Below are 57671 nucleotides of genomic sequence, written 5' to 3'. Positions count from 1 at the left end.
AGGGTCTATGCGCTAATCGCGTGCCAATGGCGGCAATGCAACACCGCAGTTCTTGCAGAAACTGGCATCGTCATCGAGCCCTTCCTTCAGGCACGTGGGGCAGGTACGCGTGGTGACCAGCTTGGAACTGCGCTGTACCGTCATTTCCGCGCTGATAATGCCGGTAGGCACTGCCAGGATGCCCCAGCCGAGCAACATCATCAGGGAAGCGATGGTGCGCCCGATGTCGGTCCTCGGCGTGATATCGCCGAAACCCACGGTGGTCATGGTGCTGATGGCCCAGTAAATCGACGTGGGGATACTGCTGTAACCGTTCTCCGGTCCTTCCACCACGTACATCACAGTACCTAACAGAAAGACCACCATCATGACAAAAGACAAGAAAATGAGGATTTTTCGCCGGCTGGCCAGCAAGGCCCGCCCCAGCACCGTGTATTCATGCACATACGACGTGAGCTTGAGGATACGGAACATGCGCAGCAGGCGCAAAATGCGCACGTCGATCAGCACATGCGCGCCCGGCAGCAGCAAGCCGATGTAGGTCGGCACGATGGCCAGCAAATCGATAATGCCGAAAAAACTCTTGGCATAGCGCACCGGATGCTGCAGGCAAGACAGGCGGGCGAAATATTCGATGGTAAATAAAATGGTGAAAAACCATTCCAGCGCCGTCAGCCAGGTGCCGTAGCGCTCGGCCACGGAGGCGACACTGCTGAGCACGACCACCGTCACGCTGATCAGGATGGCGGCGATCAGCAGCAAATCGAAGGCGCGGCCCGTGCGCGTTTCCGCCTCGAAAATGACGGTGTACACCTGCTCGCGCCAGCCCCGCTCGGGCTTGCCATATTTCTGCTGCGTTTCCTGCGCCGCCAGTTGCTGCGGCGTCAAGGGCGCCGCTCCGCTCTTCGTCGCGGCTTTCATGTGGGTAATGTGCTCATATACTATTATTGTATAGATAATTTACAAAGCACGGCGACACGCACGGTTGCGCTATAGGTTTCACTACAGCAACACTACGACAGCTTTTTCGCCAGCAGCACGGCATTGCGCCGGTCGCGCTCGGCTTGCACGATGTCCGCCGTGCGCGCTTCCGACAAGCCCACCGTGTGCAGCACGGTGGCCGTCAGCTGCAGCGCCGATTCCAGCGCCTCGGGCACGACCAGGGTGGCGCCCGCCTGTATCAGTGCCACGGCATGCGCCTCGTCGCGCGCCCGCGCATACACGGGCAGCTGCGGATATTCGCGGCGGATCGATTTCACGGCATGCAGCACGGACGCCGCATGGTCCATCGTCAGCACCACGGCGGCGGCCCGGTCCGCATTGACCTTTTGCAACAATTCCGCGCGCGACGCATCGCCGAAATACACGGGGAAGCCGCGCGGATGCAGGGTCGTCACCAGGCGCGCATCATTTTCAATCGCCACATACGCGATATCCTGCTCCGTCAGCACCTTGGCCAGCAACTGCCCCACCCGGCCAAACCCGGCGATGATGACGGTGCTGCCCTGCGGCGGCGGCGCGCCGTGCGCCAGGTCGGCCAGCTGGTGGTGGTGGCGCTGCTCCCACCAGTTGCCGAAGGCGCGCGCCGCCTTGGCCAGCGCCGGCGTGGCAAACAGGCTCAAACCCACCACCAGCATGACGAACTGCGCCACCTGCGGGCCGATCAGCTTGGTACCCAGCGCATACGCGACGACGATGAAGGCGAATTCGCCGCCCTGCCCCAGCAGCACGCCCGTTTCCACGGCGCGCCCCCAGTGAAAGCCGCCGATGCGGAAAATCACGCTGATGACCAGGGTCTTCAGCGCAAACAGGCTCAGCACAGCCAAGGGAATCAAGACCGGCGACTTGAGGATTTCGCGCACGTCGATCTGCATGCCCACGGACATGAAGAACAAGCCCATCAGCAAGCCCTTGAAGGGCTCGATCGTCACTTCCACTTCGTGGCGGAATTCCGTTTCCGCCAGCAGCAGGCCGGCCAGCAAGGCGCCCAGCGCCATCGACAGGCCCGCCAGGTAAGTCAAGCCCGCGATGCCCAGGGTGCTGAGCAGGGTCAAGGCCATGAACACGTCGGGCTGGCGTTTCTTGACGAAAAACTGGAACAGCGGACGAATCACGCGGCGCCCCAGCAGATAGATCAGCAGGATGGCGCCGGCCGATTTCACGGCCGCAAAGCTGAGCAGATACGCGAGATCGTCGCTGCGCCCGCTGGCGAACACGTCGATCAGGATGAACAGCGGCACCACCATCAAATCCTGGAACATCAAAATGGAAAAACCCGCCTGGCCGGCCGGCGTCTGCAGGGAGCGCTGGTCGGTCAGCAACTGCATCACCACGGCCGTCGACGACAGCGACAGCACCAGGCCCAGCACGATGGACGCTTCCAGCGACAAACCAAAGTAATACGCGACGCCGCCGATCAGGCAGGCGCTGACGGCCACCTGCCCCACGCCCGCGCCAAATACCCAGCGCCGCAGCGCCCACAGCCGTTCCGTCGACAGTTCCAGGCCGATCATGAACATCAGAAACATCACGCCCAGCTCGGCCAGGCCGCTGACCTGCTCGGCACGCACGAACGAGAAATACGTCAGCCACGTGAAGTCGCCCGCCCACAGGCCGAAGCCGAACGGGCCGAACAGGGCGCCCACGGCCAGGAAACCGAGGACCTGGTTGACCTTCAGGCGTTGCAATAACGGAATAAAAATCCCGGCCAGGGCGAGAAACAGCAGGGTTTCCCGCAAATACGGTAAGGCGTGTTGCTCTTCCAAAATAATCCTAACTAAATATCATTCATGCTGAATTGGTCGTGTCGCATGCGCGGCCATGGCAAAGTAAGTGCACACACGATATTTTGCCACAAGGCAACAAATTCGCTACGGACGCACCGCTTGCGGCGGCGCCAGCATGTCCGCGCGGGGGCGGCCCCAGCCCGGCACGTAGGCGGGACACGGCCGGTTGCGGAACTGCTGCAGTTCGACGGTCGTGAAATTAGGCAACATGCCGGGGTTGAAGCGCACGTCCGTCAGCTTGTCCGCATTCAACCTGGGCATGCGGGCAAAGCGGAACCAGGCGTCGACATAGCAATTGTCTTCCTGCAGCGCGCGCAAGGCGGCCAGGCTGCCCTCCGCCTTGGCCGAGACGGCGATGCCGGGCGCCAGTTGCTGGCCTTGCTTACCCGTTTCCACCAGGCCGGCCGGGCAGGCGGCGGGCGCCAGCGCATCCGGCAGCAGGCTCAGGGTGCCGCGCCGCAAGGTGTACACGTCCGTCTTGCTGTCGAGCGAGACATAGATCCAGCACAGCGGATTGCTGGGGAAGGCCGTCATCGCCACGTCCCACACGCGCGTGCCGGGATCGAGGCGCTGCACGGCCGCCTCGATGCGCGCACGGCCAAGGGCCGACGCCACGCCCTGCGTGCCGATGAACGTGGCGGCCAGCGCGAAGGCCAGCAGCAGCGGTCCGCGCCCCCGCTCGTCGGCCCGCCCCTGCAGCACGGCCAGGATCGCGCCCAGCCCCAGCAGGATGAGCAGCGAAGCGGGCGCCAGATAGGTTTTATAGGTGAAGAAACACAGGGCCGCCGTCAACCCCGCCAGCAGCACGCTTTTGACGATGCCGTAGTGCAAGGACATGATCACGGGCACGCCCAGCAGCACCCAGAACATGGGCTCGACAATGAAGACCATGTCGCCATACAGCCAGCGGCTGTCAAACGGATAGAACGGGTGCAAGCCATAGGAATTGAGGAAATCCATGCCCATGTGCAAGCAAAAGCCCAGCAGCAGGCAAGCGGCCAGGCCGATGCGGGCGGGCACGCTGCTTTTCAGCAGCCGGCGCGCGCCGGGCCACAGCAGCCACAGCAAAGCCAGCAACAGCAGCGCCTGCGGCAAGGCCAGCAGCAAGGTATGCGTATGGCCGCGGTGGTGCAACATGTAGCCGAACGGGCGCGGCAACAGCTTGGTCAGCACCAGGTCCAGGTCGGGCGCGTTGCTGGCAAACCATGCCGAAAATAAAAACAGCGCGCGCCGGGTGCGCTGTGCGGGGGCCTGCGGCTCGGGCGGCAGGCTGCGGTGTACCAGTTCGCCGACCCCGAGGCCGATGACCGAATGCGTAATATTATCCATAGGGCAATTTTACAGGATGCCCGCCCTGGCGTGCTCTTGCACGACTGCCTGCGCGACAAAGCTACAGCTTCTCCAGCTCCGGGCCACGCATGCCCACCAGCAAGGCGCGGCCGTCGGGCAGCACGCGGAACTCGCCATAGCGGGCCTTTTCCCAGCGCGCCGCCTCGCCTTCCTTGAAGAACCAGGCATCGCTGACGAGCACCCAGTTCCCATCCTTCGGCGTCAGTTCGAGCAGGAATTCGCCGGGCGCCAGCGCCTCTTGGGTGTACGGGCGCAGCAATTCCGCCACGCCGCGCGCATCGCGCATCGCCACCACGAGGGGCCGGCCAGGCGCCCGGTCCACGCTGGCCAGGGTGGACAGGACGCCCAGGTTGACGAAATTGAGGCGCATGTAGTCGCCCTGCATCAGCGAGCGGGGATCGACGGGTTCCAGCGCCACGAAGATCGCTTGCCCTTTGGCAATCAGCTGCTCTTTTTGCCAAATGCCTCCATTGGCGACCAGCAACACCAGCAGCAAGCCCCCCAGCACGCCCAGGCGCGCGGCGCGGTGCTCAAGAGCCGCGCCTACCGGCTTGCTTTCCACCAGGTGCAGCACGGCGCCCCGCGTGGCCAGCCACGACAGGGCGCACAGCAGCGCGCCGGCCATGGCCAGCAGCGCCGCCTTGCTGGCCAGCGGCCAGGCCAGCTGATAATAAAAGCTGCCGAGTATCCACGCCGCCGCCAGCGCGGCCGCCACGGCCACGCGCGAACGCCCGCTCGTCAAACAATACGCGAGGATCAGCAGCACGGGCCCCAGCGCCGGCATGAACCACGCCAGCACGATCAGCACCAGCGCCACGCCGATGGCGGGCAACTGGCGCAGCGCCGGCCAGCGCCATCCCGTCCAGGCGGCGGCCGCCGTGGCCAGCACGAGCGACACCCCATTCAACACTTGCGCATACCAGGCAACGGCCTGGTGCCGGGTCGCTTCGCGCGCCACGTCGCCGACAATACCGCCGCCCAGCGCGCCGCCCAGCATGAAGGTCATGCCGGACCAGAGGACCAGCCCCAGCAAGATTGCCAGGACCCACCCCGTCGACAGCGATTCCAGGAAGGCGGCGATGGACGCGCCGCGGCCATCGTTGAAGGCCTGCTTTTGCAGCCAGTGAGCGCCCAGCCAGAATGCCAGGGCCAGCATCCAGGCGCTGTACAGCTGCGTGGGGTCGTTCTCGAAAATCCAGTCGCGCGTGCTATCGATGATGCCCAGCCCCAGCAAGCCGCAGGCGACCAGTCCCAACAGCACGCGCAGCCAGTCGCGCGGCAGAGCGGCGGCCGTCAGCAGGCACGCCAGGCACATCAGCAGCGACGCCGTCTGCGTGGCATAGTCGCGGAACAGGGCATAGCCGAGCAGGCTGCCGCCCACCAGCAGGCATGGCACGGCCAGTTGTTCGACAAACAATGCCACGCCGCGCGTGCGGATCAGCAGCACGGCCACCACCAGCACGATGGCGGCCACGACATACGCGCCGGGGCCGTGGCGCACGACGCTTTCCAGGCCCGCGCCCAGCGCCAGGACCAGGGGGATGGCGGCCAGCCAGGCGCCGAGGGCCGTCATCAGCACCAGCGGCCACGGCCGCACATCCTGCACGGGGCGGGCGGCGCCGGACGGCAATAGGCCGGCGCGCGTGGCATCGTCGATCAGGGTGGCGAGCGCATCGGCTCGCTGACTATTGATATGGCTCATGCCGCCTCCCGGCGCGTGCGCCACAAAATGCCTTGCACGGTGAGCGCCAGCAGCACGGCCGCGAACAAGCCCAGCATCACCAGCCTGCCGATGCCATCGCCATTGCCGCCGCCATGGAACAGCACGTGCCCCAGCCCCCACACCAGCAAGGTGTTCAAGCCCAGCGCGACGGCGCTCAAGCCGAACACGTCAAAGAACTGGCGCGTGGCCAGCAGGACGCCAGCGACGGCCAGCAAGCCGAGACCGGCCCAGTACGGCGATTCGATCTCGCTGCCGAACAGGGCGCTGACGGCCGTGCCCGTGATGAGGAAGGTGGCCAGCACCAGGCCCAGACGCAAGGCCCAGCTGCCCGCCCCCGTCCAGCGCGCCAGCAGGGGCGAGACGAACGCACAGCCAGCCAGCACGGCCAGCCAGCCGCCGATGAAAATGGGCAGATCGGCCGAATCGACGCGCCAGCTGTTGTGCGCATGCGCCTGCATCCACAGGGTGGCGGCCGTCGATAGTATCAGCATCCACGGCGTCCACAGCACGTCGCTGCGGGCCACCAGGCACAGCGGCAAGGCCAGCGCGGCCCACAGGGCGAACAGCTGCCACGGATCGGCGCCCGTCTGGTACGTCTGGCCGAAATACGCGAACAGGCCGCCGATGGCCAGCAAGGCCAGCAGCAGCAAGGGCACGCGCGCTTTCGGCACGGCAAACGCGCCCACGCAGGCGGCCGCCAGCACGCCTTGCAGCAGGGCAAAGCGGCCCATGCGGCCCAGGTCTTCCCAGTTGGCGGCCACCCAGCAGATCAAGCCCATGCCCAGCAGCACGGCGCCCAGCACGGCCACGCCACGCGGCAGCCAGTAGGCCAGGCGCGCCGGTTCGCGCTGGAAGCCGGCCACTTCCTGCAGCTGCCGGGTTTGTTGGGCATCGAGCGCATAGTCCGAGGCGAGTTGGTACACGGCGAGGCGTAAATCCATCGTCTGCTTTCAGGTTGATTGGTCGTAAGAAAGCGTCAGCGCTCGACGCTGACGCCGCGCCAGAAGGCGACGTGGCCGGCAATTTGCTTGGCGGCATCCTTGGGCTGGGGGTAATACCAGGCCGCGTTGGCATTCGTCTGGCCATCGACGACGAGGTCGTAATAGCTGGCCGTGCCCTTCCACGGGCAGATGCTCGTGTGGCTGCTGGGACGCAGGTATTCCTGCGTCACGGTAGCTAAAGGAAAATATACATTGTTTTCAACGACTTGCACCTGCGCATCGGTGGCTTGCGCGATGACGGCGCCATTCCAGCTGGCTGTTGGCATTTGACTATCCTCCTTCTGCGCCGAGTGTAGCGCAAAAAGTCCGCCATGGCGCGCGCCATTGGCGCCCCGCTCAAGCGCCGGCGATGATCTGGCGCAAGGCTTGTTCGAACACTTCGGGAGGTTGGCCGCCGGAAATCAGGTGGCGCTCGTTGATGATGACGGCGGGCACCGAATTGATGCCGTTCTGCTGGTAGAACTGTTCCTGCGCGCGCACCTCGTCCGCATACGCGCCGGAGGCCAGCACCTCGGCCGCTTTCACGCCATCGAGCCCCACCTTGCCGGCCACGGCCAGCAGCACCGCGTGCGAGGACGGATCCTGTCCCTGCGTGAAATACGCATCGAACAGCGCCATTTTCAATGCCTTCTGGCGCCCTTCCAGTCCGGCCCAGTGCAGCAGACGGTGCGCGTCAAACGTGTTGTAGATGCGGCCGCGCTTGTCCATGGCAAAGGTAAAGCCCAGCTGTTCGCCGCGCGCGCGGATGGCTTCGCGCGACTGCGCCATCTGTTCCGGGGTGGAGCCGTATTTGCGGGCGATGTGTTCGCCGACATCCTCGCCTTCGGGCGGCATGTTGGCGTTCAGCTCGAAGGGCTGGAAGTGGATGTCGGCCTGGACGGTGCCTTGCAGCGTGTCCAGCGCCTGCTCCAGCGATTTCAGGCCGACCACGCACCAGGGGCAGGAAACGTCGGAAACGAAATCGATACGGATGGGGGTAGGTGTGGCGGGAGTGGAACTCATGGTGGGCAGCCTTTGCGCGAGTCGGTGGCGGCCGCACCGCGCGGCGCCGCAAGCACAGCATATGCGTGCGGCCCGCGGGAAATCAAGCGCTTACTTTTTCTTGGCGGGCGCCTTGGCCCCATCCTTCTTGCCGCCGATCTTGCTTTCCTTGCCAGAAAGCAAGTTCGCGATGTTCTGGCTGTGGCGGTAAGCGAGCAGCACGCTCATGACGATGACGGCCAGCAAGATGGGATCGACGCCGAACAGCAATCCATAGTAAAACGGCGCAAACAGGGCCGCCACCAGGGCTGCCAGCGAGGAATAGCGGAAGGCATAGGCAATGATCAGCCAAGTGGCCAGGGTCGCCAAGCCCAGCCAGGGATTGATGCCCAGCAACACACCGAGGGCCGTGGCCACGCCCTTGCCGCCGACGAAGCGGAAGAACACGGGCCACAGATGGCCGAGGAAGACGGCGATGGCGACCAGGGCCACGGCCGTGTCGCCCACGCCCAGCGCGCTGGCAAAATGGTCGGCCAGGAACACGGCCAGCCAGCCCTTGGCGCCATCGCCCAGCAGGGTCATGATGGCGGCGCCCTTGTTGCCGCTACGCAGCACGTTGGTGGCGCCCGGATTTTTCGAGCCATAGGTGCGCGGATCGGCAATGCCGTAGACCTTGCTCATCACCACGGCAAACGATATCGAGCCGAGCAAGTAAGCGGCCACTGTCATTGCCACGGTTGTGATTACTGGATTCATTTCTTCCCTTTATTGTGTTTATTGCACCAGCATCGAGGTTGGCGCAGCAGAATATACACCAGCGCCCCGTCCAGGGACAGGGTGGAGCCCCGCTTTCTTGCTCTCTTAATCCTGCAAGGCGCACTGCACCGGTTTGGCTTGCAACAAATCAACGAGCACCTGCGGCGCCAGCGAGACGAGGAAACCGCGCCGCCCGCCATTGATATAGATGCGTTCGAGCGCCAGGATCGATTGCTCCACGTACACGGGCATGGCCTTCTTCGTGCCGAACGGCGAGGTGCCGCCGATCATGTAGCCGGAATGGCGCTGCGCCACTTCGGGCTTGCACGGCTCGACGGACTTGCAGCCGATGCCACGCGCCAGATTCTTGGTCGACACCTTGCAATCGCCATGCATGAGCACGATCATCGGCTTGGCCGCCTCATCCTGCATCACCAGGGTCTTGATCACCGCGTGTTCGGGCACGTTCAATTCGCGCGCCGAGACGCTGGTGCCGCCGTGCTCCTCGTAGGGATACGGGTGTTCTTCAAAGGAAACTTGATACTTGCGCAGCAACTGCGTCGCCTGGGTTTCGGAAATATGCTCTTTTTTAGCCATGCGTGATACGCTGATCGTTCAGTGAGGAGTGCTAATTATGCAGGAAGAAATCCGCTTTGCCACATTCAATGTCTGCAACCTTGCCCCCGCCGGGGCGAAATTGTATGACAACCTGGAACCGTTGAGCCCGGCGCAATACGAAGCCAAGGCGGAATGGACGGCGCGGCAAATCGACCTGCTCGACGCCGACGTGATCGGTTTCCAGGAAATTTTCTCGCAAGCGGCCCTGCGCGACGTGCTGTCGCGCACGCGCCATTACCGCGCAGCCACCCTGGCCGGCTACGATGCCATCGATGCCGCCGGACGCATGCTGCCCACGGTGGCGCTCGTGTCGCGCTTGCCGCTGGCCGGCGCCGGTGTTGCCTGGGCGAATTTCCCCGCCGGCGTGAGCGTGCCTGCCGAAGACGATGCTGGCCGCTTCGCCCGCGCGCCGCTGCATGTCCAGGTCATCTTGCCTGGCGGACAACTCACGGACGTGGTCGTGGTGCATTTGAAATCGCGCCGCCCCGACTACCGCCATGGCGACGGCAACGATGCCACCGCCTACGCGCTGGCCAACCTGCGCTCGCTGCAGCGGCGCGGCGCGGAAGCCGTGGCCCTGCGCGTGCTGGCAAGCGAACTGGGCCACAGCGGCCGTCCCCGCATCGTGCTGGGCGACTTCAACGACATCGCCAATGCCGTCACCACGGCCATCGTCATGGGCGCGGGCGCGCCGTGCGAAGCGGGTGCCGAGATGCGCGAACGCCTGTACGACGCCAACGCCATCCAGCAGCGCCAGGACGCCCTGCGCCACGTGGGCTACACGAATATCCACGACAGCGCCTACATGACGATCGACCACATCCTCGTGTCCGAACATTTCCACCCCGCCTCGCCGCGCGCCATCGGCGTGCTGCAGGAAGTGACTTATCTCAACGACCATCTGCTGCTGGGCTTGCGGTACGCCTCCGACCATGGCCAGGTGCTGGCACGCATCAAGCTGCTGGGAAATATTGACTAACTCAGCTGCTAATTAAGCAACTTCGCCAGCGCGCTGCCCTCCACTTGCGCGCTGGCATAGCGCCCCTGGTATTGCTGGCAGCCCTGCCCCCGCAGATACGCCAGCTGCTGAACCGTTTCCACGCCTTCGGCGATCACCGTCAATTGCAGCTCGCGCGCCATGGCGATGATGGTGGCGGCCACGGCCGTGTCGGACTCGCCCGCCGCGCCGTCCGCCGCGGCGGGCAGGAACGAGGGGTCGATCTTGAGTTTATCCACCGGGTAATGGCGCAGATTGGCCAGGCGCGAATAGCCGGTGCCGAAGTCGTCGATGGCCAGCCTGGCGCCCAGCGCGCGCAGTTGCGCCAGCACGCCGGCCAGGCGCGCGCCGCCCTTCATCAGCAAGGACTCCGTCACTTCCAGTTCCAGGCAGCCGGCAGGCAAGCCCGACACGGCCAGCGCCTCTTGCACGCTGAGCAACAAGTTATTGTGCAGGCATTGCGCTGGCGACAGATTCACGGCCACGCGCCAGGCATGGCCCGCGTCGTGCCAGGCACGCGCGCGCAGGCAGGCGTGGCGCAGCACCCAGTTGCCGATCGACACCATCAAGCCGCATTCCTCGGCCACGGCGATGAAGCGCTCGGGCGGCAGCACGCCCAGTTGCGGGTGGCGCCAGCGCAACAGCGCTTCGGCGCCGACGATCTGCCCGCTGGCGACATCGAGCGCAGGCTGGAATTCCAGCACGAATTCCTCGCGACCCAGCGCCTCGCGCAAGCCTTGCTCCAGGCTGGCCCGCTCGACGATCTGCGCATTCATCTCGGCATTGAAAAACTGGAAATTGTTGCGCCCGCTTTCCTTGGCGTGGTACATGGCGATGTCGGCGTTATGCACGAGGCTATCGATGCTGTCGCCATCGCTGGGAAAGATGGCCACGCCGATCGAAGTGGACACATGCAATTCGTATTCGCCCAGTTGATAGGGCTGCGTGACGGCATGCAGCAGACTGGACGCCACGTGGGCCACCTGGTCGATGCCGCCCACCTCGGCCAGGATGATGACGAACTCGTCGCCGCCATGCCGGCTGACCGTATCGACGCCGCGCACGCAGCGCACCAGGCGCCGCGCCACTTCCTTGAGCAGCAAGTCGCCCACGTGGTGGCCCATGCTGTCGTTGATGTGCTTGAAGTGGTCGAGGTCCAGGTACAAAATGGCCAGCATGCTCAGCTTGCGCCGCGCGGCCGCCAGCGCCAGCGACAGCCGGTCCAGCAACAGCACCCGGTTCGGCAAGTCGGTGAGGAAATCGTGCTCGGCCAGGTGGCGCGTGTGCTCCTCGTTTTTCTTGCGCTCGCTGATATCGCTGAGGATGGCCAGGTAATTGCTCAATTGCCCCTGTGAATCGCGGATGGCCGTCAGTGACAGCCAGGCCGGGTAGCGCCCGCCCGCCTTGCGCTGGCCCACGATGTCGCCTTGCCAATATCCGTTATCTCCGACTTCGTCCCACACGTGATCGAAAAACGCCGGCGCGTCCGGCTCCGCGCCGTGCAGGACGAAGGGCTTGCCCAGCATGTCGTCCAGGCTGTAGCCGCTGATCTCGCTGTACGCGGGATTCATGCTGACCACGCGCTGCTGCGGATCGAGCACGACGATGGCTTCGCGCGCATGCTCGACCACCTGCGCCGACAGGTACAGGGCCCGCTCGGCAAGTTTGCGCGAGGAAATATCCCGGATCACGGCGTAAAACAGATAGGTGTGGTCGAGCGTGACGGAAGTGAGCAACACTTCGCCCCAGAACAGCTCGCCCGCGCACGTCTGGTAGCGCCAGTCGTAGCGGCAGTTGCCGTCCGCGTGGGCCTGCCCCGCCAGTTGCGTTCCCCGCAACGCTGACAATTCGCCATCGGGCTGGCGCAAGGGTGAAAAATCGCTGAGGCGGCGCCCCAGCAGCCGTGGCCGGTCCTCGCATTGAAACAGGACGATGGCGGCCGGATTGGCGTCGGCGATATGCTCGTCACGCAGCAGCAGGATGGCATCGGCGGATTTCTCGTACAACTGGCGAAAATTGTCGCCCATCAGCAACAAGGCGCCCTGCGCGGCGCCATCCTGGCCGCTGGCCGTGATGTCGACGTCGATGCAGACCACTTGCCGCACTCGCCCGGACTGGATGACAGGAAACACGGTGGAACAGATGCAGCGCGGCGCGGCGCCATCGGCACCGAGCTTCCACAGGCGCGTGCTGCGCGCCTTGCCGCTTTCCCACACGGCCGCCAGTTCGCCGGCAACCTCCTCGGCCAGAGTGGCATCCGGCAGCGAGGCGGCCACCCTGGCCCACGGCTGGCCCAGCGCCAGCTCGGCCGTCACGCCATACAGGCGCGCCGCACCCAAGCTCCAGTAGCGCACGATGCCATCGCGGTCGATGCCGCGCACGGCCAGGCCCGGTGCCTGCTCGACGGCGGCAACGATGATGGACAGCAAATCGAGCGCCTTGCCGGCCGCTCCCGCCTGCGGTTCGGCAGCGGCCAGCAAACGGCCCGGCGACGGGGCGGCTCCGGCAATCCGTTCAGACATCAGCCCCCCGTGGCGCGGCCGCACGGCAACCGGCGGGCGAATGGCCTGTCCGGTGGCGCAACCATCCCACCCATTCTTGCGCGCCGGCGAATCGGCTTCTTGAGGATGCGCAAGCATCGTGACGCGCACGGCGTCGATGCCGGCAGTGTCTTTGGTCGCCGTTTTTTGCATTCCAGCCCCGATTTTGTGCAATCTGTCGCACGGCGATGGCGGCCGGGCTGGATTCTTCCTAAAGTGGCAACATGCGCATCGCCGTGAACGGCTGCAGCGGCAGGCGTGTTGTCTGCGGCCGCCACGGTGATGCGCTACCCGAATTCCCCCGGCCAGCGACAGGCCGGGTCCGCACCGAGACCTGGCGCCGAACCCCTGCGCCGCTCCTGACCAAAAATACCTATGAAAAACGAGACCCTGCCCCCCGCCTCTCCCCTTGCAGCCACGCGCCGCCGGCACTGGCGCACCCCCGTGCTGATCCTGGTCGTGCTGGGCCTGGCCGGCGGCGGCTGGACGGTGATGCAATCGAAGCAACAAGCCGCCAAGGCGGCCGAACTGCAAGCGAGCAAGAAGAAGGAGCAGGCCAAGACGCCCGTGCATGAACTGGCGCAGGGCGACGTGGCCGCCATCGCGGCGCGCGCGCTCAGCATCAGCTTGCCCCTGTCCGGCTCGCTGGCCCCCGTGACCCAGGCCACCATCAAGGCCAAGGTTTCCGGCGTGATCCAGGAAACGACCTTGCAGGAAGGCCAGCAAGTGGCGAATGGGCAAATCCTCGTGCGCCTGGATGCGGCCGACCTGCGCGCCCGCCTGACGCAGCAGCAAGCCATGCTCGACGAAGCGCAGGCGCGCTTGTCGATGGCCAGCAAGAATGAAGCGAACAGCCAGGCCTTGCTCAAGCAAAAATACATTTCGCAGACGGCATACGACACGACGCAAAACTCGGTCGACCTGGCGCGCGCCAACGTCAAGTCCGCCGCCGCCATGGTCGATATCGCCCGCATCGCGCTGGCCGATGCGGTGATCCGCGCGCCGATGGCCGGCATCGTCAGCAAGCGCCACCTGCAGGCCGGGGAAAAAGTCTCGCCCGACATGCCCGTCTACACCATCGTCAACCTGGCCCAGCTGACCCTGGAAGCGCCCGTGCCCAGCGCGGAAATCCCCCGCATCAAGCTGGGCCAGGACGTGCACTTCAAGGTCGATGGCTTCGGCGCGCGCGACTTCGCCGGCAAGGTCACGCGCATCAACCCCACCACCGAGAGCGGCTCGCGCGCCATGCTGGTCTACATCGCCGTCGACAATGGCGATGGTGCGCTGCGCGGCGGCATGTTCGCCAAGGGCAGCATCGTCACCGAACGGTCAAACGTGGCGCCGCTGGTGCCGTTGACGGCCGTGCGCAATGAAAAGCAGGGCCCCGTCGTGTATGCGCTGGTCAACAACAAGGTGGTCGCCCAGCCAGTTACCCTGGGCCTGCGCAACGAGGATGAAGGCTATGCGGAAGTCAAATCCGGTCTGGTACCGGGCGCGAAAGTCATCATCGCCAGGCTCGATGGCGTCAAGCCGGGCCATGGCGTGACCTTCTCCGCACCGGCCGCCGCCCCTGCCGCGCCGGCAGCCGTGCTGGCTCGGAAGGATTAAGCCATGTGGATGACCAAAGTCAGTATCCAGAACCCCGTCTTCGCCACCATGGTCATGGTGGCGCTGGTGGTGCTGGGCATCTTCTCCTACCGGGGCCTGGGCGTGGAAAGCATGCCCAGCGTGCAGTTCCCGTTCGCCGCCATTGAAGTGAACTATCCGGGCGCCTCGCCCGAAGCCGTGGAAAACGACATCACGCGTCCCATCGAGGACGCCGTCAACACCGTCAGCGGCATCAAGACCATCCGCGCCAACTCGTGGGAAGGACGCGCCGGCGTCTACCTGGAATTCGAGCTGTCGACGAACATGGACAAGGCCATGCAAGACTTGCGCGACAAGGTGGCCCTGGTGCGCCCCCGCTTCCCGAAGGAAGCCAAGGACCCGTTCATCGCCCGCGCCGAAGGCGACAACGAGCGCCCCATCGCCACCATCGTGCTGACGTCCACCGGGCATGACCTGCGCTCGCTGTCGACCATGACGGAGCAGATCATCAGCAAGCGCTTCCAGGGTGTGGCCGGCGTGGGGCAAGTCAAGCTGCGCGGCTTGCGCGCGCGCCAGATCCTCATCAGCATGAAGCCGATCGAACTCAATGCCCAGGGCATCGGCGTCGATGAAGTGATCCGCGCCATCCAGGCGACGAATACCAATTTGCCGGCCGGCTCCATCAGCCATGGCGCGGCCGAACAGCTGGTGCGCGTGGAAGGCAAGATCAAGGATGCGCGCGAATTCGGCAAGATCATCGTCGCGCGCCGCGCCGTCGGTCCCGTCTACCTGGACCAGGTGGCCACCGTCGTCGACGGCGAGCAGGAAGAACTGTCGATCTCGCGCATGAACGGCCAGCAGGCCGTGACGATGGAAATCACCAAGGTGCAGGACGCCAACGTGGTCGAAGTGGGCACCGGCATCCTGAAAGTGGCGGCGGATCTGCAAAAGACCCTGCCGCCCGATATCACCCTGCGCGTGCTGGACGACGAATCGGAGCGCGTGCAAAGCCAGCTCGATAACGTCAAGCGCACCATCATCGAAGGCGCCGTGCTGACCATGGTGATCGTCTTCCTGTTCCTGCATTCGTGGCGCTCGACCATCATCACGGGATTGACCCTGCCGATCTCCGTGCTGGCCAGCTTCATCGCCATGAAGGCCTTCGGCTTCACCCTGAACTTCCTGACCCTGATGGCGCTGTCGCTGTGCATCGGCCTGTTGATCGATGACGCCATCGTCGTGCGCGAAAACATCGTGCGCCACCTGGGCATGGGCAAGAACCACTACAAGGCGGCCAACGACGGCACCAATGAAATCGGCCTGGCCGTGATGGCCACCACGTTCGCCATCGTCGCCGTGTTCGTCCCCGTCGCCTTCATGGACGGCATCATCGGCCGCTTCTTCCTGCAGTTCGGCATCACCGTGGCCGTCGCCGTTCTCGTCTCCCTGTTCGTCAGCTTCACGCTCGACCCCATGCTGTCATCCGTCTGGCGCGACCCCGTCAAGGACCGCTTCAAATACGCGCCGTGGCTGGGCCGCTTCATGGCCTGGATCGAGACGGGCATCGACCGCCTGCATGTATGGTATGGCAAGGTGCTGGCTGTCGCTTTGCGCTGGCGCAAGACGACCCTGGCCACGGCCGTCGCCCTGTTCGCGGGCAGCCTGATGCTCGTGCCGATGATCGGCGGCGAGATGTTCCCGGAAACGGACCAGGGCTGGGTCAACCTGCGCTTCAAGACGCCCGTCGGCTCCAGCCTCGAATACACGGATACCAAGGTGCGCCAGATCGAAACGGCCCTGAAGGAATTCCCAGAAATCGACAGCCTGGTGGCCAATGTCGGCACGCAGGACGGGCGCAACGCGGCCGAGGTGAACCTGAAGCTGACGGACATCAAGAAGCAGAAGCGCCGCTCGCAGCAGGAGCTGGAAAAGCTGATCCGCGAACGCCTGGCGCCGATCGCCGGCATCACCCTGTCCGTCGGACAGCGTCCCATCTTCATCGCCATTTTGGGCACGGACGAAGGCAAGCTCGATGCGGTGGCGCACACCCTGATGGACAAGATGCGCGGCATCAAGGGCCTGGCCGACATGGAATACAGCCAGGAAGGCGCCAATCCATCGACCACCGTGAAGATCAATAACGAACTGGCCAGCGACCTGGGTTTGTCGGTGCAGCAGATCGGCAACGCCCTGCGTCCGTTCGTGGCGGGCGACACGGTCAGCCACTGGCTGGCCAGCGACGGGCAAAACTACGACGTCAACGTGCAGCTGCCCAAGTCGGGCCGGCAAAAGGTGGCCGACCTGGCCGACCTGTCGCTGGCCTCCAGCAAGCTTGATGCGAACGGCAAACCCGTCATGATCCCGCTGCGCCAGGTGGTCGACTTCGTGCCGTCATCGAGCCCGCAGGTGCTGAAGCGCCAGGCCTTGCAGCGCCGCGTGGCCATCTATGCAGGCACGCAGGGCCGCCCTGCCGGCGACGTCGACGCCGACGTGCAGAAAGCCATCAAGTCCATCGACTTGCCGCCCGGCGTGCGCTTCGACGTGGCCGGCAATGCGCAGCAGATGGCCGAAACCATGGGCGGCGCCATGATGGCGCTGGGGATCGCCGTGATCTTCATCTACCTGGTGCTGGCGTCGCAATTCGGCAGCTTTTTGCAGCCGATCGCCATCATGGTGTCCCTGCCGCTGTCGCTGATCGGCGTGCTGGCCGCCCTGCTCATTACGGGCAGCACCCTGAACATCTTCTCCGTGATCGGCTTCATCATGCTGATGGGCTTAGTCACCAAAAATGCGATTCTGCTGGTGGACTTCACCAACCAGCGCCAGCGCGAAGGCCTGGGCCAGTTCGAGGCGCTGATGGAAGCGGGGCAAGTGCGCTTGCGCCCCATCCTGATGACGACACTGGCCATGGTCTTCGGCATGCTACCGATGGCCATGGGCATGGGCGACGGCGGCGAATCGCAGGCGCCGATGGGCCGCGCCGTCATCGGCGGCGTGATCACCTCGACCCTGTTGACCTTGGTGGTGGTGCCCGTCGCCTACACCTACCTCGACAGCCTGGGCAAGCGCGCCGCGCGCTTTTTCGGCGGCAGCGGCGAGCATGCCGAATCCGCCGACGACGGCAAAGCACACGCCCACTGATTGACCGGTCGCCTTCACCGTCCCCGCATTGGCGGGGACGACGCGGCGGCTTCCTGAAGAGAGCTTCAGTTGACCAAAGCAACCCCACTGGCTAGACTGTCCCCGTTATCAATGATATGGAGTGACTCGTGGGTGCTTGTTCCAGTGACAGTAGTCGATTGACCATCGGCGATCGGCCTTAGGCAAGACGCGCGCATTCCGCCCGCCCTGCCCATGGCAAGGTGCGGTTTTATCAGCGGCAGTACTCTCTCGCCGCCACTTCCCTCCTCATCGTTCCACCGTTATCGTCTGCTGCCCCCTTTCGGGGCGAATTGTCTTCGCCCCTGCACTCGCCTGTTCCTCCCCAGCCGGGAGAAACTGATGGTGGTATTTGACTTTGCGCTGCGCGTTGCCGCGGCATTGACCCTGGGCGCCATGATCGGCGCCGAACGCCAGCTGCGCCAGCGCATGGCGGGCCTGCGCACGAACGCGCTGGTCTCCGTCGGCGCCTCGCTGTTCGTGATGGTTTCCGTGCTCGAAGGCGATAGCGCCGGCCATATGCGCATCGCCGCGCAGGTGGTCTCCGGCATCGGCTTCCTGGGCGCCGGCGTCATCATGCGCGAAGGCATGACGGTGCGCGGCTTGAACACGGCCGCCACCCTGTGGTGCTCGGCCGCCATCGGCATCCTGTGCGGCCTGGGGTTCGCGCTGGAAGCGGCCATCGGCACGGGATTTGTCCTGGTGGCCAACCTCGTGCTGCGCCACCTGGCGCAACGCATCAACGCGCACGGCGGCGAAGCGGGCATCGAGACGGAAAGCATCTACCGCGTGACGGCCGTGTGCGAGGCGGAGCAGGAAATCCTCGTGCGCAACCTGATGCTGCGCATGATCAGCGGCATGCCGGCCCTGATGCTGCAATCCTTGCACAGCGAGGATGCCGCGCACGCCGGACGCATCGAAGTGCGGGCCGACCTGCTCACGCCCCTGTCCAGCCTGGGGTTGCTGGAACAGATCGTCAGCCAGGTCAGCCTGGAAGGCAGCGTCTCGGCCGTGCGCTGGGCGCTGGTGAACAACGCGGAATTTGTCGCCGAACGGGGAGTGTGATGATGAAAAAATTCTTCCATTGGTTTGTCCAGCGCGGTCCGGCCGTCGCCACCTACCGCCTGACCGTCACCTGCCCCGCGGCGCAGGCCGACCACGTCGTGCGCCTGCTGCTGGCCGAACTCAAGGGCGCGGGCTTGGCGCCGTCGCAAATGCTGCGCAGCTGGGACGCAGCCAGGCAGGTGGTGCAGCTGATCGCCACGGTGCTGTGCCAGGCCGTGCAGCGCGCCGTGCTGGTGCGCTTCGTCAACCGCGCGGGCGCCTGGCCGCAAGTGCGGCAAGTGCGCTGGGAAGGCGTCGCGCCTTCAATCTGAAGCGGGCAGGCGCATGAGGAACAGCGCGCCGCCTTGCGGGCGGTTCTGCGCCTCGATGCTGCCGCCGTATGCATGCACGATGGCTTGCGACAGGGCCAGGCCCAGGCCGAAACCGGGCGCCTCGCCCGCACGCGCCTGGGCGCCCCTGTAAAACCGCTCGAACAGGTGCGGCAAGTCTTCCACGCCGATGCCCGGTCCTGCATCGCTCACGCCAACGAGCGCGTCGCCGCCGTCGCGCGCCACGTGCACGCTGATGACGCTGCCGGACGGCGAAAACTTCACGGCGTTGTCGAGCAGGTTGGCCAGCACCAGGTCGACCGGGCCGGCCGCCACCCTGGCCTGCACGTCTGCACTTGCATCGAAGACGATGCGGATGCCGCGCTGCGCTGCCGCCTTTTCCAGACGCTGCGCCGCCGCCCGTACGAGCGGATTGAGTTCGATGGTTTCCACCGCATTGCGCTCCTGGCCCACGTCCAGGCGCGTGAGCATCAAGAGCTCTTCCACCAGGGTCGTCAGGCGCTGCACTTCATCGAGGCAGGAGGCCAGCGCATCGACATATTCGGGCGACTCGCGCGGGCGGCGCAGGGTGATTTCGATTTCCGTGCGCAGGCGCGACAGGGGCGAGCGCAATTCGTGCGAAGCGTCGGCCGTGAAGCGGCGCTGCGCATCGTAGCCATGTTCCAGGCGGTCCAGCATGGCGTTCAGGGTATCGACCAAGCGGCCGATCTCGTCTTGCGTACCGGGATGGGGCAGGCGCTGGTGCAAACTGGCTTCGCCGATCGAATGCGCCTGATCCACCACGTCGTCGATGGCGCCCAGCACGCGGCGCGTGAGCATTTCGCCGGCCAGGCCCACGGCCGCCAGCAAGGCCAGCGCCATGCCGCCAAACAGCACGGTGGCCGCGGCCAGCACGTGATTGGTGTCGTCGAGCGAACCGGCCACCTGCACCGCCAGGCGCGCGCCGGATGAAGGCACGGGAATCGAGACCATGCGCAGCGGCTCTTCGCCGAACTTCGGCAGGGTCTCGAAAATGGTCTCGCCGGCCGCCAGGCGCGCCAGCAAGGCCGGTGGCGCCGGCAATTGCGCTGCCTCCAGGTTGCGGCTGCGCGCCAGCACGCGGCCTTCGCCATCGATGATCTGCACCAGGCGGTCGAGCCGCGTCAATGACGGCGGCGCCTGGCCCGGCGCCACCTCGTGCACCTGCACGGGCTGGCGCGGCGCGGCGGGCAGCATGGCCATTTCCGTCTCGGCCAGCGCCAGCAGGGCCGCATCGAGCTGGCCGTGCACGGCGCGCGACAGCCCCCAGTAGCCAGCCAGCGCCGTACAGGCGACGATGGCGAGGATGACGGCCAGGTGTACCAGCAGCAGGCGCTTGCGAAAGCTAGCCACCGTTGTTTTCCGCCAGGCGGAAGCCGCGTCCGCGCACCGTGTGGATCAAGGCCGGCAAGCCCGGCGCATCCACTTTCCCCCGCAGGTTGCGCACGTGGACATCGATCAGGTTATCGATGCCGATCAGGTCCGCCTGCCAAATCTGCTCAGCCAGGCGCGCGCGGCTGACCACTTCGCCCGCCTGGCGCAGCAGGATCAGCAGGATCGCATACTCCTTGGGCGTGAGCACCAGCGGCGTGCCGGCCCGCGTCGCCTGGTGGCTGACGGGATCGAGCGTCAGGTCGGCCAGCGCCAGCACCAGCGGGCGGCTGATGTCGGAGCGGCGCAGCAAGGCGCGGATGCGCGCCAGCAGCTCCTCGAATTCGAACGGCTTGGTCAGGTAATCGTCGGCGCCCGTGTTCAGGCCCGCCACCCGGTCGGCCGTGGCGTCGCGCGCCGTGAGCATCAGCACGGGCGTCTGGATGCCGCGCGCGCGCAAGTCGCGGCAAAAATCGATGCCCTGCTTGCCAGGCAACATCCAGTCCAGCACGATTGCGTCGTAGTCGACGGCGTAGCTTTCGTCCTCGCCTTCTTCCGCGCTGTGCGCCACGTCGACGACAAAGCCTTCTTCCTGCAAGCCGCGCGCCAGCAGGCGCGCCGCCTTGCGGTCGTCTTCCACCAGGAGGATTCTCATGCCTGCCTTTCGCATTGCGCCGTGTTTTCCATGCTGGCATTTTACCGCGCCGCACCGTGCGCGCACGGAACCTGAAGAATGATTCAGGCGTTCTTGGGCGCTTCTTCAGGACCACATTGCTATGCTTTCCCGGCGCTGTAGTGACGCTGCTCTTGTCACGCTACCTGCGCCCCCTCTGACCGCCCGCCTGGGCACGGCATCCACGCATGCCCCCTCACCATCAATAACAAGGAAACACGGGATGAACACGACCACCCGCAACGCCCTGGGCGCCAGCTGCGCCCTCGCTCTCGCCTGCTCGGCCCTGGCCGGCTGCGCCAAGCCGACGGCGGCAGCCACGCCGCCCGTCCAAGCGATGCATCTGGACGACGGCAGCATCGCCGTCGACAAGATGTCGCCGCTGCGCCAGCGCCTGCAGATCGCCGCCGTGCTGGAACAGGACATCGCCACGCAGACCGAAGCGCCGGGCAGCATCGAAGCCATGCCGGAAAAGCTGGTGAAGATCACGCCGCCCCTGGCCGGGCGCATCACGCGCTTGCAGCGCGCCCTGGGCGACAGCGTGAAGGCGGGCGACCCGCTGTTCACCCTGGACTCGGCGGAACTGAGCGCCGCCTACGCGGACGACAGCAAAGCGAAATCCGCCCTGCTGCAGGCACGCCAGGAACTGGAACGCCAGAAAACCCTGTTCGAGGCGGAAATCGCAGCGCGCAAGGAGTACGAGGCGGCGCAGGCCACTTTTGCGCAGGCCGGCAGCGACGCCCAGGCCAGTGCCGACAAGCTGGCGCAGTACGGCGCCGGCGCGCGCGGGTCGCGCCGCGACTATGTGCTGCGTTCGCCGATCGCCGGCACCGTGATCGCCATGGAAGGCGCCCAGGGCGGCTACTGGAACGATATCAACGCGCCCGTCATGACGGTGGCCGACCTGTCCACCGTGTGGCTGTCGGCCAACGTGGCCGAGAGGGACCTGGCGCAGGTGGCCGTGGGACAAACGACCAGCATCACCGTCGACGCCTGGCCCGGCAAGGCTTTCGAAGGCAAGGTCGCGTATGTGGGCGCCGTGCTCGACCCCGAGACGCGCACGGTGAAGGTGCGCGTGGCCATCGACAACCGCAGCGGCGCCTTCAAGCCCGGCATGTTCGCCCACGCGGGGTTCGCCGGCGCCAGCCGCCGCGCCCTCCTCGTGCCCGCGTCCGCCCTGCTGCAAAGCGGGCCCTCGACGCGCGTGATGGTCGAACGCAGCGCGCTGGTGTTCTCACCGCGCGCGGTGGAAGTGGGCGCCAGCCATGGCGACCAGGTGGAAATCGTCTCCGGCCTGAAGGCGGGCGAACGCATCGTCGTCAAGGAAGGAGTGCTGCTCAATGATTGACCGTTTCATCGCCACCTGCTGCCAGCGGCGCGGCATCGTCTGGCTGGTACTGCTGTTCGTCGCCGCCTACGGCGTCTACTGCTGGAAGCAGCTGCCCATCGAGGCGTATCCCGACATCGCCGACGTCACCTCGCAAATCGTCACGCAGGTGCCGGGCCTGGGCGCCGAGGAAATCGAGCAGCAGATCACCATTCCGCTCGAACGCGCCCTGCTCGGCACGCCAGGCATGCACGTGCTGCGCACGCGCAGTCTGTTCGCCCTGTCGCTGATCACGGTGGTGTTCGAGGATGGCAGCGACGGCTACTTCACGCGCGAGCGGCTGCAGGAACGCCTCGCCAGCGTCAACCTGCCGTATGACGCCAAGCCGGGACTCGATCCCTATACCTCGCCCACGGGCGAGATCTACCGCTACACCTTGGAATCGAAAAGCCGCAGCCTGCGCGAACTGTCCGAGCTGCAGTTCTGGACCGTGATCCCGCGCCTGCAGCAGGTGCGCGGCGTGGCCGATGTGAGCAATTTCGGCGGACTCACGACGCAGTTCATGCTGGAACTCGACCCCGCAAAACTCGACAGCTACGGCTTCTCGCTGGCGCAGGTCAAGGACGCCATCAACGCCAACAACATCAGCGGCGGCGGCAGCGTCATCGACCGCGGCCAGCAATCGTACGTGGTGCGCGGCGTAGGCTTGCTGCATTCGCTCGATGACATGGGCAACGTCGTCGTCAGCAGCAAGGATGGCGTGCCCGTGCTGGTGAAGGACCTGGGCAAGCTCGCCTACGGCAACGTGGAGCGGCGCGGCATCCTGGGCAAGGATGACAATCCCGACACCATCGAAGGCATCACCCTGCTGCTGAAGGACTTCAATCCGTCCGAAGCGCTGGCGGGCATCCATGCGGCCGTGGACGACCTGAATGCCAATCTGCTGCCGAAGGACGTCAAGGTCGTGCCCTACCTGGACCGCAGCTCGCTGATCGACGCCACCCTGCACACAGTGGGCTTTACCCTGGGCGAAGGCATGCTGCTCGTCGCCCTGGTGCTGCTGCTGTTCCTGGGCAGCCCGCGCGCGGCCGCCATCGTCGCGCTGACGATTCCGCTGGCCCTGCTGATCGCCTTCATCTTCATGCACCATTTTAAAATTCCCGCCAACCTGCTGTCGCTGGGCGCCATCGACTTCGGCATCCTCGTCGACGGTTCCGTGGTGGTGCTGGAAAACATGCTGCGCCGCCGCGAACGGGAACAGGAACGGCCCCTCACCCTGCAGGACGCCATCGATGCGACCCTGCAGGTGGCGCGCCCCATCATGTTCGGCATGGCCGTCATCATCGCCGCTTATTTACCCCTGTTCGCCTTCCAGCGCATCGAATACAAGCTGTTTTCGCCGATGGCGTATGCGGTGGGCGCGGCGCTGGTGGGCGCGCTGGTGGTGGCGCTGGTGCTGATCCCGGGCCTGGCCTGGCTGGCCTTGCGCAAGCCGCGCCGCACCTTCCATAACCGCGCGCTGGACAAGCTGGCGGGCGCGTACGGGCGTTTCCTCGAACGCATGGTGGGCAAGAAGCGCTGGGTGGCGATGGTGTGCGCCGCCTCGCTGGCGTGCCTGGCGCTGCTGGGCGGCAGCATCGGGCGCGATTTCCTGCCCTACCTCGATGAAGGCTCCTTGTGGTTGCAGGTACAGATGCCGCCCGGGATCACCCTGGACAAGGCCTCCGAGATGGCCAGCGAACTGCGGCGCGCCGCGCTGGAGTTTCCCGAAGTGTCGACCATCGTCACGCAGACGGGGCGCAACGATGACGGCACCGATTACTGGACGCCGTCGCACATCGAAGCGAGCGTAGGCCTGCATCCGTACAAGAGCTGGAAGTCGGGCATGAGCAAGCAGCAGTTGATCGCCAAAATGAACGCGCGTTTCGCCAGCATGCCCGGTGTCACGGTGGCTTTCATGCAGCCGATGATCGACGGCGTGCAAGATAAATTGTCGGGCGCGCACAGCGACCTGACGGTGAAAATCTTCGGCAACGACCTCGACGAAGTACGCGGCATCGCCGGCAAGGTGGCAAATGTCCTGAAGACTATCCCTGGCGCCTCCGACGTGGCGGTGGACGTGGAGCCGCCGCTGCCCAACCTGAAGGTGGAACTGGACAGGGCAAAGGCGGCCCGCTACGGCATCAACGCGGCCGACGTGGCCGACCTGATCGCCACCGGCATCGGCGGCGCGCCCATCGGCCAGGTGTACGTGGGCGAGAAAAGCTACGACATCGCCGTGCGCTTCCCGCCGGCCACGCGTTCCAGCCCGGACGCCATCGCCAACTTGAAGCTCAACGCCGCCAACGGCGCGAGGATTCCGCTGGCGCAAGTGGCCACCATCAGCACCACCTCGGGTGAAAGCGTGATCGTGCGCGAAATGGGACGGCGCCACATCATCGTGCGCCTGAATGCCCGCGGGCGCGACCTGGCGAGCTTCCTGGCCGAGGCGCGCCCGCTGGTGGCGCAAGCCGTGGCCGACGAGCACCAGCGCATCAGCGTCGAATGGGGCGGCCAGTTCGAAAACCTGCAGCGCGCGCAAGGCCGCCTGGCGCTGATCCTGCCGATGACCCTGGGCGCCATGTTCCTGCTGCTGTTTGGCCAGTTCCGCAACCTGCGCCAGCCCGCGCTGGTCTTGCTGGCCGTGCCGCTGGCCATGCTCGGTGGCCTGGCCGCGCTGCACCTGCGCGGCATGACCTTGAACGTGTCGAGCGCCGTCGGCTTCATCGCCCTGTTCGGCGTGGCCGTCCTGAATGCCGTCCTGATGCTGGCGCAGATCAACCGCTTGCGCAGCGACGAGGGAAAAAGCTTGCGCGATGCCGTGCTGGAAGGCGCGCGCGACCGCATGCGTCCCGTGCTGATGACGGCCACGGTGGCCGCCCTGGGGCTGACACCGGCCATGCTGGCGACGGGCCTGGGCAGCGACGTGCAACGCCCGCTGGCTACCGTGGTGGTGGGCGGCCTGGTGACGGCGACCGCACTGACCTTGCTGCTGTTGCCGGCCCTGTATTACCTGATCGAGGCGCACCTGCAACAACGCCGGATCAACACCGAAGGAGAGACCCATGACACGTTTTAATGTACTGCTGGCGGCCTGGCTGATTGCTCCATGCGCCATTGCCACACCCTTGAGCTTTGAAACCTATCTGTCCGCCGTGGAAAGCCACAGCCTGGAATTGCAGGCGCAGCAGGAAGGCATCACGTCGGCGAAGGCCGGCATCGGCATCGCCGGCCTGCGTCCCGACCCGGAATTCACGCTGGGCGCCACGCGCGAAACCGTGCGCAGCGTCGAACACCGTCCCGTCACGTGGAATCCGGCCATCAGCATGGCCATCGAGACGGGCGGCAAGCGCGCCGCGCGCTTGAAGGCGGCGCACAGCAATGTCGCGCTGGCAGAGGAAACAGTGGCCGGTTTCAGGAGCGAACTGTATGGCACGGCTGCCGCCGCGTTCACGGAAGCGTGCCGCACGCGCGAGGTCCTCGCGCGCAAGGAACAGACCATGGCGGCCCTGTCGAAGGTAGTCGAAGCGAATACCGTGCGGCGCAAGGCGGGCGACGTGGGCGGCATCGAGCTGCTGCAGTCGCGCGTGGAACGCGACCAGTTCCAGGCCGACCTGGCGCAGGCGCGCAGCGAGGCAGATAGCGCCATGCTGGCCCTGTCGCCGCCGCTGGGGCGCCAGTTCGATGGCCTGTTTCCGCAGGCACAGCTGGCGTGCGACTTCGCCGCGTACGAGGGCGGCGACGCCGGCGTGCTGGTGCCGCAGGCGCTCGAGGCCCGCAACGACGTGCGCATCGCCCGCGCCACCTTGGACAACCTGCGCGATGGCGCGGCGCTGGTGCGCGCCAACCGCGCCGTCGATCCGACCGTGACCGTGGGCCTGACCGCCGCGCGCGGCTACCATGACGGCATCGACGCCAGCGGCAATCCCGTCGATGGCGCGCCCCGCTCCCGTGCGCTGTCCATCTCGCTGGCCATCCCGATTCCCCTGTCGCGGCGTGACAAGGGCGACGTGGTGCAGGCCGAAGCGGGGGTCACGCAAGCGATGCTGGCCCTGCGCCAGGCCGAATTACAGGCGGAGACGCAAGTGCGCACGGCGCAGCGGCAGCTGCATGCGGCGCAGGACAGGCTGGCGCGCTACCGCGACGGCGTGCTGGTTGATGCGCAAAAGGTGGTCGACGGCATGCGCCTGTCTTACTTCAGCGGCAATGCCTCGCTGCTGGAATGGCTGGCGGCGCAGCGCTCGGCCGATGAGGCGTACCAGGGCTATGTGCAGGCGCGCGCCGATGCGGCCATGGCCAGCACGCAGCTGCAACTGGCGCTTGGCCAGCGGCCACGCTTGTAGCGGGGGAAGGGAGAACGAGGGGATACCGGCGCGGCGATGCCGCACCGGTCGTCAGGAACGGGGAGTTACTGGGGCTGGGCGGGTGCGTCGCCTTCGGCGGCCGGATCTGCGTCGACGTCGGCGTCGTCCGCTTCCGGCTCATCGCCTTCGCTGCCATCGGCCGGTTTCGGATTGTTCTTCGCTTCCAGCTTGCGTCTGGCTTTTTCCTCGGCTTTCTTCTTCTTTTCCAGCTCTTTTTGCCGTTTTTCGTATTGGAAATTTGTCTTGGCCATTTACTACCTCTTTAGTTTTTTATTGTTACAGATAAGCACATAGGGCACATTATGACGCAGTTGGAGCAAATACAAAATTTTTAGCCGCGCGGATGATGCTGCGCATGCAGCAGTTTCAGCCGTTCGCGGGCCACATGCGTGTAAATCTGCGTGGTGGAAATATCGGAGTGCCCCAGTAACAATTGCACAACACGCAAGTCCGCGCCATGGTTGAGCAAATGCGTGGCGAACGCATGGCGCAAGGTGTGCGGCGACAGCGGTGCCGTGATGCCGGCGCTCAGCGCGTGTTTCTTGATGATGACCCAGAACATTTGCCGCGTCATGGCGCCGCCGCGCCGCGTGACGAACAGCGCATCGTCCATCTGGCCATCGAGGATGACGCCGCGCGCTTCCTTCAGGTAGCGCTCGATCCACAGCCGCGCCTGCTCGCCGAACGGCACCAGGCGCGTCTTGCTGCCCTTGCCCGTGATGCGCAGCACGCCATCGTTCAGGCTCAGTTCCACCGATTTCAAGTCCACCAGCTCCGACACGCGCAAGCCGCTCGCATACATGAGCTCCAGCATCGTGCGTTCGCGCAGGCCCAGCGGCGTGCTGACGTCGGGCGCCGCCAGCAAGGCTTCCACTTGCGCTTCACTCAAGGTGTGCACGAAGCGCGCCGGCTGCTTGGCCGAGACCATCTTCAGGCACGGATCGGCCGCGATATGCTTGTGCCGCAAGGCCAGCTGGTAAAAGCGCTTGAGCACGGACAAGCGCCGGTTCGACGAGGTCGCCTTGCTCTCGTCGTGGCGGGCCGCGAAATACGCGTCGATATCGGCCGTGGATACTTCGTACAGGCCCTCGCGCCCGGGCCGCGCCACTTCCAGCCAGCGCGCGAACAGGCGCATGTCGCGCCGGTAGGCATCGAGCGAGTTCTTCGACAGGCCGTCCTCCAGCCACAGGCTGTCGCAAAATTCATCGATCAGGGTCGTGTTGTCGGGCGCCAGCAGGCTGTTCATCATCGTTTGGACCATCCCATGCCCTCGACACCTTCATGCGCCAGCAGCCAGCGCTTGACGCCCAGGTGGAAGCCTGTCGCATCGTCGTGGTGGGCAAAGCCGCCCAGGCCGCCCGCGGCCGTGACCCGGTGGCAGGGGATCACCACGGGAAACCAGTTGGCGCCGCAAGCCTGGCCCACGGCGCGCGGGGCCGAGCCGATCAGGCGCGCCACATCGCCGTACGTGCGCACCTGGCCGCGCGGAATGCCGGCAATCGCCGCCCATACGCGCTGCTGGTAGGCGCTGCCCGCGTCTGCCAGCGGCAGGTCGAAGACATAATCGGGATCAAGGAAATAGCGCGCCAGTTGCCGGCACGCCCGCTCGGAGACGGCATCCTGCGCATCTTTTTCCGCGAAGTGCGGCGGCAAATACACCAGTTCGCATAACTGGCCATCCTGCGCGCGCACGCCCATGGCGCCGAACGGCGCGGCCACGATGGCGCTGAACAGTTCACTGCCCTGTTGTTTTTTCATCTGCTGATCAAAGTTCAAGTGTGGCATATATACAACCTGCCGGCGCATCTGGCTGCGCCCCGGTGATTATGCACCGACTTTGGGCGTGCCGGCGGACGTTTCCCCCGCACGAAAAAAAAGCGCACCAGTCGGTGCGCTTCAAATATTGCTTCACGTTCCCGGTCGTTTGGGTCCGCCGGTGCCGGCTTATGGCCGCAGACAGCTATGACTCAACAACTTCTGTGAAACGTGTGTCTCCTCAATATATCCCCGGTATCAATACCGTTTTTATAGACCACTCCCCCACTAACCTTGTTACCAATTCTGTATTTCAGCCTTGCTACCAGGGCGCATATGCATATACGTGTTTCCCCTTAAGGCTGCCCATCATAGCGCATTTATTCGGCCGGATCGACTTTTTTTGCACCATGACGGGGACAACTGTTTTAGTTGTAAATTAAATTTGGCAACCACAGCGAGATTTGTGGTACGTAGGTAATCAGCACGAGGAAGCCCAGCATCGTCAGCAGCCACGGCATCACGGCCACGGTCAGCTCCGAGATGCCCATCTTCGTGATGCCGGACGCCACGTACAGGTTCAGGCCCACGGGCGGATGGCACATGCCCACTTCCATGTTGACCACGATCAAGATGCCGAAGTGCACAGGGTCGATGCCCAGCTTCATGGCCACGGGGAACAGAATCGGCGCCATGATCAGCACGATGGACGACGGTTCCATGACGTTACCAGCCAACAACAGCAGCACGTTGACCACCAACAAGAAGCTGATCACGCCCAGGCCCTTGCCCGTAATCCATTCAGCCATCGCTTGCGGGATGTTTTCGCTGGTCATCAGGAACGAGAACAGCACGGCATTCGTGATGATGTACAACAGCATCGCCGACATGGCGGCCGAATCGAGCAAGACCTTGCCCACTTGCTTGATCTTCAAGTCCTTGTAGACGAAGACGGCGATGATGAAGGCGTACACGGCGGCCATGGCGGCCGCTTCCGTCGGCGTGAAGGCGCCCGAATAGATGCCGCCCATGACGATGACGATCAGCAACAAGCCCCAGGCGCTTTTCTTGAACGTCACGAAGCGCTCGCCCCAGCTGGCCTTCTGCATGCGCGGATAATTGTGCTTGCGCGCCAAGAACCACGTGGTCAGGCCCAGCAGCATGGCCAGCATCATGCCGGGAATCACACCCGCCATGAACAGTTTGCCAACGGACGTGTTGGTGCTGACGGAATACATCACCATCACGATCGATGGCGGTATCAAGATGCCCAGGGCGCCCGAGGTGGTGATGACGCCGGCGCCGAAACCGCGCGGATAGCCCTGCTTGACCATGGCCGGCAGGATGATGGAACCGATCGCCACGACGGTGGCGGGGCTGGAACCGGAGACGGCGGCAAACAGCGCGCACGCCATCACGCCGGCCAGCGCCAGGCCGCCATGCCAGTGGCCCACCATGGAGCTGGCGAAGTTGATCATGCGCCGCGCCACCCCGCCATGCGTGAGGAAGTTGCCCGCCAAAATGAAGAACGGGATGGCCATGATTTCGAATTTTTCGATGCCCGTGAAAATCTTCAGGGCCACCGATTCGATGGGCACGCTGGTCATGGTAAACAGGAACGTCAGTACCGTCAGGCCCAGCGAAATGGAAATGGGCATGCCGGTCAGCATCAGCGCCAGCAGCAATACAAAGATGATCAGCGCGTTCATGCCTTGGCTCCTTTTTCTTCAGCCGTCAATTCGTCTTCCAGCCCCTCGACATGCGAATGGTCGTGTTTCGGCAAGGCGCCCGTCTTGATGAAATGCACCATCACCTGCAGGAAGCGGAAGCACATCAGGTAGGAACCCAGCGGGACGGCCAGGTAAACCAGCCACATCGGCACTTCCATGTCGGCCGACGTCTGGTCCGTGTGGCCGATCGACCACACGAAGCTGGCGCCCAGGGTGCCCACGATGCCCGTAAACAGGGCGCCGGCCCCCAGGCCGAAGACGATGAAACGGTCGCGCCAGCGGGGATTCATGCGGTTGATCAAGACGTCGACGCCCACGTGGATGCCCGTGCGCACGCCGTACGCGGCGCCGAACTTGGCCATCCAGACGAACATGTAGATGCACAGTTCCTGGGCCCAGCTGGTATTGATTTGAATCAGGAAGTCTTGCAGGCCGGGGATAGGCAAGCCGGCCAGGTAGCGGTGCACGACCGCGACGAAGATGATGAAGGTGGCGGCGCCCATCAGGGACGCGATCAGCCACTCTTCCAGGTGATCCAGAAATTTCATGGTGGACTTTCAAAGAATGCGGGTACACGCACTCCCGCGCAGGACGCGCAGGAGTCGTTCAAACGGACTGGCAGGGTGCCCTGCCTGCCGCGCCAGGCGGCGCGGCGCGCTACAGCCTGCGGCTTACTTCGCGCTTTCCTTGTTGATGGCCGAGATCAGATCTTTGCCGATGCGCGCTTCCATGGCCTTCTGCACGGGCGCCAGCGCCTTGCGCCACTCGGCCTGCTCCTGCACCGTCAGGGTATAGATCTGCGTCCTGCCCGCCTTCTTGATGGCGTCGAGGGCCTGGTCATTGTCGCGCTGGGCGATGGCTTTTTCAAACGTGGTCGCCTCGCGCATGGCTTTTTCCAGCTGGCCGCGGATTTCGGGCGGCAAGCCATCCCAGAATTTCTTGTTGACGATGACGGCATAGCCCAGGTAACCGTGGTTCGACACGGTCACGTGCTTTTGCACTTCATGCATCTTTTGCGTGTACATATTCGATGGCGGATTTTCCGTACCGTCGACCACGCCCGTCTGCAGCGCCTGATACACTTCCGAGAAGGCCAGCACCTGCGGGTTGGCGCCTAGCGCGCGCATCTGCGCGTCGAGCACCTTGGACGACTGGATGCGCATTTTCAGGCCCTTGAAATCGGCCGGCGTATGCAGCGGCTTGTTGGCCGACATCACCTTGAAGCCGTTATCCCAGTAGGCCAGGCCCGTGATACCCTTGGGTTCCAGTTTCTTCAGCAGGCTCTTGCCGATTTCGCCTTCGGTGACGTTGTACAGCGCCGTCTTGGTGGGGAAGATGTAGGGCAGGTCGAACGCTTCGAATTCCTTTACGCCCAGGGGGCCGAACTTGGCCAGCGACGGCGCCAGCATCTGCACGGCGCCCAGCTGCAGGGCTTCGAGTTCTTCCTTGTCCTTGTACAGCTGGCTGTTCGGGTAGAGTTCGACCTTGACCTTGCCATTCGTGGCTTTCTCGGCCAGCTGCTTGAAGCGCTCGGCGGCCTGGCCTTTCGGCGTATCGGTGGCCACGACGTGGCTGAATTTGATGACGATGGGCGCTTGCGCGTAGGCGTGGACGCCGGCGGTGGCGCCGATGGCGGCGCACAGCGCGACGAACAGGGTTTTCATTGGCGGCAGTTGCATTTTTGTCTCCTGAGTGGTTTTTTAAAAAACTTTATTTTTTGTCTACTTGGATATTGTGCCAAAGAAACTACTCCGGCTATTGTGGTTAACCACAATAGCCGGCTCCCGATAAGCCGCTACCCTGCCAGCCATGCCGACTTCCCCCACCTTTGCGCGCCGCTTCAAGCTATCGAGCCCGATGCGCTGGCTGCTGCCCGTCATCCTGCTGCTGCTGTTCCTGTCCATCCTGTTCTGGCTGCCCTGGCAGGCGCGCCAGATGGAAAGCAACGAACGCCAGGAGCAGCTGATCGCCGACACCCTGTGGGTCGAGCAAACCATCCGCTTCCAGCTGGCGCGCAACGAGGAAAGCCTGTTCAACCTGGGCGTGGACATCGCCAGCGCCTCGCTGGGCGCGGAAAAAGTGCACGAACGGCTGCAGCAGATGCTGCGCAATGGCCGCGAATTGCAGCGCGTGCTGTGGCTCGACACCAGCGGCAAGGTGCTGGCTACCAGCGACAACAGCCTGCCGCATGCGTTGTCGTTTTCGCCAGCCTCGCTGACGGCGGCCGACAATGCGCGCCGCCTGCACCGGGGCCAATATGCCCAGCCTTCGCAGCAGAGCGGCTTTCCCGACGCTCCGCCCGGCGCCATGCTGATGGATTACCACCAGCCCCTGTTCGACGGCCAGCGCTATGTCGGCAGCCTGGTGGCCACCTACCAGATCAGCAGCCTGCTCGATGAAATGGTGCCGTGGTGGTTTGCGCAGGATAACCAGATTTCGCTGATCGACCGCGACGACAAGGTGCTGGCGCGGCGCGCCGCCGCCGGTCCCGGCCACGGCGTGTACACGCACAAGCGCGCGCTCGACGTGCCCGGCGCCACCATCACCCTGTTTACCGACAGCGTGAAAAGCCAGCCCAAGCTGCTGCCCAATCTGCTGGTCGGCTCCGTCATCGCCCTGTCGCTGGGTTTATTATGGAGTCTGCTGGCCCTGTGGCGGCATATTTCGCGCCGCCTGGTGGCCGAAGGCGCGCTGCGCCAGCAGATGCTGTTTCGCACGGCGATGGAAAACTCGCTGGTGACGGGCATGCGCGCGCGCGACCTGGAAGGGAGAGTCACGTACGTCAATCCCGCGTTTTGCCAGATCGTCGGCTATCCGCCCGAGGAAATCCTGGGGCGCCTGCCCCCCATGCCCTACTGGGTGCCCGAGGCGCTGGAGGAATATCAGCAGCGCTTCGTCAAGGCGCTGGCCGGCAATCCCACGCCGCAGTTCGAGACCTATTTCCAGCGCCCGGACGGCACGCGCGTGCCCGTGCTGATCTTCGAGGCCCCGCTGGTGGACAAGAACGGCCAGCAGACGGGCTGGATGGGTTCCGTACTCGACATCTCGGACCGCAAGCGGGTCGAGGAATTGAATCGCCAGCAGCAGGAAAAGCTGCAAACGAGCTCGCGCCTGGCCACCATGGGCGAGCTGGCGTCGATGCTGGCGCATGAATTAAATCAGCCGCTGGCGGCCATTTCCAGCTACACGACGGGCGCGCTGAACCTGATCCGCCGCGCCATCGAGCATGACGCCCCCGTCGATCCGGGCACCCTGAAGCCGGCACTGGAACAGGCCAGCGCGCAGGCGCAGCGGGCCGGCCAGATCATCCGCAGCGTGCACGATTTCGTGCGCAAGAGCGAGCCGCAGCGCCAGGATATCGCCATCCGCACCCTGATCGACGGCATCCGCGCGCTGATCGACCTGCAGGCGCGCAAATACTATGTCACCATCCAGGAAGAGCTGCCGCCGGACCTGCCGCTGCTGCGTGCCGATCCCGTGATGATCGAGCAAGTGCTGCTGAACCTGACGCGCAACGCCATCGAGGCCATGCAGGATGCGGCGCCGGGACGGCGTATCATGCGCCTGCGGGCCAGCCACGATGCGCAGCAAGGCATGGTGACGGTGGACGTGATCGACCATGGACATGGCATCCCGCAGGAAGTGGCCGAGCGGCTGTTTTCGCCGTTTTTCTCGACCAAGTCCGAAGGCATGGGTATGGGCCTGAACATCTGCCGCACCGCCATCGAATTTCACGGCGGCGCGCTGACCTTCGGCGCCAACCCCGCTGGCGGTACGATCTTTACATTCAGCGTGCCGGCCGCGCCGCGCGCGCCGCACTCGCCTTAACGAATAACGCATAACGACAATCCGGAGACACCATGCTGCACATCATTGACGACGAAGAGGTCGTACGCGACTCCCTGTCCTGGCTGGCCGCCTCGCGCAGCATCGAGGCGCGCAACTACGCCAGCGCCCAGCAATTCCTCGATAGCCTGGACGGCAGTTTCGACGCCGCCGGCGACTGCGTGCTGCTCGACGTGCGCATGCCCGACATGAACGGCATCGCCCTGTTCGACCAGCTGGTCAAGCGCGACCTGACGGCGCGCCTGCCCGTGATTTTCCTCACCGGCCACGGCGACGTGCCGATGGCCGTCGACAGCCTGAAACGGGGCGCCTTCGATTTCTTTGAAAAGCCGTTCAACGACAACGACCTGATGGACCGCGTACAGCAGGGCCTGGCCAACTCGCGCCAGGCAGGCGAACTGGCCGCCGTGCACGCGCGCCTGGCCACCCTGTCGACGCGCGAACGCGAAGTGCTGGACCTGATTCTGGCGGGGAAGATGAACAAGGTGGTGGCCGACAAACTGGGCATCAGCATGCGCACCGTGGAAGTCCACCGCGCGCATATCTTCGACAAGATGCAGGTCAAGACGGCGGTGGAGCTTGCGGGGTTGTTGAAGTAGACTGAAATCCGGGGTCAGACCCCGGATCGAGGTTTCAAGTATCTAATCAGTCTTCGTGATGCTCATGGTGCTCTTCCACGCCATGCTTCCAGTAGCTGGCCACGTGCAGATGCTGCTTCGGCACCCCGGCGTCGATGAAATGCCCGCGCAAGCCCTGCACCTGCGCATGCTCGCACGCCACCCACACATAGCCATCGCCATCCTGCGGCAAGGCGACCTGCGCCAACGCTTCCAGCAGCAGCGGTCCCTTGCGGCCATGGCGCGCCACCCAGCGCACGTCCAGCTGCGCCGCGCACTCCAACGCGATCTGTTCGCCGTTTTCGACGATCTCGATCACGGCCGTCGCGCGCGCCGTGGCCGGCAGCTGCTCCAGGCGGCGGGCAATGGCCGGCAAGGCCGTCTGGTCGCCCACCAGCACATACCAGTCGAAATCGAGCGGCACCAGCATCGAGCCGCGCGGTCCGCCCACGCCCAGGGTCTGGCCGGGTGCAGCTTGCGCCGCCCAGCTGGCCGCGGGGCCGTCGCCATGCAGCACGAAGTCGATTTCCAGCTCGCGCCGCGCGGCGTCGTAGCGGCGCGGCGTGTAGTTGCGGGCGATGGGACGCGCGCCTTCCGCGTACTGGATGGGATTCGAACCATTGCCCAGCACGGGAAACACGGGTTTGTCTTCGCCGGGAGCGGGGAAGAACAGTTTCACGTGGTCGTCGTGCGCCGGCGAGACAAAGCCGTCCAGGTCGTCGCCGGCCAACGTGATGCGGCGCATGTGCGGCGTCAGCTGCTCGGTGCGCACGACGGTGAGCACGCGCAGTTTCAAGTCATGCCGCACGCGCTCGATGGCATGCGGGCGTGGTGTTGCTGGTGATGCAGTAGTCATGGCTTATCCTTGTAAAGTAGGCTCAGTGGCCGTCGACGATGGCGTTGGCCGCCTGTTCCAGCACGGCCGAGACGCGCTCGGCTTCCGCTTCGCTCCAGCTGGTCTTGTTCAGCAACAGCGCATGCTTGAGGGTGTGCATGGCCTGGCGCACGCGCTCGGGCAAGGCGTTGCGCGCCTGGACGCGGGCAAACATGTCGAGGCGGGCCAGGATGCCATCGACCTGGGCGCGGTTCTCGTCGAGGTAAGCGCGGCCCAGGTCCGTAATCGTGTAGAGCTTTTTGCCGCTGGCGCTTTCGGAGGACGTCACGTGGTCCTGCTCTTCCAGCAGGGTCAGGGTCGGATACACGGCGCCCGGGCTGGGGGCATAGGCGCCGCCGCAACGCTCTTCGATGGCCTTGATGATTTCATAGCCGTGGCGGGGGCTGATCTCGATCAGCGCCAGCACGATCAGCGGCAGGTCGCCGCGGCCGAAGACGCGCTCGGCCCGTTCGCCGCGCCCGCCCCTGCCACCGGGGCCGCCAGGGCCCATGCCGTCGCCGCGCTCGTCGAAGCCGCGCGGACCGCGGCCGTGCATGGCGTATTCGCCGCGGTGCTCGTGGCGGTGGTCGTGACGGTACTCGCCGTGATGGTGGTGATGATGATGGCCGCCGTGGCCGTGTTCTGCGTGGTGTGAGTTTCTCATGTTTTCTCTTTAAAGATATATCGTTAGCAGGTATCGTCATTTTATAACGATATATCGATAAGTCAAGGAGAAATTTGTTATGCTGGTCTTTCTTCAATCGACACGTCCCTGCCATGCCTGACAAAACCGCCGCTGAAAAAATGTACGTGAAAAATGCCAAAGCCCTGGCCGTGCTCAATGACGGCGGCGAGCATACGGCCCTGCTGGCGCAGCTGCCGGCCGAGCGGCGGGTGAGTGAAGGAGAAAGCGCCGACTGGATCGTGCTGTTCGCGCGCAGCCGCGCGGAACTGGAACGGTTCCTGCCGGTGGCGCAGGCGCGCCTGGCGCCCGGCGGCGCGGTCTGGGTGGCGTACCGCAAGGGTGGCGTGAAGGCGGGCAGCGACATCCACCGCGACGATATCCGCAATTTTGCGCAAACCATGGGACTCGACAGCGTGGCAATGATCGCCATCGACGCAAACTGGTCGGCGCTGCGCCTGAAGCAGGCTTGAGAGGGGGTTAAACGACGCCGTGCAAGGCCAGCGCCCACTCGACGTGCTCCCGCACGATGGCCGACGGGTGCTCGCGGCGCGACAGCAGGGCCGCGACGATGTCGGCCTGGCCCCGGGCCTTGGCGGCCGCGTTGCCCATGCCGACGGCCAGGTTGCGCAGCCAGCGTTCGTGGCCGATGCGGCGAATCGCGCTGCCTTCCATGCGGCGGTTGAATTCTTCTTCCGTCCAGGCGAACAGCTCCACCATGCCGGCGCTGCCCAGGCTGTGGCGCTCGTCGAAATCGGGCACCACGGCGCGCTGAGCGAACTTGTTCCACGGGCAGACGGTCTGGCAATCGTCGCAGCCGTACACCTTGTTGCCGATCAAAGGCCGCATCTCGACGGGAATGGCACCCTTCAATTCGATGGTCAGGTAGGAGATGCAGCGGCGCGCATCGAGCTTGTGCGGCCCCAGGATGGCTTGCGTGGGGCACACCGTGATGCATGCCGAGCACTGGCCGCAGCGTGGCGTTTCCGGCGGGTCGACCGGCAGCGGCACGTCGATGAGGATTTCGCCGAGGAAAAAGAAGGAGCCGCCCTGGCGGTTGATCAGCAAGGTGTGCTTGCCGCGCCAGCCCAGGCCCCCTTTTTGCGCCAGCTCGACTTCCATCACGGGCGCCGAATCGCTGAAGACGCGGTAGCCGAAGTCGCCGATTTCGCCCTTGATGCGCTCGGCCAGCTGCTGCAGGCGCGAACGCATCACCTTGTGGTAGTCGCGGCCCCGCGCATACACGGAGATCACGGCCGCCGCGGGATCGGCGTCGCGCGCCGCCTCGCGTTCGCGCCAGTCGGGCCCCAGCGCCGGCGGCAGGTAATTCATGCGCGCGCTGATGGCGCGCACCGTGCCCGGCACCAGTTCGGCCGGGCGGGCGCGCTTCATGCCGTGGCTGGCCATGTAATCCATTTCGCCGTGATACCCTGCATCGAGCCAGGCTTGCAAGGGCGCTTCCATGTGCGACAGGTCCACATCGGCGATGCGCACCTCGGCAAAACCCAGCTCGCGCCCCCATTCTTTAATGGTGCGCGCCAAGGCGGCGAGATCGGTGACGGTGGCGGACATAGGGGACTTTACGGAAAACGGCAGGCGCGCGGGCGGTTACAATGACAGCAGCCTCCATTTTATGCGATACCGAAGATAATGACCGAACACTTCAAAGCCCACCTCCACGACGAAGCCGGCACCGCCGCGCTGGGCGCCGCGCTGGCGCGCGCGCTGGCGCCGGGCCTGGCGATCTACCTGCACGGCGACCTGGGCGCCGGCAAGACGGCCCTCACGCGCGCCCTGCTGCACGCGGCCGGCCATGCTGGACACGTGAAAAGCCCCACCTACACCTTGTCCGAACCGTACACGGTGCAGCTCGATGGCCAGAGCGTCAACGTCATCCACTTCGACCTGTACCGCATGGGCAGCGCCGAGGAATTCCTCGACGCCGGTTTTCGCGAAGACTTCGACGGCCGCAATATCTGCATCGTCGAATGGCCGGAGAAAGCCGAACCGGTGCTGCCGCCGGCGGACCTGAATATTTATTTGAACGTTGCGGGTACAGGACGTGATGTAGAATTGCAAGCGTCTTCTGAATTGGGTCTGTTATGCCTTCACCGTCTCAAATTCGCCCCGAACCTTTGATCTCCTCGCCCATCACCCGGCGCACGGTGCTCAAGGCCGGCGGCACCCTGCTGTTGTCCGTGTTCGCGCCCATGTCGGCGATGGCGGCGCAAATTCTCGCCGTGCGCGTCTGGCCGGCAGAGGACTATACCCGCGTCACCCTGGAAAACGACAGCATCCTCAAGGCGACCCACTTCATCGTCAAGGACCCGGAACGGCTGGTGGTCGACATCGAAGGGCTGGAACTCAATCCCACCCTGAAGGGCCTGGTGGCGAAGATCCAGTCGAACGACCCGTATATCAAGCAGGTGCGCGTGGGCCAGAACCGGCCCAACGTCGTGCGCCTGGTGTTCGACCTGAAAGAGGAAGTCACGCCGCAGCTGTTTACCCTGCCGCCGGCCGGCTCCTATAACCACCGTTTGATCTTCGACCTGTATCCCGTGCGCGAGCCGGACCTGATCGCGCAGATGATCGAAAAGGGCGACTGGTCGAGCGACCCGGCCAAGCCGCCCATGGCCGACACGCATACGCCGCCGCCCGCGCTGCCCCTGCCCGAGAGCGGCAAGCCGCCCGTGGCCGCCGTGGTGCCGCAGGTAGCGCCCATCGTGCCGCCCGTGCCCGACGTCCGTCCGGAACAGCGCCCCGAAGCGCGTCCGCTGCCAGGGCAGAAAGTGGTGCGCATGATTACCATCGCCCTCGATCCCGGCCACGGCGGCGAAGACCCGGGCGCCATGGGCAGCCGGGGCAGCCGCGAAAAAGACGTGGTGCTGGCCATCGCCAAGCGCCTCAAGACCAAGCTGGAACTGCAGCCCAACATGCGCGTCATGCTCACGCGCGACGCCGACTTCTTTGTCCCGCTGGGCATGCGCGTGGAAAAGGCGCGCAAGGTGCAGGCCGACCTGTTCGTCTCCATCCACGCCGACGCCTTCATCCAGCCGACGGCGCGTGGCTCGTCCGTGTTCGTGCTGTCCGAAAAGGGCGCCACCTCGACGGCCGCGCGCTGGCTGGCCAACAAGGAAAACCAGGCCGACCTGATCGGCGGCGTCAACGTGAAGAACCACGACAAGCAGCTGGCCAGCGTGCTGCTCGACCTGTCGACGACGGCGCAGATCAATGACAGCATGAAGCTGGGCAAGGCCGTGCTGCGCGAAATCGGCGGAATCAACCGCCTGCACAAGGGTTCCGTCGAGCAGGCCGGCTTCGCCGTGCTGAAGGCGCCCGACATTCCCTCCATCCTGATCGAGACGGCGTTCATCTCGAACCCGGAAGAAGAAGCCAAGCTGACCGACAACGGCTACCAGGACCAGATGGCCGACGCCATCGTCACGGGCATCAAGAATTACTTTGCCAAGAATCCGCCGCTGGCGAAAAGCCGCCTGACCTGACATGAAAGCCTAGCATGAGCAACAGCACTTTTGGCCTGCTGCCGGCCGTGACCATCCGCGCCGCCGACGGCGCGCAGGCGACCGTCACCCTGTACGGCGGCCACCTGGTCTCGTGGCGGACCAGCAATGGCCAGGAGCGCCTGTTCTGCAGCCGCGCATCGAGCCTCGATGGCAGCCGCGCCATCCGTGGCGGCGTGCCCGTGATCTTCCCCCAGTTCGGCGCGCGCGGCACGGGCATGCGCCACGGCTTTGCGCGCGTGGCGACATGGCAGCTGGAATCGACGGGCGACGCCGATGGCGCAGCCTGGGCGCAATTTGTCCTGACCCAGGCTGACTTGCCGGAAGCGATCGCCGCCGCCTGGCCTTATGCCTTCACCCTGCGCCTGCGCGTGGCCGTCAAGGCGCAATCGCTGGAACTGCACCTGTCCGTGCACAACACGGGCGAACAGGCGTTTCCGTTCTCGGCCGCCCTGCACAGCTATTTTGCGATTGATCAATTGAGCGAGGCGCGCATTGGCGGCTTGCAGCGCGTGCGCTATTCGGACGAGACGCCGCAAGACGCCTTGCAGGCGGAAGAGGTGCTGCAATTCGAGGACAAGCTGGACCGCATCTACTACCAATTGCCGGGCGCCTTGAGCCTGCAATCCGGCAGCCATACCCTGCGCCTGGAACAGCAGGGCTTTACGGATGCCGTCGTGTGGAATCCCGGTGCGCAAGACGCGGCCGCCCTGTCCGACCTGGCCGACGACGAGTACCAGCGCTTCCTCTGCATCGAGCCAGCCCTGATCCAGCCCGACCTGCTGGCTGCCGGCGCCGAATGGACCGGCCGCCAGCGCCTTGAATTTATATAAGAGTGACTGAAAAAGTCCAGGGCTAGGCGCCTCGCCGAAGACAGTACGCATGTACGACGAGGCGGGGTAACAACGCCATGGGCTTTGCTCAGGCGCTCTTAATTCGACTCCTTGATGATGCGGCCGTTGGCAGGCTGAATCGGGCGCGCATTCAAGGGATACAAACGGCTGAACAGCGCCATCTGCGCCGGCGAAGCCTGCACCGGCTGCTTCATCACCATCCACAACACGCCTTCGCTGCAAGGCGGCTCCGTCATCGATCCCATGTAGGTGTAGTAATCGCGCCGCGTCGGCAGCATCTCGGCCGGGTCGAGCAGGATGGTCGGCTGCATGGTCTCGAATTTTTCCAGCGGCAGGTTATTCCACACGGTCTGGATGGTCGCCTGCGGCGCGCCCCGCTCCAGCAGCAACGCCAGCACGGCTTGCCGGCCCTCGGCATCGCGGTGCACCAGGTGCACCACCATCTCGAAGGCCTTGCCGTTGATGCGCTCTTCGGACGGCCGGTGGAAATGGAATTGCTGCAGCTCGAACATGCGGTTCTGCACCGTGATGTAATTGCCGCCGCTGACGCCCACCTGCACCGTGTGGCCATTGTCGACCACATTGAACGACGACGGGTGGTAGTCAAAGCTGATCTGCTCAAGCTCCACCTTCATGCCATCGCGGATATCGATCGGCGACTGGCGGTTGCCATTGCCGCACTTGGCCCAGTCGACATTGATCTTGCTCCAGTTGGACGGGCCGCTGTCGCCCTCGTACGACCAGTGCGTGCCGCGCGGCACGGGTGGCGGTGGCGGCGGCGCGGCCTTCACCACGGCGGCGCGCTTGGCGCGGGCGGCGGCGCGGGCCGCCTGGGTGGCGCGCATTTCCGCCAGGCGCGCCGCGATGCGTTCGGACAGGTCGACTTCGGCCGCTTCTTCCTTCTCGCGCGCCGTCGGCGCGACGACGACAGGCGCCTTGGCCTCCTTGCCCTTCACCGATTCGGTCAGGGTTTTCATTGCGGCCGCACGCGCCGACGCCGACATGGGCGCGGATGCAGCGGCGCTCGCCGAAGCGGGGGCCTCTTTGGCGCTTGCCATGGCCGCCATCGCGGCAAGGCTGCAAGCTAACAGGGCGCTCAAATGTCGCATGGAAATCCAGAAAGTGAGAATACCCTCTGGTTTACGGCTGGAAAGCAACAAAACTTGAATCAGGGCGGGAGTAAAACAGAAACAAGACAGCGAAAAACGGGATCCGGGGCCGGCTGCGGGCTGTGCCGCAGCGCGCTGGCCTCGGATCCATGCGGCCTTACGCCGACTTGCCGACCATGCGCTTGTAGAGTTTCCACATGCCGCCCAGCACCACGGGCACGACGGCGGCGCCGACTCCGATCAGCACGATCAAGGTCAAGTGGTCGCGGATCCATGGGATATTGCCGAAGAAGTAACCGGCCGTCACCAGGCCGACCACCCACAACAGGGCGCCCGTCACGTTGTACATCTGGAAGCGCGCATGCGTCATGTCGGAAATGCCGGCCACGAACGGCGCGAAGGTGCGCACCACCGGCACGAAACGGGCCAGGATGATGGTCTTGCCGCCGTGCTTTTCAAAGAATTCATGCGTGCGGCGCATGGCATCCTTGTTGATCCAGCGGTAATCGTGAGTAAACACCCTTTGCCCGATGGCCTCGCCTATCCAGTAATTGAGCGTGTTGCCCGTGACGGCGGCCGTCACCAGCAAGGCTATCAGCAAGCCCAGGTGCATCTGTCCCGTCGCGCAAAACGCGCCGGCGATAAACAATAAGGTATCCCCAGGGAAGAAAAACAGCACCACGAGGCCTGTCTCGCAAAAAATAATGGCAAACAGCACCGCATACACGAGGGTACCGTACTGCTCGATCAAGAGACCCAGCGTCTTGTCGACATGCACGATCATGTCGAGGAATTGCACAAAATCCATATATTTTTCCCTAAAGGTAGCGGCGGAATCATACACCACCCGGCCAGCGCAACGGCAGTCCCCGGGCCGATATTTCGTGATTAATTCGGCAGCGCCCTTGGCGGCGTGGCATTTTAAGTAAAGGTTAAGGAAACGCCTTATCGGCAGACAACTGTCAGGATTGCCATATGCAATGTTTTTCCAACGAAATATTGCTATTCCGGTATACACTTTCTGCACGGCGCAACCCGCGTCGACCAGGAGAAAACATGTATCGACACCCACTGAGCGGCCTGACCATGGCCACCGTACTGGGCCTTGCACATCTGACTGCCCACGCGGCGCCCGTCCAGATCAAGGCGCCCGCCGAACTGCCCGCCAAGGCGACCTTGGCCGACGTGATCAAGGCTTCGAAGCCGTCCGACTGGCGTGCGCTGGACCCGGACAACACCCTGTACCTGGACATTCCCGCCGGCCGCGTGGTAATCGAACTGGCGCCGGACTTCGCGCCGAAACACGTGGCCAACATCAAGGCCCTGGTGGCCGAGCAGTATTACGACGGCCTGGCCATCACGCGCGCGCAGGACAACTGGGTGGCTCAGTGGGGCGATCCGAACGAGAAAAATCCAAAACCGATCCAGCATGCCCAGCGCACCCTGCCCGGCGAATTTACGGTACCTTTGACAAACGTCAAGAGCTTCACGCGCCTGCCGGATGTCGACGGCTATGCGCCGCAAGTCGGCCATTCGAACGGTTTCCCGTCCGCGCGCGATCCGAAAACTGGCACGGCCTGGCTCACGCACTGCTATGCCACCGTGGGCGTGGGGCGCGACAGCGCCAGCGACAGCGGCGGCGGCACGGAGCTGTACGCCGTCATCGGCCAGTCGCCGCGCCACCTGGACCGCGACATCACCGTCGTCGGCAGAGTCGTCTCCGGCATGCCATTGCTGTCCACCCTGCCGCGCGGCACGGGCCCCATGGGCTTTTATGACAGCCCCGAGAAAAACGTGCCGATCAAGGCCATCCGCCTGGCCGCCAGCGTGCCTTTGGAGCAGCGCAGCAACCTGGAAGTGATGCGCACCGACAGCGCCACCTACCAGGCCGTGCTGGAAGCACAGCGCCACCGCGGCGGCCCGTGGAGCAAGGTCACGGCCGGCCATGTCGACGTGTGCAATGCGCCGATACCGGTGCGGGAGGTGGCGAAGTAGCCGGTGCCCGGCAATTCGCAACCCGTTATAATCAAGGGATGAACGCTCCCATCACGCCCCACCGCCCGATCCAGGCCCTGCCTGACCAGTTGATTTCGCAAATCGCCGCCGGCGAGGTGGTCGAACGGCCATCCGCCGTCGTCAAGGAGCTGCTGGAAAACGCGCTCGACTCGGGCGCCACGCAGATCACGGTGCGGCTGGAAGAAGGGGGCGTGAAACGCATCGCGATTACCGATAACGGGCGCGGCATCGATAAAGATCAGCTGCCGCTGGCCCTGGCGCGCCACGCCACGTCGAAGATCGCGTCCCTGCACGACCTGGAGAACGTGGGCACGCTGGGCTTTCGCGGCGAAGCGCTGGCCTCGATCGCGTCGGTGGCCGCCGTCACCGTGACGTCGCGCACGGCCGACGCGGCCCACGCCTGGGAAATCATCGGCTCGCACAATGGCAGCGTCTCGCCATCGTCAGGCGCGCACGGGACCACGGTCGACGTGCAAGACCTGTATTTCAACACGCCCGCGCGGCGCAAATTCCTCAAATCGGAACAGACGGAGTACGGCCACTGCGCCGAAGTCGTACGCCGCATCGCCCTGGCGCGGCCGGACGTATCGTTCTCGCTGTCGCACAACGGCCGCACCATCGACCAGTGGAATATCAGCGAACTGGCCAAGCGCAGCGCCCACATCCTGGGTAATGACTTCGCCGAAGCCCGCCTGGCGCTGGACGAATCGGCCGGCACCTTGCGCATTCACGGCTTTGCCGGCTTGCCGACGGCGTCCAAGGCGCGCGCCGACGGCCAGTTCTTTTATGTCAACGGGCGCTTCGTGCGCGACAAGCTGCTGGTGCACGCCGTGCGCATGGCCTACCAGGACGTGCTGCACGGCGACCGCTTTCCCTCCTACGTGCTGGCGCTCGACCTCGACCCGGCCCTGGTCGACGTCAACGTGCACCCGTCGAAGATCGAAGTGCGTTTCCGCGACAGCCGCTCCGTGCACCAATTCGTTTTCCACGCCGTGCAGCGCGCGCTGGCGCAAACGTCGGCCACGGCCTTCGGCAGCGTGCCGGCGCCCCTGCCGGCCGCCTCCAGCCTCGGCGGTGATACCGCGGGCGCAGGTTTGGGTGGACCTGGCATCTGGCGCCGCGAACAGACGCAAACCTCATTCGGCGCGCAATTCACGAATACCTTCGCGCCCGCCTCGCCCGGCGCTGCCCGCCCCTTCTTTGCCGACGCACCAGGCGTAGCCCAGGACACGGCGGCCTACGGCGCCCTGTTCGGCGGCGCCGCATCCTCGCCGATCACGCAGGCGGAGCCCTACATCGCCTCGCCCGAAGCGATGGCGCGCGAAGAATATCCGCTGGGCTTTGCCCTGGCCCAGCTGCACGGCATTTATATATTGGCGCAAAATACCAAGGGCCTGGTGCTGGTCGACATGCACGCGGCGCATGAGCGCATCCTGTACGAACAGCTGAAAAACGCGCTGCAGGCGCAGGTGTCCGGCCAGGACATGCAGGTGCAATCCTTGCTGATCCCCGTGACGTTTTATGCGGACGCCATCGAAGTGTCGACGGCGAATGAAAACCAGGACACCTTGAAGGCGCTGGGCTTCGACATCGCTGCCCTGTCGCCCACCACCCTGGCCGTGCGTTCCGTGCCGACCCTGCTGAAAAACGCAGACGCGCAAACGCTGGCGCGCGACGTACTGCGCGACGTGCGCGAATACGGCGGCTCGCGCGTGCTGATCGAGCGCCAGAACGAATTGCTGGGCACCCTGGCCTGCCACACGGCCGTGCGCGCCAACCGAATTTTATCGGTACAGGAAATGAATGCCCTGCTGCGCCAGATGGAAAGCACGGAACGCGCAGACCAGTGCAACCATGGCCGGCCGACGTGGGTGCAGGTCGAGATCAACGCGCTCGACAAACTGTTCCTGCGCGGCCAATAAAAGAGCCTGAAAAACGCCCATGGCGGCGTTGCACTGCCTCGCCGTACTGGTCGTACTGTCTTCGGCAATGCGCCTTGCCCTGAACGTTTTGCCAGTCTCTTTTGCACCACATCATACAAAACCAACATGCAAAACACCCCACACCTCCCCCTGGCCGTCGCCATCATGGGCCCCACGGCCAGCGGCAAGACGGCCAGTGCGCTGGCCATCGCGCAAGCCATCCCGTCCGAGATCATCTCCGTCGATTCCGCCCTCGTCTACCGGGGCATGGATATCGGCACGGCCAAGCCATCGAAGGAAGAACTGGCCCAGGTACCGCATCATTTGATCGACATCATCGACCCGCTCGACGCGTATTCGGTAGCGCAGTTCCGCAACGATACCCTGCGCCTGGTGGCCGAGATCACGGCGCGCGGCAAGCTGCCGCTGCTCGTCGGCGGCACCATGTTGTACTTCAAGGGCCTGGCCGATGGCCTCGACGACTTGCCCGGCGCCGATCCTGCCTTGCGCGCCCAGCTGGAAGAGGACGCGGCCGCCATCGGCTGGCCCGCCATGCATGCGCGCCTGGCGCAGCAAGACCCCGTCACGGCCGCGCGCCTGGCGCCGCAGGACGCGCAGCGCATCGGCCGCGCGCTGGAAATCATCGCCCTGTCCGGCCAGCCCATGTCGGCCCTGCTGGACCGGCGCGAAAAAACCGTGCTGCCATTTCAATTGCAATCGTTCGCGCTGGAACCGTCGGACCGCGCCGTGCTGCACGCGCGCATCGCCACGCGCTTCGACCTCATGCTGAAAAACGACGCCCTGCTCGATGAAGTGGAGCAGCTGCGCCGCCGCGGCGACCTGCATCCGGGCTTGCCCTCGATGCGCTGCGTGGGCTACCGCCAGGCCTGGGATTACCTGGACGGCCGCATCGACCGCGCCGCCTTGCGCGAGACGGGCATCATCGCCACGCGCCAGCTGGCCAAGCGTCAGCTGACGTGGCTGCGCTCCATGCCGGAACGCCTCGTCATCGATTGCCTGGGACCCGATCCGGCCGCGGCCATGCTGGCGCAAATCCAGCCCTTGCTGACGGCTTTACAAAAATAATCACGCCAGCGCCGGCGCGTGAAAAAAACGCACATTTTTTTGCGCCACCATTGACAAGAAAAAGGGAAGACTGGATAATGCTCGGCTGTTGGGTGATATAGCTCAGTTGGTTAGAGCACAGCATTCATAATGCTGGGGTCGGTGGTTCAAGTCCACCTATCACCACCAAAGAACATCGATCAGGTTTCCCCTGGTCAAAACGAGCATCCGGTTTGACCGGTCTGTTTGGTGATATAGCTCAGTTGGTTAGAGCACAGCATTCATAATGCTGGGGTCGGTGGTTCAAGTCCACCTATCACCACCAAGAATTTTCAGTATTGAACAACCCGCCCCTGCCCCGTGCAGCGGCGGGTTTTTTCATTTCCGGCGCCGCCTCGCGTGCAGCCTGTACGCAACACCAGCCCCATCCACATGCAATCGGGGATTGTGGCAATCCGCCACTGGCGCTTACAATGAGAATAATTCTCATTTATATTATTCATCGCCCATGTCCGCTATCCAGCCCAGCCTGCAACAGCAAGTGCAGTCGCTCTACAGCGAGCATCACGGCTGGCTGGTCGGCTGGCTGCGCAAAAAACTCAGTTGCCCGCATGGCGCGGCCGACGTGGCGCAAGATACATTTGTGCGCATCATCGCCTCGCGCGACGCGCTGTTCGGCATGCGCGAGCCGCGCGCCTACCTGTCGACGACGGCAAAGCGCTTGCTGCTCGACCGCGCGCGCCGCCAGATACTCGAGCGCAGCTACCTGGCGGAACTGGCCCTGCTGGCCGACAGCCTGCCCGGCGCGCCCTCGCCGGATGAAGTCCTGATGGCCGTGCAGGCGCTCGAGCAGATCGCCACGGCGCTGGCCGGCTTGTCCGCCAAGGCGCGCGACGCCTTTTTGCTGCACTACCTGGAAGAACAGCCGCAGGCCGCCGTCGCCGCACAACTGAACGTCTCCACGCGCATGGTGCAAAAATACCTGGTGCAAGCCTTGCTGGCCTGCCGCCACGCCTGCCCGGCCCTGGCGGCATGAATAGCCCACGCACGGATATCGCCGCCGAACAGGCCGCACGGTGGATCGTGCGCCTGAGCGCCGACGACCCGGCCGAACGCGACACCGCGCAGGCCGGCTTCGCCGCATGGAAGGCGGCCGACCCGCTGCACGCGACGGCGGCCGCCGGCATGGAAAACCTGCTGCGTCAATTGAACGCCGTGCGCGAGCCGGCCGGCGGCGACCATCGCCCCGCGCGCGCCGCCCTGGCCGCCATCGCACCCAAGCCCCGCCAGCGTCTGCGCCAGCTGGCCGCGGCCAGCGCCGTGGCCGTGTTGACGCTGACCGGGGCGCTGGCCTTCAACGAACGCCCCGCCTACCTGCTGGCCGACCTGCGCAGCCCCACGGGACAATGGTCCACGTACACCCTGGCCGATGGCAGCCGGATCACCCTGGCCGGCAACAGCGCCGTCAACGTGCACTTCAATGCGGGCGAACGGCATGTGGAACTGGTGCAGGGCGACATTCTCGTCGACGTGGCCAAGGATGCGCAGCGCCCCTTCATCGTCGACAGCCGACAGGCGGCGATCCGCGCCCTGGGCACGCGTTTCAGCGTGCGCAGGGAAGACGGCGCCACCATCTTGAGCATGCTGGAGTCCAAAGTGCTGGCGCAAATGCCGCAACATCCGGCCGTCGTGGTGCAGGCGGGCCAACGCACGCGCATCACGGACGATGGAGTGGGGCCGATCACGGCCATCGATGCCGCCAGCGTGCAGGAAGCGTGGCGCGCGCACCAGCTGGTGGTCGACGACCTGCCGCTGGCCGAGGTGCTCGACGAGCTGGCGCGCCACCGCCCGGGCCAGCTGCATTACGACCGCGCGCAGATCGCCGGCATCCGCGTGGCCGCCGTGCTGCCGCTGGACGACACCGACAAGGCGCTGCAGCTGTTGATCGACAATTTCCCGCAACTGCGCATCCGCATGCTGACGCGCTACCTGGTGATGGTCGATGTCCCCGCCAGCGACCCCGCAAAAAATAAATAGGAAATTGTGCGTTCGCGGTTCCACTTTGCGCATCTCGTGCGTCAAGGCAGCTGAGATCATTCAAAAAAGGCTGTCACCATGTACGCTCAAGTCGTTGCCGTTTCCTCCCCGAACACCCTGCGCACGCGCCTGCGTCCGCTCGCCCTGGCGGCCATGCTGCTGGCAAGCGCCGGCCTGCACGCCCAGGCAGTCGCCCAGGCTGCCCCGGCTGTCGCCAGCTACGCCATCCCCGCCGGCCCGCTGGCCGGCGCCCTGAACCGCTATGCGCAGCAGGCGGGCGTGTCCATCGTCATCGATGCATCCCGGGTGCAGGGCTTGACCAGTGCAGGCTTGCAAGGCAGCTACGCCATCGATGACGGTTTCGCCGTCCTGCTGCGCGGCAGCGGCTACGCCATCGGCAAGACGCCGACCGGCTATGTGCTGGTGGCCGCGCCGGCGTCCCCGCCCACGGCGGCGATCAGCGCTGCTTCAGCGGCCGAACGCACCATGCCCTCGATTACCATCGTTGGCCAGGCCGAGCAAGGCGCCACCACGGAAGGCAGCGGCTCCTACACGGCGCGCAAGCTCACCATCGGCAAGGGCGAGCAATCGATGAAGGACATCCCCCAATCCGTGAGCGTGCTGACGCGCCAGCGCCTGGACGACCAGGGCATCACGGACTTGCGCGAAGCCGTCAACAACGTCACCGGCGTGGTGGGCGTGCATGGCGTGGGACCGGGCGTGGTGATCACGGCGCGCGGCTTCCAGATCGATCAATGGCAGTACGATGGCGTGCCCATCGACCGCAACACCTATGCGCTGGGCAACTGGGGCCAGGAAAACATGGTCATCTACGACCGCCTGGAAGTGCTGCGCGGCGCCTCGGGCATGCTGGTCGGCACGGGCAGTCCCGGCGGCTCCGTCAGCCTGGTGCGCAAGCGCCCGACCGCCACGCGCAGTGTCAGCATGACGGCGCGCGCCGGCTCGTGGGACCATTACGGCGCCCAGCTCGACGTCAGCATGCCCCTGAATGCGGACGGCAGCCTGCGCGGACGCGCCATCGTCGATGAAGACGATACCCATTCCTTCGTCGACCAAGTGTGGAGCCAGAACCGCACCCTGTACGCGGCGCTCGACTACGACCTGGGACCGGCCACCACCCTGGGCCTGGCCATCAGCAACGTCAACGACCACGGCCGTCCCACCTTTATCGGCCTGCCCCGCTACGCGGACGGCAGCGCGCTGAACCTGCCCCGCTCCACCTTCACGGGCGCAGACTGGAACCGCAGCGAAGCCAAACAAACCAACGTGTATCTCGACCTGGAACACCATTTCAACAGCCAGTGGAGCCTGAAGGCATCCGCCGTGAACATGAAGGAAAACACCGGCTCCGTGCACCAGCGCGTGGCCTTGCCCATTAATCCCGACGGCAGCGGCGCGAGCTATGCCGACTTTGGCATGGATTTCGACAACCGCAAGCGCGGCATCGATACCTACGTGCGCGGCAAATTCGACGGCCTGGGCATCGCGCAGGAAGTCCTCGTGGGCGCCAGCTATGTCACGATGGCGTCGGACGACGTCTACGCCCGCGCCTGGGAATCCGGTGCGGACGTCTTCAACATCAGGCACAACCGTCCATGGCAAGATCTCGACAGCATCGCCGCGCGCCCGAAGGGCGTGCGTCCCGTCAGCACCTACGAAATACGCCAGAAAGGCCTGTATGGCAGCTGGAACGGACAGCTGACCAGCAAGCTGAAAGCCGTGCTGGGTGGACGCTTCAGCTGGTACGACTTCGTGTATGCGACACCCAAAGGTCCTGAAGAGCAACTCAACACCACCGCCAAGTTCACGCCATCGGCGGCACTGATCTACGCGCTCGATCCGCAATGGTCGGCCTACGCCAGCTATGCCGACATCTTCACGCCGCAAAGTATCCGCGATGCGCAAGACAAGGTCCTCAAGCCCATCACGGGCACCAACTACGAGGCGGGCATCAAGGGTGGGCTGATGGATGGCAAGGTCAACACCTCGCTGGCCGTGTTCCGCTACGACCACAAGAACCGTGCCGTGTTCGACTATGACGCGGGCATGGTGTGCGATAACGAGTACTGCTCGCGCGCCTCGGGCAAGGTGCGCAGCCAGGGCCTGGAAGCGGAAGTGTCGGGCGAAGTGGCGCGCGGCTTGCAGCTGTCGGCCGGCTACGCCTATACGACGACGACCTATCTGAACGACCCGGACAACCAGGGCAAGGTCTTTTCCACCTGGACGCCCAAGCACATGCTGCGCGTGTGGTCCAGCTACACGCTGCCCGGCGCCTGGGACAAATTCAGCGTGGGCGCCGGCGTCAACACGCAAAGCCATACGCTCGATACCAATAGCACCTTCAAGGTTGCCGGCGTCTCGATCTGGAATGCACGCATGGCCTGGCAAGCCACGCCGCAAGTGGCCCTGTCGCTGAACGTCAACAATGTCTTCGACAAGAGCTACATCATCCCGGCCTACAATACCACCGGGTCGAATAACTACTATGGCGACCCGCGCAACGTGCAGTTCACCCTGAAGTACACGCCGAAGTGGTAAGGCGATTGAGAAGCTGAGCACCGGCACGCTGGCCAAGGCGCGGGACTGGCATTCAGTTCGCGCCGCGGCCGGGATTTTCGGCTAAGATGATGGCGCGGCATTGCGCCGCACCGCATCGTGCATCGGCCTCTCATTCATCTACACCGTCAATGGAACAAAAAGACAAGTCTTGGGTCACTTCGGTGGACGTCGCCAAACGGGCCGGCGTCTCCCGCTCCGCCGTCTCGCGCACGTTCACACCCGGCGCCAGCGTGGCGCCCGAAACGCGGGCCCGCGTGATGGAAGCCGCACAATCGCTGGGCTACCAGGTCAACATCCTGGCGCGCAGCATGAACCAGGGACAAAGCAACCTGGTCGGCGTCGTCATCACGGGATTCACGGACCCGTTCCGCGTGGCCCTGCTGGGTGAAGTCACGCGCAGCCTGAGCGAACATGCGCTGGTGCCGCTGCTGATGAATGCGGAAGACCCCGAGCGCCTCAGCGAATTGCTGCGCATCCTCCTCAGCTACAAGATTTCCGGCGTCATCATGACGTCCGGCTCGCCGCCATCCGCCGTCGCCACGGAATACCTGCAGCGCCAGGTGCCGGTGGCCATGATCAACCGCGCGCGCGACCTGAAAGGCGTGGACGTGGTCAACAGTGACAACCGCCACGGCGGCGAACTGGCGGCCAGCACCCTGCTCGACAGCGGCGCCAAACGGCTGGCCTTCATCAACACGCGCGCCAGCAGTTTCAGCGGCATCGCGCGCGGCCAGGCCTTCCTCGACCACCTGGCGCCGGCCGTGGCGAAGAAGCGCTGCACGGCCGGCGAATATCTGGCCGACGCCATCGGCTACCAGGCGGGCCAGGAAGCGGCCGACGCCCTGCTCGCATCAAGCAAGCTGCCTGACGGCGTCTTTTGCGCCACCGACCTGATCGCCTGCGGCTTCATCGACGCGGCGCGCAGCAAGTATGGCATCGACGTGCCCGCGCAACTGCAGGTGATCGGCTTCGACGACATTCCCATGGCCGCGCTGGATGCCTACCAGCTGACCACCATCCGCCAGGACGCGGGCGAACTGGCGCGCCGCGCCGTCAAGAGCCTGGTCGAGCGCATGGAAAAATTTGCCATGCCGGGCCGATTGAAGGAAGTGCCCGTCACCCTGGTGCGGCGCGGCACGACACGCTAAGCCATTCAATGCGGCAGATGGCGCAACGCCGTCTGCCCGCCCGCCACCGCCCGCCGTTCCCCGTTTTCCACACTTTTTCGTCCCCCGCCTGTACTTGTTGACATCAAAAAAAATCCGGGTTACTGTTTGCACACGCGTGCTGCACACGTGTGCAATTTCTTCAAACAGGCCTGTTCTGGCCACACCACTAAAAAAAGCGCCCCTTCCACGGAGGCGCATCAAGGAGACTGTTATGTTGAACCACGTTCTAAGAATCGCCCTGTTCGGCGCCGGGGCCATCGGTCTGGCGGCCTGCACCACCCCAGTCGGCACGCAGCGCAATATGGTCGCCGCAGTCGCCGCCGATCCGAAGCTGGCGAAGATCGGTCAGATCGTTGTCGTGTACATGGAAAACCGCAGCTTCGACCATCTGTTCGGCACCTTCCCCGGTGCCGACGGCATCGCCAATGGCCACTCGCCCGACACCACCACGCAGACCGGCCCCGATGGCAAGCCGTATGCCATGCTGCCCGCCGTGGCACTCGACAAGGGCGGCCTGGACCAGCGCTTCAAGGCCGACATCGCCAACGCGCCCTTCCGCATGGAGCCGAGCGTCTCGCTGGGCGACAAGACAGCCAGTCCCGTCCACGCGTTCTGGACGCACAAGCGCCAGATCAACGACGGCAAGAACGACCGCTTCGTCGTCGAGGGCAATACGGGCGCCCTGCCCATGGGCTATTTCGACGGCAGCAAGCTCAAACTGTGGGCGCTGGCGCAACGCTACACCTTGGCCGACCGCTTCTTCCAGTCCGCCTACGGCGGCTCCTTCCTCAACCACATGTGGCTGACCTGCGCCTGCACGCCCGTGTTCCCGAATGCGCCCAAGTCCATCGTCGCCCAGGATGAGCGCGGCACGGGCCACAAGAAGGGCGAGGAAGCGGAAGTGACGCAGGACGGCTACGCCGTCAACACCATGCAGGGCCCGCTGCTGTTCGATCCGACAAAAAAACAGACGTTCCTGCCGCCGCAAACCATGCCCACCATCGGCGACCGCCTGACGGACAAGGGCATCTCCTGGGTCTATTATGCGGACGGCTACGACATCGCCGTCGCCTCGACCAAATCGGGCAAGAAGGCCGACGATTTCTCATATCACCACCAGCCGTTCACCTACTTCAAGCGCTTCATCGACAGCCCGCAGCAGCGCGCCACGCACCTGAAGGACCGCTCCGACATGCTCGCCGACGTCCAGGCAGGCAAGCTGCCGCCCGTCTCGTTCTACAAGCCCATGGGCAAGAAGAACATGCATCCGGGGATGGATAAATCGAGCGTGGCGGCCGGCGACGACGAAGGCGTGGCCATCATCAGCGCCATCATGGAAGGCCCGCAATGGAAGGACACCGTCATCATCGTCACCACCGATGAAAACGGCGGTTTCTGGGACCACGTGGCGCCACCGAAAGGCGACCGATTCGGCCCGGCCACGCGCATCCCCGCACTGGTCATCTCGCCCTTCAGCGAAGGCGGGCATATCGACCATACCGAGTATGAAACCGTGTCGATCCTGAAGTTCATCGAGGAACGCCATGGCCTGGCGCCCTTGAGCGAGCGCGATGCGCGCGCCAACAGCCTGGCCAAAGCCCTCAAGCTGTAATACCCATTCCCCTGCCTGTCTGTCCTGGGTGCGCCATCTGCACGGCGCGCCTGGGCTAACCACACCTGAAGGAAACACCATGCTGCGCGCACGCCATCTCCCCCTGTCCCTCCTGATGCTTTCCCTGGCCGCCTGTGGCGGCGGCGACGATACACCGCCCGTCCCCGTCACGCCCCCGGTAACGCCGCCCGTGACGCCGGCCGCCCCCGCCACCTACTACCAGACCAAGACGCCCTACACGCCGCAGCAGGATGCGGCCACGTATGAAGCGGCACCTGCCGGCTACGCGCCCGTGTTCACCGAACTGGTGGCCCGCCACGGTTCGCGCGGCCTGTCGAGCATGAAGTATGACGCCGCCTTCTACAACGTCTGGCAACGGGCTGCAGCCGACGATGCGCTCACGCCTCTGGGGCAAAAGCTCGGCGCCGACATCCTGAAACTGATGAAGGCCAACGCGCTGCTCGGCTACGGCGTGGACGGCATCACGGCGCCCGGCTACGGCAACCTGTCGCAGACGGGCATCAATGAACACAAGCAGTTGGCCGTGCGCATGCTGGCGCGCCTGCCTGCCCTGTTCACGCAACTGGGTAGCAATGCCGCCAATGCACCGCGCCAGATCGTCACCGTCAGTTCCGGCGTGGACCGCGCCAAGGACAGCGCCGCGTACTTTGCGCAGTCGCTGGCCGCCACGGCACCAAACGTCGCGCCGCTGATTACCCTGCCGCCCGCCCCGACCGGCTACCCGGCCGGCAAGCCCGTGGCGCAGCCCGATGGCACCAACCGCTTCCTGCTGTATGCACACAAGCTGGTGCCGAAGACGGATCTGGTCACCGACACCCTCGACCGCCATTACCAGACTTACCAGGATAGCCAGGCCTATCAGGCCTACCTGGAAAGCCCCGGCTTCCTGGCCAAATACACGGCCATCGACACGGATGCCACGGCGCGTACCCTGGGCCGCGAAGTACTGGAACGCTTGTTCACCAAGGCCTTCGTCGACAAGATCGACAACGGCACTTACCGCTTCGCCAACACGGGTACCTACAGTTTTACCAGCGACGACGGCAAGTTCACCAACACCGTCACGGGCGACGGTGGCACCACCATCAAGGGCCTGGCAGATGCCGCCTCGGTGCTGTACAACCTGTACGCCATCATGGCCGGCATGACGAACGAAGTGAAAGCCGATTTCGTGCAATACATGCCGTCGGACGCGGCCAAGTACCAGGCATTCGTGCAGGATTACCAGGATTTTTACAACAAGGGCCCCGGTACCACGGAAAGCGCCGGCATCACCTGGAACTACGTGCGCGCGCTGCGCGACGACTTTTTCACGGAAGTGGACGCCATCGCGCGCGGCGACCTGTCGCACGGCGCCAAACTGCGCTTCACGCATGCGGAAGCCATCATTCCGCTGGCGACGGCCATGGGCCTGAAGAACGTCGTCGGCGCGCTGCCGGCGGCGCAGACCTACAGCTATGACAACAGCAGCTGGCGCGGCCTGTACGTGGCGCCGATGGCGGCCAACATGCAGTGGGATGTGTACCGCGACGCCGGCGGCAATGTGCTCGTGAAAATGCTGTACAACGAAAAGGAAACGGACTTCCAGTCCACCTGCGATGGCGCCCGCTTTGCCGCCGGCAGCCATTTCTATGTGTATGCGAAGCTGAAGACGTGCTACGGCCACGTGGCGCAGTAAGTACGAATGCAGGCGGGCAGCCGTGCCCGCCTGTTGGACGTTTGCTGCTAGGCTTGCACGTAAGAACCAATCACGTCACTTACGGATAGCCATGCCCCCACCGCTCCCCTTGTCCAGCATGCTGCTGGCCCTCACCATCTGCGCCGCTCCCGCCCAGGCCGCGGAAGGCCATTACCAGACCAAGGCGCCGTATGCGCCGCAGCAGAACTTGGCCACCTATGCCGCGCCACCGGCCGGTTTCCAGCCCATCTACACACAACTGGTGGCGCGCCACGGTGCGCGCGGATTGACCGGCATGAAGAGCGACGCAGCCCTGTATGCGATGTGGCGGCAGGCCGCCGCGCAGGATGCGCTCACACCCTTGGGGCGCGAACTGGGTCCCGACATCCTGGCCCTGATGCAGGCGAACGCCTTGCTCGGTTACGGCGTGGCCGGCATCGAGCGGCCCGGCTACGGCAATCTGTCACAGACGGGCATCGAGGAACACCGGCAACTGGCCGTGCGCATGCTGGCGCGCCTGCCCACCCTGTTCGCGCAAGTGGGGCAAGACGCCGCGACGGCGCCGCGCCAGCTCGTCACCATCCATTCCGGCGTGGACCGCGCGCGCGACAGTGCGCGCTTTTTTACGCAGTCGCTGCTGGAGCACGCGCCCGCGCTGGCGCCCTTGTTATACCTGCCGCCCGCACCGGCGCCTTATCCGCAAGGACGCAAGGCCGCGGTACAGCCGATATTGCAGCCCGATGGCGTGAACCGCTTCCTGCTGTATGCGCACAAGCTGGCGCCGCAGACGGATTTTGTCGCCGATCCCGCCAACCCGCATTACGCCACCTATGCCGCCAGCCAGGCCTACCAGTACTATGAAAGAACCAAGCCGCTGCACGCGCTGATGGACACCCCGGCCAGAAAACCGGAAGCGGCCGCGCATGCGCGCCACGTGCTCAAACGGCTGTTTGCACCCGCCTTCCTCGACCAGCTTGAGCGCGGCGCCGCCAGTTTTGCGGATACGGGCAGCTACACTTTCAGCAGCGCGGACGGCCAGCTCACGCGCACCATGACGGGCAGCGGCAAGACCGTCATCCGCAGCCTGCATGCGGCCGCGACGAAACTGTATGAGCTGTACGCGATCGCCGCCGGCATGCGCCATGAAGTGCCGGCCGATTTCAGCCGCTACATGCCCGCCGAGGATGCGCGCTACTACGCTTATATCGCCGACCACGAGGATTTTTACCAGAAAGGGCCGGCCACCACGGAAAGCAGCGGCGTGACCTGGCGCTTCGCGCTGGCCCTGCGCGACGATTTTTTCAAGGAAGTCGATGCGCTGGCCAGGGGAGATTTGCACCACGCGGCCAAGCTGCGCTTCACGCACGCCGAAATGATCATTCCGCTCGCTTCGGCCATGAGCTTGCAACAGGCGCTGGCGCCGCTGCCGGCATCGACGCCCTACAGCTATGCCAACAATCCATGGCGCGGCCAGAACGTCTCGCCGCTGGCGGCCAACATGCAATGGGATGTGTACCGCAACGACACAGGCCAGCTGATCGTGCGCCTGCTGTACAACGAAAAGGAAACGGACTTCCAGGCCAGTTGCGACGGCGCCCGCATCGCGCCGGGCAGCGTCTTCTACGACTATGCGAAACTGAAAACCTGCTACGGCCACGTGGCGGCGCGCTGACGCTGCGCGCCGCCATCGCACCTTACTTCAAGGTCGGCATGGCAAACTCCGCTCCCGCCGCCGTCGAAGCCGGCCAACGCTGCGTGACGGCCTTCTGTTTCGTATAGAAGCGCACGGATTCCGGGCCATGCGCGTGGTGGTCGCCGAACAGGCTGCGCTTCCAGCCGCCGAAGCTGTGGAAGGCCATCGGCACGGGGATCGGCACGTTCACGCCCACCATCCCGACT

General features: G+C 64.8%; 49 protein-coding genes and 2 tRNA genes. 27 read left to right on the top strand and 24 right to left on the bottom strand.

Annotated features, from left to right (window positions below):
- Positions 1-12: 12 nt before the first annotated feature.
- The 9 genes from O3301_RS05985 to ybaK all read right to left on the bottom strand — a co-directional run bounded on the left by O3301_RS05985 (position 13) and on the right by ybaK (position 9194).
- The gene (locus O3301_RS05985; protein WP_099666624.1) at positions 13-921 is read right to left on the bottom strand and encodes an ion transporter; all 909 of its coding nucleotides are present in this window, start codon (positions 919-921) and stop codon (positions 13-15) included.
- A gap of 92 nt (positions 922-1013) precedes the next feature.
- A complete protein-coding gene (locus tag O3301_RS05980; RefSeq protein ID WP_099666623.1) occupies positions 1014-2765 on the bottom strand; it encodes a cation:proton antiporter in 1752 nt (583 codons plus the stop codon).
- A 105-nt stretch (positions 2766-2870) separates the two neighbouring features.
- Positions 2871-4115: a metal-dependent hydrolase gene (locus tag O3301_RS05975; protein ID WP_289911398.1), complete on the bottom strand. Its 1245-nt coding sequence runs from the start codon at positions 4113-4115 to the stop codon at positions 2871-2873.
- 61 nt (positions 4116-4176) lie between these two features.
- On the bottom strand, positions 4177-5838 hold the full coding sequence (locus O3301_RS05970) for a GDYXXLXY domain-containing protein (protein WP_305055868.1): 1662 nt from the start codon (positions 5836-5838) through the stop codon (positions 4177-4179).
- Complete coding sequence (locus O3301_RS05965) at positions 5835-6800, bottom strand: DUF2157 domain-containing protein (protein WP_289911400.1); 966 nt, start codon at positions 6798-6800, stop codon at positions 5835-5837. The genes O3301_RS05970 and O3301_RS05965 overlap by 4 nt, the downstream gene beginning before the upstream one ends.
- Before the next feature lie 35 nt (positions 6801-6835).
- On the bottom strand, positions 6836-7126 hold the full coding sequence (locus O3301_RS05960; RefSeq protein ID WP_077408361.1) for a DUF427 domain-containing protein: 291 nt from the start codon (positions 7124-7126) through the stop codon (positions 6836-6838).
- 70 nt (positions 7127-7196) lie between these two features.
- Entirely contained in the window at positions 7197-7862 is a 666-nt protein-coding gene (locus O3301_RS05955) for a DsbA family oxidoreductase (RefSeq protein ID WP_289898859.1), read from the bottom strand.
- 90 nt (positions 7863-7952) lie between these two features.
- Complete coding sequence (plsY, locus tag O3301_RS05950; protein WP_230539942.1) at positions 7953-8597, bottom strand: glycerol-3-phosphate 1-O-acyltransferase PlsY; 645 nt, start codon at positions 8595-8597, stop codon at positions 7953-7955.
- 105 nt (positions 8598-8702) lie between these two features.
- Complete coding sequence (gene ybaK, locus O3301_RS05945; RefSeq protein ID WP_305055867.1) at positions 8703-9194, bottom strand: Cys-tRNA(Pro) deacylase; 492 nt, start codon at positions 9192-9194, stop codon at positions 8703-8705.
- Between the two features lie 37 nt (positions 9195-9231).
- Here ybaK and O3301_RS05940 point away from each other — a divergent pair, with 37 nt between their 5' ends.
- Positions 9232-10194: an endonuclease/exonuclease/phosphatase family protein gene (locus tag O3301_RS05940; RefSeq protein WP_305055866.1), complete on the top strand. Its 963-nt coding sequence runs from the start codon at positions 9232-9234 to the stop codon at positions 10192-10194.
- Between the two features lie 8 nt (positions 10195-10202).
- Here O3301_RS05940 and O3301_RS05935 read toward each other — a convergent pair whose 3' ends face one another.
- Positions 10203-12734, bottom strand: coding sequence for an EAL domain-containing protein (locus tag O3301_RS05935; RefSeq protein ID WP_305055865.1), 2532 nt, complete (start codon positions 12732-12734; stop codon positions 10203-10205).
- A gap of 393 nt (positions 12735-13127) precedes the next feature.
- On the opposite strand from O3301_RS05935, the gene O3301_RS05930 reads away from it, so the two are divergent.
- From O3301_RS05930 to O3301_RS05915, 4 genes are all read left to right on the top strand, one after another.
- Positions 13128-14360: an efflux RND transporter periplasmic adaptor subunit gene (locus O3301_RS05930; RefSeq protein WP_305055864.1), complete on the top strand. Its 1233-nt coding sequence runs from the start codon at positions 13128-13130 to the stop codon at positions 14358-14360.
- Between the two features lie 3 nt (positions 14361-14363).
- The gene (locus O3301_RS05925; RefSeq protein WP_305055863.1) at positions 14364-17480 is read left to right on the top strand and encodes an efflux RND transporter permease subunit; all 3117 of its coding nucleotides are present in this window, start codon (positions 14364-14366) and stop codon (positions 17478-17480) included.
- A gap of 360 nt (positions 17481-17840) precedes the next feature.
- A complete protein-coding gene (locus O3301_RS05920) occupies positions 17841-18563 on the top strand; it encodes an MgtC/SapB family protein (RefSeq protein ID WP_251351757.1) in 723 nt (240 codons plus the stop codon).
- Positions 18563-18874: a hypothetical protein gene (locus O3301_RS05915; RefSeq protein ID WP_289917173.1), complete on the top strand. Its 312-nt coding sequence runs from the start codon at positions 18563-18565 to the stop codon at positions 18872-18874. Before O3301_RS05920 ends, O3301_RS05915 begins: the two co-directional genes overlap by 1 nt.
- On the opposite strand, the gene O3301_RS05910 is transcribed toward O3301_RS05915, so the two are convergent.
- Positions 18866-20263: a cell wall metabolism sensor histidine kinase WalK gene (locus O3301_RS05910; RefSeq protein ID WP_305055862.1), complete on the bottom strand. Its 1398-nt coding sequence runs from the start codon at positions 20261-20263 to the stop codon at positions 18866-18868. The two genes, O3301_RS05915 and O3301_RS05910, sit on opposite strands and share 9 nt — an antisense overlap.
- Entirely contained in the window at positions 20256-20936 is a 681-nt protein-coding gene (locus O3301_RS05905) for a response regulator transcription factor (RefSeq protein WP_305055861.1), read from the bottom strand. The genes O3301_RS05910 and O3301_RS05905 overlap by 8 nt, the downstream gene beginning before the upstream one ends.
- 241 nt (positions 20937-21177) lie before the next feature.
- Here O3301_RS05905 and O3301_RS05900 point away from each other — a divergent pair, with 241 nt between their 5' ends.
- Genes O3301_RS05900 through O3301_RS05890 form a run of 3 tightly spaced genes read left to right on the top strand, consistent with a single transcriptional unit; the run spans position 21178 to position 26663 of the window.
- On the top strand, positions 21178-22302 hold the full coding sequence (locus O3301_RS05900) for an efflux RND transporter periplasmic adaptor subunit (RefSeq protein WP_305055860.1): 1125 nt from the start codon (positions 21178-21180) through the stop codon (positions 22300-22302).
- Complete coding sequence (locus O3301_RS05895) at positions 22295-25399, top strand: efflux RND transporter permease subunit (protein WP_305055859.1); 3105 nt, start codon at positions 22295-22297, stop codon at positions 25397-25399. Before O3301_RS05900 ends, O3301_RS05895 begins: the two co-directional genes overlap by 8 nt.
- Entirely contained in the window at positions 25386-26663 is a 1278-nt protein-coding gene (locus O3301_RS05890; RefSeq protein WP_305055858.1) for a TolC family protein, read from the top strand. Before O3301_RS05895 ends, O3301_RS05890 begins: the two co-directional genes overlap by 14 nt.
- A gap of 65 nt (positions 26664-26728) precedes the next feature.
- Here the strand turns inward: O3301_RS05890 and O3301_RS05885 are convergent, their stop codons facing one another.
- The 6 genes from O3301_RS05885 to O3301_RS05860 all read right to left on the bottom strand — a co-directional run bounded on the left by O3301_RS05885 (position 26729) and on the right by O3301_RS05860 (position 31833).
- Positions 26729-26935 (bottom strand): hypothetical protein, encoded by a 207-nt coding sequence (locus tag O3301_RS05885; protein ID WP_102296696.1) that lies wholly within the window; start codon positions 26933-26935, stop codon positions 26729-26731.
- Positions 26936-27015: 80 nt separating this feature from the next.
- Positions 27016-27933, bottom strand: a complete 918-nt coding sequence (xerD, locus tag O3301_RS05880; RefSeq protein WP_305053104.1) for a site-specific tyrosine recombinase XerD — start codon at positions 27931-27933, stop codon at positions 27016-27018.
- Entirely contained in the window at positions 27930-28442 is a 513-nt protein-coding gene (locus O3301_RS05875; RefSeq protein ID WP_305055857.1) for a methylated-DNA--[protein]-cysteine S-methyltransferase, read from the bottom strand. The genes xerD and O3301_RS05875 overlap by 4 nt, the downstream gene beginning before the upstream one ends.
- 425 nt (positions 28443-28867) lie before the next feature.
- Positions 28868-30148 (bottom strand): TRAP transporter large permease, encoded by a 1281-nt coding sequence (locus O3301_RS05870; RefSeq protein ID WP_099666605.1) that lies wholly within the window; start codon positions 30146-30148, stop codon positions 28868-28870.
- A complete protein-coding gene (locus O3301_RS05865; protein ID WP_099666604.1) occupies positions 30145-30717 on the bottom strand; it encodes a TRAP transporter small permease in 573 nt (190 codons plus the stop codon). Before O3301_RS05865 ends, O3301_RS05870 begins: the two co-directional genes overlap by 4 nt.
- Positions 30718-30840: 123 nt before the next feature.
- A complete protein-coding gene (locus O3301_RS05860) occupies positions 30841-31833 on the bottom strand; it encodes a TRAP transporter substrate-binding protein (protein ID WP_251351784.1) in 993 nt (330 codons plus the stop codon).
- 145 nt (positions 31834-31978) lie between these two features.
- Between O3301_RS05860 and O3301_RS05855 the strand changes: the two genes are divergently transcribed.
- The gene (locus O3301_RS05855) at positions 31979-33997 is read left to right on the top strand and encodes a PAS domain S-box protein (RefSeq protein ID WP_305055856.1); all 2019 of its coding nucleotides are present in this window, start codon (positions 31979-31981) and stop codon (positions 33995-33997) included.
- Between the two features lie 32 nt (positions 33998-34029).
- Positions 34030-34614, top strand: coding sequence for a response regulator transcription factor (locus O3301_RS05850; RefSeq protein WP_034780029.1), 585 nt, complete (start codon positions 34030-34032; stop codon positions 34612-34614).
- Positions 34615-34660: 46 nt separating this feature from the next.
- Here the strand turns inward: O3301_RS05850 and O3301_RS05845 are convergent, their stop codons facing one another.
- Positions 34661-35488 carry a siderophore-interacting protein gene (locus O3301_RS05845; RefSeq protein ID WP_305055855.1) on the bottom strand — a complete coding sequence of 276 codons (828 nt, stop codon included), beginning with the start codon at positions 35486-35488 and terminating at the stop codon, positions 34661-34663.
- 22 nt (positions 35489-35510) lie between these two features.
- Entirely contained in the window at positions 35511-36170 is a 660-nt protein-coding gene (locus O3301_RS05840; protein WP_305055854.1) for a PadR family transcriptional regulator, read from the bottom strand.
- 146 nt (positions 36171-36316) lie between these two features.
- On the opposite strand from O3301_RS05840, the gene O3301_RS05835 reads away from it, so the two are divergent.
- Positions 36317-36661 carry a DUF3052 family protein gene (locus O3301_RS05835; RefSeq protein WP_289898872.1) on the top strand — a complete coding sequence of 115 codons (345 nt, stop codon included), beginning with the start codon at positions 36317-36319 and terminating at the stop codon, positions 36659-36661.
- Positions 36662-36668: 7 nt separating this feature from the next.
- Here the strand turns inward: O3301_RS05835 and queG are convergent, their stop codons facing one another.
- Positions 36669-37760, bottom strand: coding sequence for a tRNA epoxyqueuosine(34) reductase QueG (gene queG / locus O3301_RS05830; RefSeq protein ID WP_099666599.1), 1092 nt, complete (start codon positions 37758-37760; stop codon positions 36669-36671).
- A 78-nt stretch (positions 37761-37838) separates the two neighbouring features.
- Here queG and tsaE point away from each other — a divergent pair, with 78 nt between their 5' ends.
- From tsaE to O3301_RS05815, 3 genes are read left to right on the top strand one after another with little or no spacing between them, the layout of a single operon-like run.
- Positions 37839-38327, top strand: coding sequence for a tRNA (adenosine(37)-N6)-threonylcarbamoyltransferase complex ATPase subunit type 1 TsaE (gene tsaE, locus O3301_RS05825; protein ID WP_305055853.1), 489 nt, complete (start codon positions 37839-37841; stop codon positions 38325-38327).
- Positions 38291-39691, top strand: a complete 1401-nt coding sequence (locus tag O3301_RS05820; RefSeq protein WP_289917192.1) for an N-acetylmuramoyl-L-alanine amidase — start codon at positions 38291-38293, stop codon at positions 39689-39691. Before tsaE ends, O3301_RS05820 begins: the two co-directional genes overlap by 37 nt.
- 14 nt (positions 39692-39705) lie before the next feature.
- Entirely contained in the window at positions 39706-40542 is an 837-nt protein-coding gene (locus tag O3301_RS05815) for a D-hexose-6-phosphate mutarotase (protein WP_305055852.1), read from the top strand.
- A gap of 98 nt (positions 40543-40640) precedes the next feature.
- Here O3301_RS05815 and O3301_RS05810 read toward each other — a convergent pair whose 3' ends face one another.
- Positions 40641-41540 (bottom strand): carbonic anhydrase, encoded by a 900-nt coding sequence (locus tag O3301_RS05810; protein ID WP_305055851.1) that lies wholly within the window; start codon positions 41538-41540, stop codon positions 40641-40643.
- Between O3301_RS05810 and O3301_RS05805 the strand changes: the two genes are divergently transcribed.
- Positions 41509-41730, top strand: coding sequence for a hypothetical protein (locus tag O3301_RS05805; protein WP_305055850.1), 222 nt, complete (start codon positions 41509-41511; stop codon positions 41728-41730). The genes O3301_RS05810 and O3301_RS05805 overlap by 32 nt on opposite strands.
- Positions 41731-41829: 99 nt before the next feature.
- On the opposite strand, the gene O3301_RS05800 is transcribed toward O3301_RS05805, so the two are convergent.
- Positions 41830-42480: a VTT domain-containing protein gene (locus tag O3301_RS05800; protein ID WP_071075583.1), complete on the bottom strand. Its 651-nt coding sequence runs from the start codon at positions 42478-42480 to the stop codon at positions 41830-41832.
- A 248-nt stretch (positions 42481-42728) separates the two neighbouring features.
- On the opposite strand from O3301_RS05800, the gene O3301_RS05795 reads away from it, so the two are divergent.
- From O3301_RS05795 to O3301_RS05740, 12 genes are all read left to right on the top strand, one after another.
- Positions 42729-43667, top strand: coding sequence for a peptidylprolyl isomerase (locus O3301_RS05795; RefSeq protein ID WP_305055849.1), 939 nt, complete (start codon positions 42729-42731; stop codon positions 43665-43667).
- Between the two features lie 38 nt (positions 43668-43705).
- Positions 43706-45610: a DNA mismatch repair endonuclease MutL gene (gene mutL, locus O3301_RS05790; protein WP_305055848.1), complete on the top strand. Its 1905-nt coding sequence runs from the start codon at positions 43706-43708 to the stop codon at positions 45608-45610.
- 126 nt (positions 45611-45736) lie between these two features.
- Complete coding sequence (gene miaA / locus O3301_RS05785; RefSeq protein ID WP_305055847.1) at positions 45737-46696, top strand: tRNA (adenosine(37)-N6)-dimethylallyltransferase MiaA; 960 nt, start codon at positions 45737-45739, stop codon at positions 46694-46696.
- Between the two features lie 91 nt (positions 46697-46787).
- Positions 46788-46864: transfer RNA gene (locus tag O3301_RS05780), tRNA-Met, on the top strand.
- Positions 46865-46923: 59 nt separating this feature from the next.
- Positions 46924-47000 (top strand) — tRNA-Met (locus O3301_RS05775).
- Positions 47001-47183: 183 nt separating this feature from the next.
- Entirely contained in the window at positions 47184-47711 is a 528-nt protein-coding gene (locus O3301_RS05770; RefSeq protein WP_251351776.1) for a sigma-70 family RNA polymerase sigma factor, read from the top strand.
- Positions 47708-48712, top strand: coding sequence for a FecR domain-containing protein (locus tag O3301_RS05765; protein WP_305055846.1), 1005 nt, complete (start codon positions 47708-47710; stop codon positions 48710-48712). Before O3301_RS05770 ends, O3301_RS05765 begins: the two co-directional genes overlap by 4 nt.
- Positions 48713-48790: 78 nt before the next feature.
- Positions 48791-51271 (top strand): TonB-dependent receptor, encoded by a 2481-nt coding sequence (locus O3301_RS05760; RefSeq protein WP_305055845.1) that lies wholly within the window; start codon positions 48791-48793, stop codon positions 51269-51271.
- A gap of 182 nt (positions 51272-51453) precedes the next feature.
- The gene (locus tag O3301_RS05755) at positions 51454-52440 is read left to right on the top strand and encodes a LacI family DNA-binding transcriptional regulator (RefSeq protein ID WP_289917208.1); all 987 of its coding nucleotides are present in this window, start codon (positions 51454-51456) and stop codon (positions 52438-52440) included.
- A 232-nt stretch (positions 52441-52672) separates the two neighbouring features.
- Positions 52673-54073 carry an alkaline phosphatase family protein gene (locus tag O3301_RS05750; protein WP_305055844.1) on the top strand — a complete coding sequence of 467 codons (1401 nt, stop codon included), beginning with the start codon at positions 52673-52675 and terminating at the stop codon, positions 54071-54073.
- A gap of 79 nt (positions 54074-54152) precedes the next feature.
- Positions 54153-55772, top strand: coding sequence for a histidine-type phosphatase (locus O3301_RS05745; protein ID WP_305055843.1), 1620 nt, complete (start codon positions 54153-54155; stop codon positions 55770-55772).
- Between the two features lie 91 nt (positions 55773-55863).
- Positions 55864-57444 (top strand): histidine-type phosphatase, encoded by a 1581-nt coding sequence (locus O3301_RS05740; protein ID WP_305055842.1) that lies wholly within the window; start codon positions 55864-55866, stop codon positions 57442-57444.
- A 22-nt stretch (positions 57445-57466) separates the two neighbouring features.
- On the opposite strand, the gene O3301_RS05735 is transcribed toward O3301_RS05740, so the two are convergent.
- Positions 57467-57671, bottom strand: a 205-nt coding sequence (locus O3301_RS05735) for an aldehyde dehydrogenase family protein (protein ID WP_305055129.1), incomplete at its 5' end; no start/stop codon positions are given.

This window comes from Janthinobacterium sp. SUN211 (assembly GCF_030587315.1).
Classification (GTDB): domain Bacteria; phylum Pseudomonadota; class Gammaproteobacteria; order Burkholderiales; family Burkholderiaceae_D; genus Janthinobacterium; species Janthinobacterium kumbetense.
This window is presented reverse-complemented; position numbering and strand designations above follow the sequence as displayed.

What these genes read in the sequence shown, in the direction of transcription:
- O3301_RS05935 (WP_305055865.1), bottom strand. Translation starts at nt 12,734, where the DNA reads ATGTCTGAACGGATTGCCGGAGCCGCCCCGTCGCCGGGCCGTTTGCTG.
- O3301_RS05915 (WP_289917173.1), top strand. Translation starts at nt 18,563, where the DNA reads ATGATGAAAAAATTCTTCCATTGGTTTGTCCAGCGCGGTCCGGCCGTC.
- O3301_RS05960 (WP_077408361.1), bottom strand. Translation starts at nt 7,126, where the DNA reads ATGCCAACAGCCAGCTGGAATGGCGCCGTCATCGCGCAAGCCACCGAT.
- O3301_RS05885 (WP_102296696.1), bottom strand. Translation starts at nt 26,935, where the DNA reads ATGGCCAAGACAAATTTCCAATACGAAAAACGGCAAAAAGAGCTGGAA.
- O3301_RS05970 (WP_305055868.1), bottom strand. Translation starts at nt 5,838, where the DNA reads ATGAGCCATATCAATAGTCAGCGAGCCGATGCGCTCGCCACCCTGATC.
- O3301_RS05800 (WP_071075583.1), bottom strand. Translation starts at nt 42,480, where the DNA reads ATGGATTTTGTGCAATTCCTCGACATGATCGTGCATGTCGACAAGACG.
- O3301_RS05895 (WP_305055859.1), top strand. Translation starts at nt 22,295, where the DNA reads ATGATTGACCGTTTCATCGCCACCTGCTGCCAGCGGCGCGGCATCGTC.
- O3301_RS05845 (WP_305055855.1), bottom strand. Translation starts at nt 35,488, where the DNA reads ATGACTACTGCATCACCAGCAACACCACGCCCGCATGCCATCGAGCGC.
- O3301_RS05795 (WP_305055849.1), top strand. Translation starts at nt 42,729, where the DNA reads ATGTATCGACACCCACTGAGCGGCCTGACCATGGCCACCGTACTGGGC.
- O3301_RS05815 (WP_305055852.1), top strand. Translation starts at nt 39,706, where the DNA reads ATGAGCAACAGCACTTTTGGCCTGCTGCCGGCCGTGACCATCCGCGCC.
- O3301_RS05745 (WP_305055843.1), top strand. Translation starts at nt 54,153, where the DNA reads ATGCTGCGCGCACGCCATCTCCCCCTGTCCCTCCTGATGCTTTCCCTG.
- O3301_RS05840 (WP_305055854.1), bottom strand. Translation starts at nt 36,170, where the DNA reads ATGAGAAACTCACACCACGCAGAACACGGCCACGGCGGCCATCATCAT.
- O3301_RS05955 (WP_289898859.1), bottom strand. Translation starts at nt 7,862, where the DNA reads ATGAGTTCCACTCCCGCCACACCTACCCCCATCCGTATCGATTTCGTT.
- O3301_RS05865 (WP_099666604.1), bottom strand. Translation starts at nt 30,717, where the DNA reads ATGAAATTTCTGGATCACCTGGAAGAGTGGCTGATCGCGTCCCTGATG.
- queG (WP_099666599.1), bottom strand. Translation starts at nt 37,760, where the DNA reads ATGTCCGCCACCGTCACCGATCTCGCCGCCTTGGCGCGCACCATTAAA.
- ybaK (WP_305055867.1), bottom strand. Translation starts at nt 9,194, where the DNA reads ATGGCTAAAAAAGAGCATATTTCCGAAACCCAGGCGACGCAGTTGCTG.
- O3301_RS05855 (WP_305055856.1), top strand. Translation starts at nt 31,979, where the DNA reads ATGCCGACTTCCCCCACCTTTGCGCGCCGCTTCAAGCTATCGAGCCCG.
- O3301_RS05920 (WP_251351757.1), top strand. Translation starts at nt 17,841, where the DNA reads ATGGTGGTATTTGACTTTGCGCTGCGCGTTGCCGCGGCATTGACCCTG.
- O3301_RS05900 (WP_305055860.1), top strand. Translation starts at nt 21,178, where the DNA reads ATGAACACGACCACCCGCAACGCCCTGGGCGCCAGCTGCGCCCTCGCT.
- O3301_RS05750 (WP_305055844.1), top strand. Translation starts at nt 52,673, where the DNA reads ATGTTGAACCACGTTCTAAGAATCGCCCTGTTCGGCGCCGGGGCCATC.
- O3301_RS05770 (WP_251351776.1), top strand. Translation starts at nt 47,184, where the DNA reads ATGTCCGCTATCCAGCCCAGCCTGCAACAGCAAGTGCAGTCGCTCTAC.
- O3301_RS05905 (WP_305055861.1), bottom strand. Translation starts at nt 20,936, where the DNA reads ATGAGAATCCTCCTGGTGGAAGACGACCGCAAGGCGGCGCGCCTGCTG.
- xerD (WP_305053104.1), bottom strand. Translation starts at nt 27,933, where the DNA reads ATGATGAACAGCCTGCTGGCGCCCGACAACACGACCCTGATCGATGAA.
- O3301_RS05925 (WP_305055863.1), top strand. Translation starts at nt 14,364, where the DNA reads ATGTGGATGACCAAAGTCAGTATCCAGAACCCCGTCTTCGCCACCATG.
- O3301_RS05820 (WP_289917192.1), top strand. Translation starts at nt 38,291, where the DNA reads ATGCCTTCACCGTCTCAAATTCGCCCCGAACCTTTGATCTCCTCGCCC.
- O3301_RS05760 (WP_305055845.1), top strand. Translation starts at nt 48,791, where the DNA reads ATGTACGCTCAAGTCGTTGCCGTTTCCTCCCCGAACACCCTGCGCACG.
- plsY (WP_230539942.1), bottom strand. Translation starts at nt 8,597, where the DNA reads ATGAATCCAGTAATCACAACCGTGGCAATGACAGTGGCCGCTTACTTG.
- miaA (WP_305055847.1), top strand. Translation starts at nt 45,737, where the DNA reads ATGCAAAACACCCCACACCTCCCCCTGGCCGTCGCCATCATGGGCCCC.
- O3301_RS05860 (WP_251351784.1), bottom strand. Translation starts at nt 31,833, where the DNA reads ATGAAAACCCTGTTCGTCGCGCTGTGCGCCGCCATCGGCGCCACCGCC.
- O3301_RS05940 (WP_305055866.1), top strand. Translation starts at nt 9,232, where the DNA reads ATGCAGGAAGAAATCCGCTTTGCCACATTCAATGTCTGCAACCTTGCC.
- O3301_RS05870 (WP_099666605.1), bottom strand. Translation starts at nt 30,148, where the DNA reads ATGAACGCGCTGATCATCTTTGTATTGCTGCTGGCGCTGATGCTGACC.
- O3301_RS05740 (WP_305055842.1), top strand. Translation starts at nt 55,864, where the DNA reads ATGCCCCCACCGCTCCCCTTGTCCAGCATGCTGCTGGCCCTCACCATC.
- tsaE (WP_305055853.1), top strand. Translation starts at nt 37,839, where the DNA reads ATGACCGAACACTTCAAAGCCCACCTCCACGACGAAGCCGGCACCGCC.
- O3301_RS05765 (WP_305055846.1), top strand. Translation starts at nt 47,708, where the DNA reads ATGAATAGCCCACGCACGGATATCGCCGCCGAACAGGCCGCACGGTGG.
- O3301_RS05850 (WP_034780029.1), top strand. Translation starts at nt 34,030, where the DNA reads ATGCTGCACATCATTGACGACGAAGAGGTCGTACGCGACTCCCTGTCC.
- O3301_RS05810 (WP_305055851.1), bottom strand. Translation starts at nt 41,540, where the DNA reads ATGAAAACCCTGACCGAATCGGTGAAGGGCAAGGAGGCCAAGGCGCCT.
- O3301_RS05975 (WP_289911398.1), bottom strand. Translation starts at nt 4,115, where the DNA reads ATGGATAATATTACGCATTCGGTCATCGGCCTCGGGGTCGGCGAACTG.
- O3301_RS05985 (WP_099666624.1), bottom strand. Translation starts at nt 921, where the DNA reads ATGAAAGCCGCGACGAAGAGCGGAGCGGCGCCCTTGACGCCGCAGCAA.
- O3301_RS05965 (WP_289911400.1), bottom strand. Translation starts at nt 6,800, where the DNA reads ATGGATTTACGCCTCGCCGTGTACCAACTCGCCTCGGACTATGCGCTC.
- O3301_RS05930 (WP_305055864.1), top strand. Translation starts at nt 13,128, where the DNA reads ATGAAAAACGAGACCCTGCCCCCCGCCTCTCCCCTTGCAGCCACGCGC.
- mutL (WP_305055848.1), top strand. Translation starts at nt 43,706, where the DNA reads ATGAACGCTCCCATCACGCCCCACCGCCCGATCCAGGCCCTGCCTGAC.
- O3301_RS05890 (WP_305055858.1), top strand. Translation starts at nt 25,386, where the DNA reads ATGACACGTTTTAATGTACTGCTGGCGGCCTGGCTGATTGCTCCATGC.
- O3301_RS05875 (WP_305055857.1), bottom strand. Translation starts at nt 28,442, where the DNA reads ATGAAAAAACAACAGGGCAGTGAACTGTTCAGCGCCATCGTGGCCGCG.